This window comes from Bacillus sp. EB V-12 (genome assembly GCF_056158125.1).
Genome location: NZ_JBUXJL010000001.1, coordinates 403,700 through 457,749 on the forward strand (window position 1 = coordinate 403,700; position 54,050 = coordinate 457,749).

At 35.6% G+C, this 54,050-nt stretch carries 73 protein-coding genes and 2 riboswitches (2 of these 75 running past the window's edge); of the genes, 49 read left to right on the plus strand and 24 right to left on the minus strand.

The annotated features are described in order from the left end of the window. The 3 genes from ACZDYH_RS02105 to metI all read right to left on the minus strand — a co-directional run. Positions 1–420, minus strand: partial view of a cysteine hydrolase family protein gene (locus tag ACZDYH_RS02105; protein WP_000379157.1) — the 5' portion only. 93 nt of this gene lie to the left of the window's left edge; the window shows 420 of its 513 coding nt (coding positions 1–420); the start codon lies at positions 418–420; its stop codon lies off the left edge, out of view. Between the two features lie 167 nt (positions 421–587). After that, positions 588–1,751 carry a cystathionine beta-lyase gene (gene metC / locus ACZDYH_RS02110; protein WP_166694752.1) on the minus strand — a complete coding sequence of 388 codons (1,164 nt, stop codon included), beginning with the start codon at positions 1,749–1,751 and terminating at the stop codon, positions 588–590. After that, complete coding sequence (gene metI / locus ACZDYH_RS02115) at positions 1,748–2,860, minus strand: cystathionine gamma-synthase/O-acetylhomoserine thiolyase (protein WP_000103897.1); 1,113 nt, start codon at positions 2,858–2,860, stop codon at positions 1,748–1,750. The genes metC and metI overlap by 4 nt, the downstream gene beginning before the upstream one ends. A 94-nt stretch (positions 2,861–2,954) precedes the next feature. Then, positions 2,955–3,065: riboswitch (SAM riboswitch) on the minus strand. A 203-nt stretch (positions 3,066–3,268) separates the two neighbouring features. After that, positions 3,269–3,378, plus strand: a riboswitch (SAM riboswitch). A 70-nt stretch (positions 3,379–3,448) separates the two neighbouring features. On the opposite strand from metI, the gene ACZDYH_RS02120 reads away from it, so the two are divergent. From ACZDYH_RS02120 to ACZDYH_RS02145, 6 genes are all read left to right on the plus strand, one after another. Continuing rightward, positions 3,449–5,281: a bifunctional homocysteine S-methyltransferase/methylenetetrahydrofolate reductase gene (locus ACZDYH_RS02120; RefSeq protein WP_000770352.1), complete on the plus strand. Its 1,833-nt coding sequence runs from the start codon at positions 3,449–3,451 to the stop codon at positions 5,279–5,281. Next, entirely contained in the window at positions 5,281–8,679 is a 3,399-nt protein-coding gene (gene metH, locus ACZDYH_RS02125; protein WP_006918333.1) for a methionine synthase, read from the plus strand. The genes ACZDYH_RS02120 and metH overlap by 1 nt, the downstream gene beginning before the upstream one ends. An 18-nt stretch (positions 8,680–8,697) precedes the next feature. Continuing rightward, positions 8,698–9,756 carry an undecaprenyldiphospho-muramoylpentapeptide beta-N-acetylglucosaminyltransferase gene (murG, locus tag ACZDYH_RS02130; RefSeq protein ID WP_000724779.1) on the plus strand — a complete coding sequence of 353 codons (1,059 nt, stop codon included), beginning with the start codon at positions 8,698–8,700 and terminating at the stop codon, positions 9,754–9,756. 194 nt (positions 9,757–9,950) lie between these two features. Then, the gene (locus ACZDYH_RS02135) at positions 9,951–10,211 is read left to right on the plus strand and encodes a DUF3966 domain-containing protein (protein ID WP_001250699.1); all 261 of its coding nucleotides are present in this window, start codon (positions 9,951–9,953) and stop codon (positions 10,209–10,211) included. A gap of 95 nt (positions 10,212–10,306) precedes the next feature. After that, positions 10,307–10,681: a nucleoside 2-deoxyribosyltransferase gene (locus ACZDYH_RS02140; RefSeq protein ID WP_001012344.1), complete on the plus strand. Its 375-nt coding sequence runs from the start codon at positions 10,307–10,309 to the stop codon at positions 10,679–10,681. Positions 10,682–10,760: 79 nt separating this feature from the next. After that, positions 10,761–11,249 (plus strand): hypothetical protein, encoded by a 489-nt coding sequence (locus ACZDYH_RS02145; protein WP_000764267.1) that lies wholly within the window; start codon positions 10,761–10,763, stop codon positions 11,247–11,249. A 34-nt stretch (positions 11,250–11,283) separates the two neighbouring features. On the opposite strand, the gene ACZDYH_RS02150 is transcribed toward ACZDYH_RS02145, so the two are convergent. Then, a complete protein-coding gene (locus ACZDYH_RS02150) occupies positions 11,284–11,595 on the minus strand; it encodes a hypothetical protein (RefSeq protein WP_001093237.1) in 312 nt (103 codons plus the stop codon). A gap of 252 nt (positions 11,596–11,847) precedes the next feature. Between ACZDYH_RS02150 and ACZDYH_RS02155 the strand changes: the two genes are divergently transcribed. Next, the gene (locus ACZDYH_RS02155; protein ID WP_001008327.1) at positions 11,848–12,063 is read left to right on the plus strand and encodes a DUF3912 family protein; all 216 of its coding nucleotides are present in this window, start codon (positions 11,848–11,850) and stop codon (positions 12,061–12,063) included. An 87-nt stretch (positions 12,064–12,150) separates the two neighbouring features. Next, entirely contained in the window at positions 12,151–12,543 is a 393-nt protein-coding gene (locus tag ACZDYH_RS02160) for a hypothetical protein (RefSeq protein WP_000875399.1), read from the plus strand. Between the two features lie 79 nt (positions 12,544–12,622). Here the strand turns inward: ACZDYH_RS02160 and ACZDYH_RS02165 are convergent, their stop codons facing one another. The 3 genes from ACZDYH_RS02165 to ACZDYH_RS02175 form a co-directional block, all read right to left on the minus strand. Next, positions 12,623–14,017: an L-cystine transporter gene (locus tag ACZDYH_RS02165; RefSeq protein ID WP_025709781.1), complete on the minus strand. Its 1,395-nt coding sequence runs from the start codon at positions 14,015–14,017 to the stop codon at positions 12,623–12,625. Positions 14,018–14,124: 107 nt separating this feature from the next. Beyond that, positions 14,125–14,367 (minus strand): DUF2626 domain-containing protein, encoded by a 243-nt coding sequence (locus ACZDYH_RS02170; protein WP_000440716.1) that lies wholly within the window; start codon positions 14,365–14,367, stop codon positions 14,125–14,127. Between the two features lie 125 nt (positions 14,368–14,492). Beyond that, positions 14,493–15,188 (minus strand): helix-turn-helix transcriptional regulator, encoded by a 696-nt coding sequence (locus ACZDYH_RS02175; RefSeq protein ID WP_000434125.1) that lies wholly within the window; start codon positions 15,186–15,188, stop codon positions 14,493–14,495. A 205-nt stretch (positions 15,189–15,393) separates the two neighbouring features. On the opposite strand from ACZDYH_RS02175, the gene comGA reads away from it, so the two are divergent. From comGA to ACZDYH_RS02225, 10 genes are all read left to right on the plus strand, one after another. Continuing rightward, positions 15,394–16,437, plus strand: a complete 1,044-nt coding sequence (gene comGA, locus ACZDYH_RS02180; protein ID WP_001013170.1) for a competence type IV pilus ATPase ComGA — start codon at positions 15,394–15,396, stop codon at positions 16,435–16,437. Then, positions 16,424–17,461, plus strand: coding sequence for a competence type IV pilus assembly protein ComGB (gene comGB / locus ACZDYH_RS02185; protein WP_102955923.1), 1,038 nt, complete (start codon positions 16,424–16,426; stop codon positions 17,459–17,461). Before comGA ends, comGB begins: the two co-directional genes overlap by 14 nt. Before the next feature lie 11 nt (positions 17,462–17,472). Next, positions 17,473–17,772, plus strand: a complete 300-nt coding sequence (gene comGC / locus ACZDYH_RS02190) for a competence type IV pilus major pilin ComGC (protein ID WP_001178687.1) — start codon at positions 17,473–17,475, stop codon at positions 17,770–17,772. After that, positions 17,769–18,224, plus strand: coding sequence for a competence type IV pilus minor pilin ComGD (gene comGD / locus ACZDYH_RS02195; protein ID WP_000813141.1), 456 nt, complete (start codon positions 17,769–17,771; stop codon positions 18,222–18,224). The genes comGC and comGD overlap by 4 nt, the downstream gene beginning before the upstream one ends. Continuing rightward, positions 18,217–18,519 carry a hypothetical protein gene (locus ACZDYH_RS02200; RefSeq protein ID WP_000829469.1) on the plus strand — a complete coding sequence of 101 codons (303 nt, stop codon included), beginning with the start codon at positions 18,217–18,219 and terminating at the stop codon, positions 18,517–18,519. The genes comGD and ACZDYH_RS02200 overlap by 8 nt, the downstream gene beginning before the upstream one ends. Next, entirely contained in the window at positions 18,489–18,959 is a 471-nt protein-coding gene (gene comGF / locus ACZDYH_RS02205; protein ID WP_000923101.1) for a competence type IV pilus minor pilin ComGF, read from the plus strand. Before ACZDYH_RS02200 ends, comGF begins: the two co-directional genes overlap by 31 nt. Next, positions 18,956–19,327, plus strand: a complete 372-nt coding sequence (comGG, locus tag ACZDYH_RS02210; protein ID WP_001231316.1) for a competence type IV pilus minor pilin ComGG — start codon at positions 18,956–18,958, stop codon at positions 19,325–19,327. The genes comGF and comGG overlap by 4 nt, the downstream gene beginning before the upstream one ends. Positions 19,328–19,501: 174 nt before the next feature. Then, entirely contained in the window at positions 19,502–20,152 is a 651-nt protein-coding gene (locus ACZDYH_RS02215) for a 2OG-Fe(II) oxygenase (RefSeq protein ID WP_000183863.1), read from the plus strand. Between the two features lie 116 nt (positions 20,153–20,268). Further along, positions 20,269–20,766 (plus strand): shikimate kinase AroK, encoded by a 498-nt coding sequence (gene aroK / locus ACZDYH_RS02220; RefSeq protein WP_000836654.1) that lies wholly within the window; start codon positions 20,269–20,271, stop codon positions 20,764–20,766. 38 nt (positions 20,767–20,804) lie between these two features. Beyond that, positions 20,805–21,005, plus strand: a complete 201-nt coding sequence (locus tag ACZDYH_RS02225) for a YqzE family protein (RefSeq protein ID WP_000106083.1) — start codon at positions 20,805–20,807, stop codon at positions 21,003–21,005. A 65-nt stretch (positions 21,006–21,070) separates the two neighbouring features. Here the strand turns inward: ACZDYH_RS02225 and ACZDYH_RS02230 are convergent, their stop codons facing one another. Together ACZDYH_RS02230 and ACZDYH_RS02235 are read right to left on the minus strand one after the other, a co-directional pair. Then, positions 21,071–21,703, minus strand: coding sequence for a VC0807 family protein (locus ACZDYH_RS02230; RefSeq protein WP_001073111.1), 633 nt, complete (start codon positions 21,701–21,703; stop codon positions 21,071–21,073). A 141-nt stretch (positions 21,704–21,844) separates the two neighbouring features. After that, positions 21,845–21,961 carry a hypothetical protein gene (locus ACZDYH_RS02235; protein ID WP_003279814.1) on the minus strand — a complete coding sequence of 39 codons (117 nt, stop codon included), beginning with the start codon at positions 21,959–21,961 and terminating at the stop codon, positions 21,845–21,847. Between the two features lie 73 nt (positions 21,962–22,034). Between ACZDYH_RS02235 and ACZDYH_RS02240 the strand changes: the two genes are divergently transcribed. After that, positions 22,035–22,262 (plus strand): hypothetical protein, encoded by a 228-nt coding sequence (locus ACZDYH_RS02240; protein WP_000032702.1) that lies wholly within the window; start codon positions 22,035–22,037, stop codon positions 22,260–22,262. Positions 22,263–22,359: 97 nt separating this feature from the next. Next, the gene (locus ACZDYH_RS02245) at positions 22,360–22,491 is read left to right on the plus strand and encodes a hypothetical protein (protein ID WP_000064668.1); all 132 of its coding nucleotides are present in this window, start codon (positions 22,360–22,362) and stop codon (positions 22,489–22,491) included. A 35-nt stretch (positions 22,492–22,526) separates the two neighbouring features. Here ACZDYH_RS02245 and ACZDYH_RS02250 read toward each other — a convergent pair whose 3' ends face one another. Then, positions 22,527–23,324, minus strand: coding sequence for a YqhG family protein (locus ACZDYH_RS02250; RefSeq protein WP_001183964.1), 798 nt, complete (start codon positions 23,322–23,324; stop codon positions 22,527–22,529). Then, entirely contained in the window at positions 23,311–24,993 is a 1,683-nt protein-coding gene (locus tag ACZDYH_RS02255; protein ID WP_001100040.1) for a DEAD/DEAH box helicase, read from the minus strand. Before ACZDYH_RS02255 ends, ACZDYH_RS02250 begins: the two co-directional genes overlap by 14 nt. A 390-nt stretch (positions 24,994–25,383) precedes the next feature. On the opposite strand from ACZDYH_RS02255, the gene gcvT reads away from it, so the two are divergent. From gcvT to ACZDYH_RS02310, 11 genes are all read left to right on the plus strand, one after another. Next, the gene (gcvT, locus tag ACZDYH_RS02260) at positions 25,384–26,484 is read left to right on the plus strand and encodes a glycine cleavage system aminomethyltransferase GcvT (RefSeq protein WP_000631769.1); all 1,101 of its coding nucleotides are present in this window, start codon (positions 25,384–25,386) and stop codon (positions 26,482–26,484) included. A 20-nt stretch (positions 26,485–26,504) separates the two neighbouring features. Continuing rightward, the gene (gene gcvPA / locus ACZDYH_RS02265) at positions 26,505–27,848 is read left to right on the plus strand and encodes an aminomethyl-transferring glycine dehydrogenase subunit 1 (RefSeq protein ID WP_000903228.1); all 1,344 of its coding nucleotides are present in this window, start codon (positions 26,505–26,507) and stop codon (positions 27,846–27,848) included. Continuing rightward, positions 27,845–29,320 (plus strand): aminomethyl-transferring glycine dehydrogenase subunit 2, encoded by a 1,476-nt coding sequence (gene gcvPB / locus ACZDYH_RS02270; protein WP_000795703.1) that lies wholly within the window; start codon positions 27,845–27,847, stop codon positions 29,318–29,320. The genes gcvPA and gcvPB overlap by 4 nt, the downstream gene beginning before the upstream one ends. Before the next feature lie 431 nt (positions 29,321–29,751). Beyond that, positions 29,752–29,955: a DUF3929 family protein gene (locus ACZDYH_RS02275; protein ID WP_000262496.1), complete on the plus strand. Its 204-nt coding sequence runs from the start codon at positions 29,752–29,754 to the stop codon at positions 29,953–29,955. A gap of 70 nt (positions 29,956–30,025) precedes the next feature. Further along, on the plus strand, positions 30,026–30,217 hold the full coding sequence (locus ACZDYH_RS02280; RefSeq protein ID WP_000535933.1) for a hypothetical protein: 192 nt from the start codon (positions 30,026–30,028) through the stop codon (positions 30,215–30,217). Between the two features lie 118 nt (positions 30,218–30,335). Beyond that, a complete protein-coding gene (locus tag ACZDYH_RS02285; protein ID WP_001021364.1) occupies positions 30,336–30,710 on the plus strand; it encodes a GntR family transcriptional regulator in 375 nt (124 codons plus the stop codon). A gap of 3 nt (positions 30,711–30,713) precedes the next feature. Beyond that, entirely contained in the window at positions 30,714–31,586 is an 873-nt protein-coding gene (locus ACZDYH_RS02290) for an ABC transporter ATP-binding protein (protein ID WP_088361852.1), read from the plus strand. Beyond that, positions 31,567–32,235 (plus strand): ABC-2 transporter permease, encoded by a 669-nt coding sequence (locus ACZDYH_RS02295; RefSeq protein ID WP_434712768.1) that lies wholly within the window; start codon positions 31,567–31,569, stop codon positions 32,233–32,235. Before ACZDYH_RS02290 ends, ACZDYH_RS02295 begins: the two co-directional genes overlap by 20 nt. Positions 32,236–32,249: 14 nt before the next feature. Then, a complete protein-coding gene (locus tag ACZDYH_RS02300) occupies positions 32,250–32,882 on the plus strand; it encodes an ABC-2 transporter permease (RefSeq protein ID WP_063264118.1) in 633 nt (210 codons plus the stop codon). Positions 32,883–32,914: 32 nt separating this feature from the next. Continuing rightward, positions 32,915–33,511: an ABC-2 transporter permease gene (locus ACZDYH_RS02305; protein ID WP_046392992.1), complete on the plus strand. Its 597-nt coding sequence runs from the start codon at positions 32,915–32,917 to the stop codon at positions 33,509–33,511. Positions 33,512–33,756: 245 nt separating this feature from the next. Next, positions 33,757–33,945 carry a hypothetical protein gene (locus tag ACZDYH_RS02310; protein WP_088361854.1) on the plus strand — a complete coding sequence of 63 codons (189 nt, stop codon included), beginning with the start codon at positions 33,757–33,759 and terminating at the stop codon, positions 33,943–33,945. A 16-nt stretch (positions 33,946–33,961) separates the two neighbouring features. Here ACZDYH_RS02310 and ACZDYH_RS02315 read toward each other — a convergent pair whose 3' ends face one another. From ACZDYH_RS02315 to ACZDYH_RS02335, 5 genes are all read right to left on the minus strand, one after another. Further along, on the minus strand, positions 33,962–34,219 hold the full coding sequence (locus tag ACZDYH_RS02315) for a DUF3975 family protein (RefSeq protein ID WP_000265368.1): 258 nt from the start codon (positions 34,217–34,219) through the stop codon (positions 33,962–33,964). 15 nt (positions 34,220–34,234) lie between these two features. Further along, positions 34,235–34,549, minus strand: a complete 315-nt coding sequence (locus tag ACZDYH_RS02320; RefSeq protein ID WP_000312623.1) for a DMT family transporter — start codon at positions 34,547–34,549, stop codon at positions 34,235–34,237. Position 34,550: 1 nt separating this feature from the next. Further along, entirely contained in the window at positions 34,551–34,883 is a 333-nt protein-coding gene (locus ACZDYH_RS02325) for a DMT family transporter (RefSeq protein WP_000312339.1), read from the minus strand. A 71-nt stretch (positions 34,884–34,954) separates the two neighbouring features. Then, positions 34,955–35,536, minus strand: a complete 582-nt coding sequence (locus ACZDYH_RS02330; RefSeq protein WP_002005730.1) for a TetR/AcrR family transcriptional regulator — start codon at positions 35,534–35,536, stop codon at positions 34,955–34,957. 96 nt (positions 35,537–35,632) lie between these two features. Beyond that, positions 35,633–36,610: a LacI family DNA-binding transcriptional regulator gene (locus tag ACZDYH_RS02335; RefSeq protein WP_001273985.1), complete on the minus strand. Its 978-nt coding sequence runs from the start codon at positions 36,608–36,610 to the stop codon at positions 35,633–35,635. Positions 36,611–36,924: 314 nt separating this feature from the next. Between ACZDYH_RS02335 and ACZDYH_RS02340 the strand changes: the two genes are divergently transcribed. Further along, positions 36,925–37,461 carry a hypothetical protein gene (locus ACZDYH_RS02340; protein WP_033691120.1) on the plus strand — a complete coding sequence of 179 codons (537 nt, stop codon included), beginning with the start codon at positions 36,925–36,927 and terminating at the stop codon, positions 37,459–37,461. Between the two features lie 40 nt (positions 37,462–37,501). Here the strand turns inward: ACZDYH_RS02340 and ACZDYH_RS02345 are convergent, their stop codons facing one another. Next, entirely contained in the window at positions 37,502–37,885 is a 384-nt protein-coding gene (locus ACZDYH_RS02345) for a rhodanese-like domain-containing protein (protein WP_000108653.1), read from the minus strand. 170 nt (positions 37,886–38,055) lie between these two features. Here ACZDYH_RS02345 and ACZDYH_RS02350 point away from each other — a divergent pair, with 170 nt between their 5' ends. Then, on the plus strand, positions 38,056–38,892 hold the full coding sequence (locus ACZDYH_RS02350; RefSeq protein WP_000514081.1) for a lipoate--protein ligase family protein: 837 nt from the start codon (positions 38,056–38,058) through the stop codon (positions 38,890–38,892). A gap of 28 nt (positions 38,893–38,920) precedes the next feature. Here the strand turns inward: ACZDYH_RS02350 and ACZDYH_RS02355 are convergent, their stop codons facing one another. From ACZDYH_RS02355 to ACZDYH_RS02365, 3 genes are all read right to left on the minus strand, one after another. Further along, positions 38,921–39,763: a hypothetical protein gene (locus tag ACZDYH_RS02355; protein WP_000111900.1), complete on the minus strand. Its 843-nt coding sequence runs from the start codon at positions 39,761–39,763 to the stop codon at positions 38,921–38,923. 201 nt (positions 39,764–39,964) lie between these two features. Then, positions 39,965–40,636 (minus strand): DUF1129 family protein, encoded by a 672-nt coding sequence (locus ACZDYH_RS02360; RefSeq protein WP_000993581.1) that lies wholly within the window; start codon positions 40,634–40,636, stop codon positions 39,965–39,967. A 5-nt stretch (positions 40,637–40,641) separates the two neighbouring features. After that, positions 40,642–40,959, minus strand: coding sequence for a PadR family transcriptional regulator (locus tag ACZDYH_RS02365; RefSeq protein ID WP_000556078.1), 318 nt, complete (start codon positions 40,957–40,959; stop codon positions 40,642–40,644). Between the two features lie 157 nt (positions 40,960–41,116). Here ACZDYH_RS02365 and splB point away from each other — a divergent pair, with 157 nt between their 5' ends. The 3 genes from splB to ACZDYH_RS02380 all read left to right on the plus strand — a co-directional run bounded on the left by splB (position 41,117) and on the right by ACZDYH_RS02380 (position 43,432). Then, positions 41,117–42,142, plus strand: a complete 1,026-nt coding sequence (gene splB / locus ACZDYH_RS02370) for a spore photoproduct lyase (RefSeq protein WP_000802107.1) — start codon at positions 41,117–41,119, stop codon at positions 42,140–42,142. A 144-nt stretch (positions 42,143–42,286) separates the two neighbouring features. Beyond that, entirely contained in the window at positions 42,287–42,715 is a 429-nt protein-coding gene (mntR, locus tag ACZDYH_RS02375) for a transcriptional regulator MntR (RefSeq protein WP_001143085.1), read from the plus strand. A 54-nt stretch (positions 42,716–42,769) separates the two neighbouring features. Continuing rightward, entirely contained in the window at positions 42,770–43,432 is a 663-nt protein-coding gene (locus tag ACZDYH_RS02380) for an HAD family hydrolase (RefSeq protein ID WP_140421506.1), read from the plus strand. Here the strand turns inward: ACZDYH_RS02380 and ACZDYH_RS02385 are convergent. Beyond that, the gene (locus ACZDYH_RS02385; RefSeq protein WP_001014463.1) at positions 43,429–43,830 is read right to left on the minus strand and encodes an SA1362 family protein; all 402 of its coding nucleotides are present in this window, start codon (positions 43,828–43,830) and stop codon (positions 43,429–43,431) included. The genes ACZDYH_RS02380 and ACZDYH_RS02385 overlap by 4 nt on opposite strands. 79 nt (positions 43,831–43,909) lie before the next feature. Continuing rightward, complete coding sequence (locus tag ACZDYH_RS02390) at positions 43,910–44,830, minus strand: DUF1385 domain-containing protein (protein ID WP_000807121.1); 921 nt, start codon at positions 44,828–44,830, stop codon at positions 43,910–43,912. A gap of 244 nt (positions 44,831–45,074) precedes the next feature. Between ACZDYH_RS02390 and ACZDYH_RS02395 the strand changes: the two genes are divergently transcribed. From ACZDYH_RS02395 to efp, 4 genes are all read left to right on the plus strand, one after another. Further along, positions 45,075–45,536: a YqhR family membrane protein gene (locus ACZDYH_RS02395; protein WP_140421507.1), complete on the plus strand. Its 462-nt coding sequence runs from the start codon at positions 45,075–45,077 to the stop codon at positions 45,534–45,536. A gap of 79 nt (positions 45,537–45,615) precedes the next feature. Next, positions 45,616–46,056, plus strand: a complete 441-nt coding sequence (gene aroQ, locus ACZDYH_RS02400) for a type II 3-dehydroquinate dehydratase (protein WP_000735140.1) — start codon at positions 45,616–45,618, stop codon at positions 46,054–46,056. A gap of 4 nt (positions 46,057–46,060) precedes the next feature. Next, positions 46,061–47,122 carry a Xaa-Pro dipeptidase gene (gene pepQ, locus ACZDYH_RS02405; protein WP_000411040.1) on the plus strand — a complete coding sequence of 354 codons (1,062 nt, stop codon included), beginning with the start codon at positions 46,061–46,063 and terminating at the stop codon, positions 47,120–47,122. A gap of 21 nt (positions 47,123–47,143) precedes the next feature. Next, a complete protein-coding gene (gene efp, locus ACZDYH_RS02410; RefSeq protein ID WP_000626516.1) occupies positions 47,144–47,701 on the plus strand; it encodes an elongation factor P in 558 nt (185 codons plus the stop codon). A gap of 36 nt (positions 47,702–47,737) precedes the next feature. Here efp and ACZDYH_RS02415 read toward each other — a convergent pair whose 3' ends face one another. Then, a complete protein-coding gene (locus ACZDYH_RS02415) occupies positions 47,738–48,058 on the minus strand; it encodes a hypothetical protein (RefSeq protein ID WP_000645572.1) in 321 nt (106 codons plus the stop codon). Continuing rightward, the gene (locus ACZDYH_RS02420) at positions 48,039–48,617 is read right to left on the minus strand and encodes a GNAT family N-acetyltransferase (RefSeq protein ID WP_001164986.1); all 579 of its coding nucleotides are present in this window, start codon (positions 48,615–48,617) and stop codon (positions 48,039–48,041) included. Before ACZDYH_RS02420 ends, ACZDYH_RS02415 begins: the two co-directional genes overlap by 20 nt. A 191-nt stretch (positions 48,618–48,808) precedes the next feature. Here ACZDYH_RS02420 and ACZDYH_RS02425 point away from each other — a divergent pair, with 191 nt between their 5' ends. The 9 genes in view from ACZDYH_RS02425 to ACZDYH_RS02465 are tightly spaced (at most 27 nt apart) and all read left to right on the plus strand, a layout consistent with a single transcriptional unit that may run on beyond the window. Further along, positions 48,809–49,090 (plus strand): YqhV family protein, encoded by a 282-nt coding sequence (locus ACZDYH_RS02425; protein WP_000816050.1) that lies wholly within the window; start codon positions 48,809–48,811, stop codon positions 49,088–49,090. A 27-nt stretch (positions 49,091–49,117) separates the two neighbouring features. After that, positions 49,118–50,044 carry a stage III sporulation protein AA gene (gene spoIIIAA, locus ACZDYH_RS02430; protein WP_000665905.1) on the plus strand — a complete coding sequence of 309 codons (927 nt, stop codon included), beginning with the start codon at positions 49,118–49,120 and terminating at the stop codon, positions 50,042–50,044. Then, the gene (gene spoIIIAB / locus ACZDYH_RS02435) at positions 50,038–50,553 is read left to right on the plus strand and encodes a stage III sporulation protein SpoIIIAB (protein ID WP_000238702.1); all 516 of its coding nucleotides are present in this window, start codon (positions 50,038–50,040) and stop codon (positions 50,551–50,553) included. Before spoIIIAA ends, spoIIIAB begins: the two co-directional genes overlap by 7 nt. A gap of 14 nt (positions 50,554–50,567) precedes the next feature. After that, on the plus strand, positions 50,568–50,771 hold the full coding sequence (spoIIIAC, locus tag ACZDYH_RS02440; RefSeq protein WP_000020914.1) for a stage III sporulation protein AC: 204 nt from the start codon (positions 50,568–50,570) through the stop codon (positions 50,769–50,771). 23 nt (positions 50,772–50,794) lie between these two features. Further along, entirely contained in the window at positions 50,795–51,178 is a 384-nt protein-coding gene (gene spoIIIAD, locus ACZDYH_RS02445) for a stage III sporulation protein AD (protein WP_077393170.1), read from the plus strand. Between the two features lie 10 nt (positions 51,179–51,188). Continuing rightward, on the plus strand, positions 51,189–52,361 hold the full coding sequence (gene spoIIIAE / locus ACZDYH_RS02450) for a stage III sporulation protein AE (protein WP_000946110.1): 1,173 nt from the start codon (positions 51,189–51,191) through the stop codon (positions 52,359–52,361). Between the two features lie 12 nt (positions 52,362–52,373). Further along, positions 52,374–53,006: a stage III sporulation protein AF gene (spoIIIAF, locus tag ACZDYH_RS02455; protein WP_001161052.1), complete on the plus strand. Its 633-nt coding sequence runs from the start codon at positions 52,374–52,376 to the stop codon at positions 53,004–53,006. Continuing rightward, entirely contained in the window at positions 52,996–53,658 is a 663-nt protein-coding gene (spoIIIAG, locus tag ACZDYH_RS02460; protein ID WP_000368880.1) for a stage III sporulation protein AG, read from the plus strand. The genes spoIIIAF and spoIIIAG overlap by 11 nt, the downstream gene beginning before the upstream one ends. Positions 53,659–53,673: 15 nt before the next feature. Next, on the plus strand, positions 53,674–54,050 hold the 5' portion of the coding sequence (locus ACZDYH_RS02465) for a SpoIIIAH-like family protein (protein ID WP_000914710.1). It continues 268 nt past the right edge of the window; only the first 377 of its 645 coding nucleotides appear in the window; its start codon is at positions 53,674–53,676; its stop codon lies beyond the right edge, outside the window.

Genomic DNA, 54,050 nt, shown 5'->3' on the forward strand with positions numbered 1-54,050 from the left:
CAACGTAGAGGTTGTTTTCTGTCCCATAAAGTTTTCGTATCCTAGTCCGTGGGCAAACTTAATCGTTGCATCCATACAGTACTCTGTTTGGGCGCCACAAAATTCAATGCGATTTACAGATAATTGATCTAAAATTTCTTTTAAGTTTGTTTTATAAAATGAATTTGCATGTGTTTTTCTTACAAAAAAATCTTGTTCTTGAACATCTAGATCGGTATGAATAGCCCAAAGTTCTTTCTCGGGTACTAAATCATCATCACAATGTTGAACAAAAAGGATTGGTTTATTTAATTTTCTATATGAAGAAATTCTTTTATTTACTTTTGTTAGTAAGTTCTGTAAATCAAATAAATGCTCCTCGCTATAACATACGCCATTTTGTAAATCGATAACGATTAAAATATCTGCACAAGTATCCATTATTTTCACCCCTTTTTATTTCTTAATATATCAATTAATCCATTATTTAGAAATAGATGATATACTTTTATTTTTTATGGACTATAAGAAAAGAAGAAATTCAAATGAATATAACTAAACCGCATAAAAAGAAGATATGAAAACCTAATCTCATATCTTCTTTTTCTCTATGCATTTACAGGTTCTTCTACATAAGAAAGGGCATTTTCAAAATCGGATATTAAATCGTTAACATTTTCAAGACCGACTGATAACCGAAGTAATGAATTAGAGATTCCTCTTTTATCACGAGCTTCTTGCGACAGTGCTGCATGTGACATTTTTGCTGGATAAGAAAGAATTGACTCTACAGCTCCTAAACTAACTGCAAAAACAGGTAATTTTACTTTTGATAAAAATTTGCGGAGTGCATCTTCTGACTGCAAAGTAAACGATAAGACCGCTCCAGCTGATGTTGCTTGAGATTGTTGAATATCAAATCCGAGATGAGTTTGTAATCCCGGATAATAGACATTTTTTACTTTAGAGTGCTTTTGTAAATAATGTGCGATTTTATTGGCATTTTTAGCTGAATGTTCGAGGCGTACATGCAATGTTTTTAGACCGCGAAGTACGAGAGAACAATCTTGAGGTCCTAAAATAGCACCGAATGCATTTTGTAAAAATCCAAGCTTTTGAGCGAGTTCTGAATCTTTTACTACTGCTAATCCGGCAGTAACATCACTATGACCAGCAATAAATTTTGTAGCACTATGAAGAACGACATCAGCTCCAAGTTCAAGTGGTTTTTGGAATAGTGGTGTCAAAAATGTATTATCAACAAAAGTAAGAGCGCCAATAGATTTTGCGAGTTTAGAAACCTCGCGAATATCTGTCACTTTTAAAAGTGGGTTAGAAGGTGTTTCTACATAAAAGAGCTTTGTATCTGGTTTAATGTTTTGTTTTATTTCTTCTAAATTGGTCATATCAACAAATGTATGTGAAACACCGTAACGGGAGAGTACCTCAGTTATCACTCGGTAAGTGCCTCCGTACACATCTTCTGAAATGAGTACGTGATCACCTTGTGAAAGAAGGAGGAATGCAGTGGAAATCGCTGCAATGCCTGATGCAAAGGCGAATCCTTTTGTTCCGCCTTCTAATAAAGCAATGATATCTTCAAGAGCTTCACGAGTTGGATTTCCTGACCTGCTATAGTCATATTTTCCGAACGTATCTACATCAAACTGGTGAAAAGTTGATGTATTATAAATAGGAACGTTCACAGCGCCTGTTTGCGAGTCGTGTTTATATTGGTTGTGTAGTAAGAGTGTATCTATAGAATAGCTCATATTCTTACACCTTCTTTTACGAGTTTAATGGCTTGCTTTAAGTCTTGAATTAAATCGTTACTATTTTCAATGCCAACTGAGAATCGAAGAAGACGATTGCATACGCCGTTTGCTGTTCTAATTTCTTCAGGAATATCAGCATGTGTTTGCGTTGCTGGATAAGTCATTAAACTTTCTACACCACCAAGACTTTCGGCAAATGTAATTAAGGATAAAGATTGTAAGAATGGATTAATCCAAGCTTCATCTTTAAGGCGGAATGAGATCATGCCACCTCTTCCTGGATAAAATACATCTGTCACCCCGTCCTCATCATTTAAATACGCAACAACTGCTTTCGCATTTTCTTCATGTTGCCTCATGCGAAGCGCTAACGTTTTCATACCGCGAATTAATAACCATGAGTCAAATGGGCTTAAAACTGCACCTGATGCATTATGATAATGAGCGATTTCCTCGCAAAGTTCCTTTCCTTTTGCAACGACAAGCCCGCTTAGTACATCGTTATGTCCCCCTAAATATTTCGTTGCGCTATGAAGTACAATGTCAGCACCTTCTGTTAATGGTTGCTGTATATAAGGTGTGTAGAAAGTGTTGTCTACAATAAGAAGTAGTCCGTTCCTTTTCGCTACAGTTGCGACAGCAGCAATATCAGTAACTTGCATTAATGGATTAGTTGGAGTTTCTATGAAAATAGCCTTCGTTTCAGTTGTGATAGCTTGCTCAATTTGTTTAATAGACTGTGTATTTACGTATCTACATCGAACATTCCACTTTTTTTCATGCTCAGAAAATAATCGATACGTTCCCCCGTATAAATCTTCAGATACAATAAGTTCGTCTCCAGAGCGGAATAGAGAAAGGACGAGGAGAACAGCCGCCATCCCTGAACTACAGGCATAACCTTGTTCGCCATATTCTAAGTCTGCAATCGCCTGTTCTAAAAGACCGCGAGTTGGATTGCCAGTTCGTGAATAGTCAAAGCCAGTAGATTTACCAATTCCTTCGTGACGATAAGCGGTTGAGAAATAAACTGGTGGATTAACCGTTCCAGTTGTAGTTTCACTGCGATTTCCGATTTGTGCTAGTTTTGTTTCGATTGTTGACATGTGAAAATTCCTCCTTTTTAAATTGAAACATTAAGTGAATATAAAATAAAAAAAGCCTTCTAAGAAGAAGGCTTTCGGTTTGAATAGAGTCTTCTTCTCATCTGTCAAATCTTTCACAATTTGCTGGAATTAGCACCTTATTAACAAAATGTTAATGGTTGCTGAGGCGTCACAGGGCCAGTCCCTCTACCTCTCTAGATAAGAATGTTCGTATGAAATTTTTATTATGTTTTTAACTTTACAATAAAATATAACTGAATTGCAACTTTATTTTAAATAATTTTTATTTTTCCGCAAGTGTCATTGACTTTTACTTTTGTGCATGCTAAATTTATTAAAAAATTAACAAACATTGTTAAAAGGGGAACGCATTTCCTTTTAGCTACATAAATAAAATAATAAAGACAACTCTTATTGAGAGCGGTGGAGGGAAAGGCCCTGTGAAACCCGGCAACCTTCAAACGAAATGTTTGAAACGGTGCTAATACCTGCAAAACGAATGTTTTGCATAATAAGAGGAGGAACGATTATGTCCCCCTCTTCAAAGTGAAGAGGGGGTTTTTATATTGATAGAAATGAGGGAGAGTCGTGAAATTACTAGATTTATTATCAAAAGGAATTGTAATAGGTGATGGTGCGGTTGGGACGTTATTGCATTCACATGGTTTGCAAAGTAGCTTTGAAGAATTGAATGTATCTGATCCAGACTTAATTATATCGATTCATAAACAATATGTAGCTGCTGGAGCAGATGTAATTCAAACGAATACGTATGGAGCAAATGAGGCGAAATTACGTATGTATGGTTTAGAAAATCAAGTTACAGAAATTAATAGAGCGGCAGTAAAACTGGCGAAAGCATCTGTGACAGATAAAAATGCAATTTTAGGAACAATTGGTGGTATGAAACATATCGGAGCTGTTACAACGACTGATATGGAAAGAGAGTTTATGTTACTTGAACAGGCAGGGGCTTTACTAGAAGAACAGGTTGATGGATTACTATTAGAAACTTTTTACGATGAATTTGAATTACTTCATGCCGTTAAAGTATTGCGTAAGCAAACGAATATTCCAATTGTTGCGCAATTAGCGTTACATGAAGCAGGTACGACTCAAAATGGAAATGATGTCAATGAAATATTAAAGCAACTTATAGATTACGGTGCAAATGTTGTTGGATTGAATTGTCAACTAGGGCCGCTTCATATGACGGAAGCTTTCAAAATGATATCGATTCCTCAAAATGGCTATTTATCAGCATACCCAAATGCAGGCCTCCCGAATTATGTGGATGGACGTTACGTATATGAGGGAAGCCCAGCTTATTTTGAAGCGATGACACCGAGATTTATTGAGCAAGGTATTCGTTTATTGGGTGGTTGTTGTGGTACGACTCCAGAACATATTCAAAGTATGAAGCGCGCTGTTGCGAATATTACCCCTGTAATAGAAAAAGACACGATTCAAAGGCCGAAAGTCGTTCATACGCATGAGAAACGTTCGAAGGCTCACGTCACTCTAGCAGAGAAAGCGAAAAAACAAACGACAGTTGTAGTGGAATTAGATCCACCGAAAACGTTAGATACACAGCGTTTTTTTGAAGGAGCAAGAGCGTTAAAAAGAGCGGGAGCAGATGCTATTACTCTAGCAGATAATTCATTAGCATCGCCTCGTGTTTCTAATATGGCGATGGGTGCGTTATTAACGAAGCATGATATCCCAGTATTGACGCATTTAACGTGTAGAGATCATAACGTCATTGGACTACAATCTCATTTGTTAGGTTTATCGGCGTTAGGGATGGAAGAAGTGTTAGCTTTAACTGGTGATCCAGCGCGCGTTGGTGATTTTCCCGGTGCCACTTCTGTATATGATTTATCCTCTATTGAGCTTATTAAAATGATTAAAGAAATGAACGATGGACGTTCAATTTTAGGGAAATCAATTGGACCGGCGACAAGGTTTTCTGTAGGCGGCGCATTTAATCCTCACGTGAGGCACTTAAAAGCAGCGGTTAAGCGAATGGAACGAAAAATAGATGCTGGAGCGGAGTATTTTTTAACTCAGCCAATTTACGATATCAAGTTAATTGAAGAAGTGTATGAAGCGACAAAGCATTTGGAACAACCTATTTTTATTGGAATTATGCCGTTAGTAAGTAAGCGGAATGCAGATTTTCTTCATTTTGAGGTGCCGGGTATTACTCTTCCTGAAGAAATAAGAGAGAGAATGGATGGACATGAAACGAAAGAGGCAGCAATTGAGGAAGGGATCCGCATTTCACAAGAATTGGTCGACGCAGCGATGAAATATTTTAATGGTATTTATCTTATTACACCATTTTTAAAGTATGAAATTACAGAACATCTTGTTAAATATGTAAGAGAAAAGCAAGAAGTGAAAGAAGGTATTAATTGATGAAGTGTATAGAAGAAAAATTAAAAAATAGCATTTTAATATTAGATGGTGCAATGGGGACAATGATTCAGCAAGAGGATTTAACTGCTGAAGATTTCGGAGGAGAAGAGTACGAGGGCTGTAATGAATATTTAGTGGAAACAAGACCAGACGTTATTTTAAAGATTCATAAAGCTTATATTGAAGCTGGAGCGGATATTATTGAAACAAATACATTTGGGGCAACGAATATTGTACTAAGTGATTATGATCTGTCTCATTTAGATGAAGAACTAAATGAAAAGGCAGCACTTTTGGCGAAGCAAGCTGTTAAAGAAAGCGGGAAGGAAGTATATGTTGCGGGAGCGATGGGACCAACAACGAAAGCAATTAGTGTTACAGGTGGTGTGACTTTTGAAGAATTGATTGAGGCTTATACAAGGCAGGCACGAGGATTATTAAAAGGAGCAGTTGATGTATTACTCGTTGAGACGAGTCAAGATATGCGTAACGTGAAAGCAGCTTATATTGGAATTCAAGCCGCTTTTGAAGAACTGAAAAAAACGGTTCCTATTATGATTTCAGGAACGATTGAGCCAATGGGAACGACTCTGGCTGGGCAAACAATTGAAGCTTTTTATTTATCAGTAGAACATATGAAACCATTATCTGTTGGGTTAAACTGTGCGACTGGTCCGGAGTTTATGAGGGACCATATTCGTTCACTATCTGATTTATCGGAGTGTTACATTTCTTGTTATCCAAATGCAGGTCTTCCTGATGAAGATGGACATTACCATGAATCTCCATCTTCTCTTGCTGAAAAGGTGAAGCGATTTGCTGAAGAAGGATGGGTTAATATTATTGGTGGTTGTTGTGGCACGACACCAGAACATATAAAAGCAATGAAATCCGCGCTAGCATCTCTTAGGCCTCGTGACCATCATGAGAGAGAAGGACATGGAATTAGTGGATTAGAAGCACTGCAATATGATGAGTCTATGAGACCGTTATTTGTAGGTGAAAGAACGAATGTTATTGGGTCACGTAAATTTAAACGCTTAGTAGCAGAAGGGAAATTTGAAGAGGCTGCTGAAGTGGCAAGAGCGCAAGTGAAGAAAAATGCTCATATTATTGACATTTGTATGGCAGATCCTGATCGCGATGAAATAGAAGATATGGAAAACTTCTTAGCAGAAGTTACGAAAGTTTTAAAAGTACCGATTATGATTGATTCAACAGATGAAAATGTGATGGAGCGAGCTCTTACTTATATTCAAGGAAAAGCTGTTATTAATTCAATTAATTTAGAAGATGGAGAAGAACGATTTAAAAAAGTGACACCGCTTCTTCAGAAGTATGGTGCCGCTATAGTTGTAGGAACAATTGATGAAGACGGTATGGCGGTTAGTGCGGAACGAAAGATAGAAATTGCGAAAAGAAGCTATGAATTACTTACAAAGAAGTATGGGATACGCCCGTCAGATATTATTTTTGATGCACTTGTGTTTCCAGTAGGGACAGGTGATGAAGAATATATTGGCTCAGCGGCAGCGACTATAGAAGGAATTCGCCTTATTAAAGAAGCGTTACCAGAGTGTTTAACGATTTTAGGTGTAAGTAACATATCATTTGGTTTACCACCGGCTGGACGTGAAGTATTAAATTCAGTTTTTTTATACCATGCTACGAAAGCAGGATTAGATTACGCGATTGTGAATACGGAAAAATTAGAACGCTATGCGTCGATTCCAGAGGAAGAAAAACGCCTTGCAGATGCATTACTGTTTGAAACGACGAAAGAGACGTTAGAAGAATTTACAAAATTTTACCGAGTTGCTAAAAAGAAAGATGTCGTTGTGCAAGAAACGTTAACGCTTGATGAAAGACTAGCAAATTATATTGTAGAAGGTACGAAACAAGGATTACACGAGGATTTAAGTCTTGCACTTGAAGAAGGAAGAAAACCTCTTGATATTATTAACGGTCCGCTTATGACAGGGATGGACGAGGTAGGACGACTATTTAATAATAATGAACTTATTGTTGCTGAAGTATTGCAAAGTGCCGAAAGTATGAAAGCCGCTGTAAGCTATTTAGAGCCACATATGGAATCTAGTGATAGTGCGAAAAAAGGGAAAGTATTGTTAGCAACTGTAAAAGGTGACGTGCATGATATTGGGAAAAATCTCGTTGAAATTATTTTAGCGAATAACGGATATGAGATTATTAATTTAGGAATTAATGTACGTTCGGATCGAATTGTTCAAGAAGTACAAGAAAAGAAGCCGGACATTATAGGCCTTTCAGGTTTATTAGTAAAATCAGCGCAACAAATGGTAACGACTGCTGAAGATTTAAAAGCGGCAAATATTGATGTGCCCATTGTTGTAGGTGGTGCAGCGTTAACGAGAAAGTTTACAGATAATCGGATTTCACCATCATATAAAGGACTCGTTTGTTATGCGAGTGATGCGATGACGGGGCTCGATATTATTAATAAGCTTCAAAAAGAAGAAGAGCGTGAGAAGATGAAGCAGGATAAAAAAGAACGTCATCTTCATATCGTAAAAAAAGAGGAGAAGAAAGTAGAAATTCCAGCAGTAATTGAGCCATTACCAAAATCAGAGGTTATGGTGCCTGATTCAACAAAACGAATTGTATTACGAGATGTTCCCGCCCTTCATCTCGCACCATTTCTGAATAGACAAATGCTACTTGGGCATCACCTTGGATTAAAAGGAAATGTGAAGAAGCTTTTGAAAGAGGGAGATAAGAGAGCACATGAATTAAATGATTTAATAGATGAATTATTGCAGGAAGGACAATCTTGGTTAAAGCCGAAAGCAGTGTATCAATTTTTCCCAGCGCAAAGCGACGGACAAAACATTGTAATATATGATCCAGAAGATCATACGCGTGTTATAGAGCGTTTCACATTCCCTAGACAAGGAAAGGCTCCCTATCGTACTTTAGGTGATTATTTGCGCCCAATAGGAGATGAGATGGACTATGTTGCTTTCTTATCTGTTACGGTTGGGGAAGGAGTTCGGGATATTGCTGAAGAGTTGAAGGCGAAAGGTGATTACCTACGTAGTCATGCCATTCAATCGTTAGCGCTTGAATTAGCGGAAGGACTTGCTGAAAAAACACATATGCTCATTCGTGACCGCTGGGGCATTCCGGACTCACCTGAACTGACGATGGAAGAACGTTTCCGTACGAAATATAGAGGAATACGAGTGTCATTTGGTTATCCGGCGTGTCCAGAACTTGCAGATCAAGAAAAGCTATTTCGCTTAATTCATCCAGAGGAAATAGGTATTTCATTAACAGAAGGATTCATGATGGAGCCAGAAGCGTCCGTAACGGCTATGGTATTTTCTCACCCTGAGGCAAGATATTTTAGTGTATTATAGTCTAGAAGGGGGAGACGTATGAAGAAAATAGTCTTTACAGGTGGCGGTTCGGCAGGACATGTAACACCTAATTTAGCCATTATCCCATATTTACAGGAAGACAACTGGGATATCTCTTATATTGGTTCTCACCAAGGTATTGAGAAAACGATTATAGAAAAGGAAGGCATTCCCTACTATAGTATTTCGAGTGGAAAGCTACGTCGTTATTTTGATTTAAAAAATATAAAAGATCCTTTTCTTGTAATGAAGGGGGTTATGGATGCGTATGTAAGAATTCGAAAACTAAAACCAGATGTGATTTTTTCAAAAGGCGGTTTCGTATCTGTACCAGTCGTAATTGGCGGATGGCTAAATAGAGTACCAGTTTTATTACATGAATCTGATATGACGCCAGGACTAGCAAACAAAATTGCGCTTCGTTTTGCTTCGAAAATATTTGTTACATTTGAAGAAGCTGCGAAACATTTACCGAAAGAAAAAGTAATTTATACAGGATCTCCTGTACGTGAAGAAGTACTAAAGGGAAATCGTGAAAAAGGTTTAGCATTTTTAGGCTTTTCACGTAAAAAGCCAGTTATTACAATCATGGGAGGAAGTTTGGGCGCAAAAAAAATTAATGAAACGGTTCGATCCGCGTTACCAGAACTTCTGAAAAAATATCAAATTGTTCACCTTTGCGGAAAAGGTAACCTTGATGAAAGTTTACAAAATAAAGAAGGATATAGACAATTTGAATATGTACATGGAGAACTGCCAGATATATTAGCGGTAACAGATTTTGTTATTTCACGCGCGGGCTCCAACGCAATTTTTGAATTTTTAACATTACAAAAGCCGATGGTTTTAATTCCATTATCGAAATTTGCAAGCCGTGGAGATCAAATATTAAATGCAGAGTCCTTTGAAAGACAAGGATATGCCTCCGTATTATATGAAGAAGATGTAAATGTAAAATCTCTTATAAAGTATGTCGAAGAATTAAGTCAAAATAATGAGAAGTATAAAACAGCACTAAAAAAATATAATGGAAAAGAAGCAATTAAAACGATCATTCAAAATATTTCAGAGGCATGATGAAACAATCATGCCTCTTTTAGTAGGGTGAAAGATTCCAAGAATTGATATTTTTATGTTACAATAAAGTGAAACTTTAATCAGTTGGGTGCATCCCACATCTAACTTCTTTACTGTTACTGAATTTTGAGGAGGGAGTCTTACTGCCCTCAAATAGCGGGATAACAAATGGGTTAATAGGGAAATTCCAATTAATGAGGCGTGAAAATACGAATGGATTAGGAGTGACTGTGTTGGAGCTAAGTCTCTATGAAAATACTGCACTTATTATATGCTTTGTGTTGTACGTTGGTAGTGTTATTGTTTATATTTCAAGGAAATTTTCGCAAGAAAGAGAGCTTGAAAAGTCAGAGATAACAGCTGAACTAGAAATGTTAGCTGATGAAAGTTATAAAAAACAAAAAATAAAAGAAGACCATGAAGCATCCCATCATTTAAACGCAAATAAGTTTTAAAGATGGGGATTTTTTTTGAAGTTGTTCTTTATTGTAGCTATAACAAATAACGCTAAAAAGGAGTTTCCCCATACATAATGAAGGAGTGTATATAAATGAATTTTTATATCGCCTCAGGTTTCCAAAATAAACATCTTGTACGTTCCGTAGCAAATGAACTGAAACATGCAGGATGGCACCATACATATGATTGGACCAAAAATGAAAGAGCAGCGAATGAAGAACAATTAAGAGAAATTGGTCAGGCAGAACAAAATGCTGTAAAAGAAGCGGATGTATTTTTACTTATATTAGATGGCGGAAACGGGAGCCATACAGAGTTTGGAATGGCGATTGCACTAGAGAAAACGATATATGTATATCATGCAGGAAACCCGCTCCAAACAACGTTCTATCACTTGCCAGAAATAAATATTTTTGAAGGAGATGTAGCTGAGTTTGCATCTTATGTTATAAATCATGTGAAATAATAGTAACTACCTAAAAGGTTATAAAAGTGATCTTTTGGGTACAGTGATGATAAGAAACGTATATAAAGGAGTACATAATATGAAATTAGAAAATGGATGGGAAACGAGCTTTTTAGAAGTCGTACAAAATAGTGAATTTAAGAAAGAGGCACTTCTTAGTCAATTGCTTTGTCAGGATAGTGAAGAAGTAGAAGAGCTTGTGGATGATTACGGCTACGAAGAACTTGTTGAACGTGAACATGATGATGAGTTAGCTGAAATCTTAGGAGAAGAACTTTTTAGTGAGATGGAACGCCAAGTATTCTTATCTTCAAACCCAGAAGAAAAATTGATTTCATTCGTCAATGGATTAGGTTTTCATGTGTTAGATTGGATCGTTCTTCTTGAAACAGAATTTGGTATTGATAGTGCAAACTTTACATCAGATGCTGTGAAGGTGTTAGAAAAGCGTTTCAGACAGTTTCCATACATAGAGGACAAGACAATTTTTGATATGACATTTGGAGAATCGATGGATGTATTAGAATCTGTTACAGGATTACAACTAAAGGAAAAGATGAACGTATAATGAAAAAAGAACGTGATTGGATCACGTTCTTTTTTTACATAATAATAATTTTATCATCTAGTTTTGTCTGCCCGGTAAGAAGTGCGTTTAAATATTCCACTTTTCTTATACAAGCTTGTATATGTCTTTCAATCTCTTGTAACTCTGCTTGGTGATGCGTTTCAATTGGATGAATTTGTACGTTGAATTTTTCAAATTGACTACTATATGTTATTTCTGCATAGCCGCTCATAATATCGGTTTCGTTATGAAATAAAAATTGCTTCGTTTTGTCACAGAATGATACATCCTGAAAGCCATATACTTTTAATGCTTCAATTACTTTTTTAATCATTTTTGTATTCATTTTTTAACCCTCTTTACGAAGTTCTACTTATATATTATAACATAAAAAATTACATAGAAAGCGCTTCCAAGTGTATTTTATTATAAACTTTACGTTTCAATCACAAAAATGAAACAAAGAAAAAATAATTGTAAAGAAGGAAGGACTCTTTTATTGTTTTGTCATATATATAGAGAAATAGTGCAATGAAAGGAAATTTTCCGAGGTGGAGATCGTATTTCCAATTTGAGCGCAGTAAAAGAGGTGAGAATTTTGAACTTTGATATTGTAGGACAAAAAGCATATATAAAAGATGGACCGCATCGGAACCGAATTGGAATTGTAAAGAAAAACGAGACAAAATTAGCATCGCAGTTTGCTATTGTAATTGGAGAACAAGTCATTGATGTAGAGCTAAAGGATATCGTGTTAGTTGGAGTAGACGTAGGACAATTTCATAAATGGTGCGAACAAAATGGTTATTTGTGAAAAGGACGGGCTGTGAGATAATGAAATATATTTGAGGAAAGAGGATATGTTATTGTATTCTCTTTTTCTATGTTTAAGGAGGCGAAAATGAAATATAAAGAACAGGAGTTTACGTTGGAGTTAAAAGAGAACATTCAATGTATGGAGAAGGAAATAGAGCGAATATCACTTAAACTGCATAAAGAGTATTCACGTTTATACATAGAAAACCACATGGAATTAGATATGGGATTTGCAAGGGAAAAAGAGAATCCCTTTGAGGTGGGTTATTATTCATCAGTTGCTATAGCTATATTAGATGAAGAAAAAGAGATGATTGGATTTCACAATATTCCAATTTGGAAATGTGAAAGAATCTTTTTAGGAATGCCAATTCAATCAAACATTTTGGGGAGTAAGAAAGTAGGGGAACTCGCTGATGAATCTTGTTATGAGATTGAGGAAGAGTTAAAAGAGCAACTAGAAGAATACTTAGAGTGATAATTCTCAAGATAAAATCTATAAAGAGGGAACGGAATAAAAAAGACGCTAACAATTGTATGTTAGCGTCTTTTTTTCATTATGAAGCAATTTCACCAGTTTTTGTATCATCTTGATTGTACGTATCTTGATCTAATTCACCAAGCCATTTACTTGAAATAAGACCTGCTGTCATAGAGCCACTTACGTTAAGAGCTGTACGCCCCATATCGATTAATGGCTCAACCGAGATAACTAGAGCAACAATACCGATTGGTAAGTTCATTGTAGATAGTACGATTAAAGCTGCGAATGTTGCGCCGCCACCAACTCCGGCAACACCGAATGAGCTAATAGCAACAACAGCGATTAAAGTTAAAATAAATTGTGGTTGTAATGGATCAATTCCTACAGTTGGAGCGACCATCATTGCAAGCATTGCTGGATAAATACCTGCGCAACCGTTTTGTCCGATAGATACCCCAAATGAAGCTGCGAAGTTTGCAATTCCTTCGGAAATACCAAGCTTTTCTTTTTGCGCTTCAATATTTAATGGCATCGCACCAGCACTAGAGCGAGATGTGAATGCAAAAGTTAGTACAGGGAACACTTTTTTCAAATATTGAATTGGATTTAAACCAGACAATGCAATTAATAATAAGTGAATGATAAACATTACGATAAGTGCTACGTAAGAGGCTAGCACGAAGTTACCAAGTTTTAAAATAGCATTTATATCGCTACCAGCAACTGTTTTTGCCATAAGAGCTAATACGCCGTATGGAGTAAGGCGTAAAATTAATGTTACCATACGCATTACGATTGCATATACAGCATCAAGCATCTTCTTAAATAGCTCTGCTTGTTCTGGATATTTTCGTTTTACACCTATAAAGGCAATGCCGATAAAGGCTGCAAATATTACGACAGAAATTGTTGATGTTGGACGAGCGCCTGTTAAATCAAGAAACGGATTTGTAGGTAATAGCTCTAATAATTTATCTGGAATTGTTGTCTTTTCAATAGAAGTAAATCTTTCTTCAACTAGTTTCAGACGAGCAGATTCTGCATCACCTTGTTGTAGGCCGGTTGCAGATACATCAAATCCTGCACTTGCAGCGATACCGACAGCTGCAGCAATTCCTGTAGTAAGAATTAAAATTCCGATAATAAGACCACTAATTTTACCAAGATTTTTCGTTAACTGTAATTTTGTAAATGCTGAAATAATAGATACTAAAATAAGTGGCATAACGATCATTTGAAGTAACTTCACATAACCGTTACCGATTAAGCCAAACCAAGTATTTGATTCAATAATTACTTTAGAAGTTGGCTCATAAATAAATTGTAATATAAGACCGAAGATAATCCCGACTCCTAAAGCGGTAAATACGCGTTTATTAAAAGATACATGCTTACGTTGCATATAATATAATACGCCAACTAAAATGAGCATGACTGCAACGTTAATTCCGACAAGCAGTGTATTCATGTTGATTCCCCCTAATTCCAATCTGTTATATAGAATATAAGGTAATAAAACCTATAAGTCAACTAGGGAATTCCGGAATTAAAAAAAAGATGGCAAAATGCCATCTTTTAATGTCCAGCCCCAGGCACAAGTAAGAATGTCGTGTAGTATGTAAATCCTATGAAGAAAACAGTTAAATATGCCCCAAATACGTATATATACATACGCTCTGTTAATTTTAAATAGCTTAAAAGTACGAAGAAACCTGTTTGTCCTAAAAATAGTAGTGCGGCCGGTTGCATATCCCCTACATAAAACATGACCGAGAAAATTCCAGTCCAAAAGCCGAGAACGCGAAACATGCGCTCCATGCCATCTCCCTCCTTTTCTAAAAAAAGTAAACCTCACCTCATTATAGTTTATTTTTCTTACTATTGTAAATATTCGTTCATATAAAAAGAAGCCAATTATTATTGGCTTCTTTTTATATGAAAAATTAAATTGTTAGTTTATAATTACAAGATTTACATCCATCTAATAGACTATCATTTCGAGTTAATTCCATGTTAGGGAATAGGATTTCAAAAATCCCTTTCATCATATCTCCGTGCATGTTACAAATTTCAGTTGGATGATGAACAGCAACTTCTTTAAATGGACAATTGTGTACATCATAGAAAATTTTTGTTCCATCTGCACTTAATTCAAATGCAGGTGATAAGCCAGCTGTTGAGAAAGCTTCTTTTGCAATTTGAACTTTTTGTTCCACTGTTAAAGCATCTTCACTCACATTTAAACGTTGCATATGTTGTTGCATTAATTCAGCTCCGAATTGTTTTCCTGTTTCGTATAGCGCTTTCTCACCAGCAGCACCAAGACTAAGTAAAGAATTAAATGCGATTCTTGCTAACAATTGATAATCACGGAATGGAAATTGTAATTGGATAACATCTTCAGATAAGACATACAATCTGCTCGGTCGTCCGCCTTTTCCAGTTTTCTTCGTTTCCGATTTTAGCATATGAACATCTTCTAATTTAGATAAATGTAAACGCGCTACGTTTGGATGAATGTCAAACTCATCTGCAATTTCTTGTACCGTTACGTAACTATGTTTTTGCGAAATATATTTATAAATGTAATAACGAGTTGGGTCAGATAATACACCTGTAATTTTTAAAGCTTGTTCCATGAGGATCTCCACCTTTATCACTTTATCCAAGATAATAACATTATAATACAGATAAACATGAGTATAGGTAATTTCAGACAATAATTCGGAAATTGTTCATAATTTCACAAACATATTTTTCCTTTTTCCTCTATTGAAAATACAAAAGTCCAAATTTTTATTGCGCATGTTTTCATGCTATATACATAGTGAGGAGGGAAAAGTGATGAATGGGATTGAAATTTTTGCGAATGCAATTTTAAAAGAAGCGTGTAGGGTACAAGCGTCAGATTTACATATTGTGCCCCGGCAGAAGGATGTAGCGGTTCAACTACGTATAGGAAAAGATTTAATGACGAGACAGTGTATTGAAAAGGAGTTTGGAGAAAAACTTGTCTCACATTTCAAATTTTTAGCATCTATGGACATAGGCGAGAAACGGAAGCCACAGAATGGTTCGTTGTATTTGCAAATTGATGGACAAGAAGTGTATTTACGCCTTTCAACACTTCCAACAGTATATCAAGAAAGTCTCGTTATTCGCCTTCATTTACAAGCATCTGTTCAGCCCTTATCACATCTTTCGTTATTTCCAAGTACGGCAGCAAAACTACTCTCGTTTTTACGCTATTCACAGGGGCTACTTGTGTTTACTGGACCGACTGGATCTGGGAAGACGACGACAATGTATGCATTATTAGAGGTAATTAGAAAAAAGAAAACACGTCGCATCATTACACTTGAAGATCCGGTTGAAAAAAGAAGTGACGATGTATTACAAATTCAAATAAATGAAAAAGCGGGTCTCACATATGAAACAGGATTAAAGGCTATTTTACGTCATGATCCAGATATTATTTTAGTCGGTGAAATCCGTGATGAAGAAACAGCAAAAATAGCTATAAGAGCAAGTTTGACAGGACATTTAGTAATGACAACACTGCATACGAATGATGCGAAAGGAGCAATCATTCGCTTCATGGATTATGGTATAACGAGGCAAGAGATTGAACAGTCTTTATTGGCTGTAGCTGCACAGCGACTTGTCGAATTGAAGTGTCCGTTTTGCAGAGGAAAGTGCTCAACTTTATGTAAATCAATGAGGCAAGTAAGGCAGGCTAGCATATATGAGCTACTATATGGATATGAGTTAAAACAAGCGCTTAAAGAAGCTGGTGGAGAATGTGTTACTTACAAACATGAGACTTTAGAATCGTCAATACGAAAAGGATATGCTTTAGGTTTTTTAGAAGAAGATGTTTATGTTTAAGAAAACTTGGAGTTTAAGTGATCAAGTAGTATTGTTGAAACGTTTAGGAGAATTATTAGAAAAAGGCTACTCTCTTTTACAAGCATTAGAATTTTTACAGTTTCAATTACCTGTAGAAAAGAAAGTACAATTGCAGCGCATGATTGAGGGGTTAAAAGATGGGAAAAGTCTACACGATTCTTTTCATCAGTTAAAGTTTCATCAGGACATGTTAAGTTATTTATTTTATGCCGAGCAACATGGTGATATTTCTTTTGCTTTGCAACAAGGAAGTGCACTTCTTTATAAGAAAGATAAGTATAGGAGAGACATGATGAAAATAATGCATTATCCTATGTTTTTGATGTTTTTTCTACTAATCATGCTCTTTATTTTTAAACTCATTTTATTACCTCAGGTTGAAATGGTTTATAGTTCGTTCGGTTCTAATACACCACTACTTACAGAAAAAATTTTAAGTGCAATAAAACTGCTACCTTACATTATTTTAACCGCTATTTTAACTGTTATTATTGGAGGTATTTTATACATGTTGTATTTTAGGAAACTTCCACATATTAGACAGGTAAAAATTATGCTTCGTATTCCCCTCATCAAAACATTTCTTATTTTAAAGCATTCACATTATTTTGCTACTCAGTTGAGTGGTTTATTAAATGGTGGACTATCAGTATGTGAAGCTTTAACAATAATGATGGAGCAAAGATATCATCCGTTCTTTAAATATGAAGCGAGCCGGATTGAAAGACAATTAATTGGAGGAGAACAGTTACAATCTATCATTGCTAAAAGTGGGTATTACGAGAAAGAACTTTCTTATGTTATTACGCATGGACAAGCAAACGGCAATTTAGGGATTGAATTAGGTGACTATAGCGATCTTATTATGGAAAAGATGGAACGGAAAATTAAACATATGTTAGTTATCATTCAGCCTATTTTATTTACATGTATTGGAGGAATCGTTGTCCTTATGTACTTAGCGATGATTATGCCGATGTTTCAAATGATGAATTCTATTTAGGGGGCATTTGTATGCAGAATGAGGAAGGGTTTACTCTGTTAGAGATGCTATTAGTAATGGTTGTCATAACTATATTATTACTATTAATTATTCCGAATGTAGTTACACAGCGCTCATCGGTCCAAGGAAAAGGTTGTGCAGCTTACGTGAAATCTATAGAAGCGCAAATACAAGTATATCAATTACAACATAATAAAATTCCATCGTTAAAAGAACTGACAGATGAAAAGTATATTACAACTGATAAGTGCCCGAATGGCGAATCTATTCATATTTCAGATGATGGCGCAGTATCAATTAGGGCATTGTGAAACAACAGGGGTTTACTTTTTTAGAAATGTTACTCGTTTTATTTGCTATTTCTGTATTAAGTATAGTTACGTATTTTAGTGTTCATTCCTTATACGAGCGACAAAAAGTTGAACAATTTTTGAGACAGTTTTCAAATGATATTTTGTATATGCAGCAATTAGCGATAAACCGTCAAAAGCACTATACATTACGTTGGCATAAAGATAGAAATATGTATGCTATAAAAGAGTCAGGTACAAAGTATTATATCGTCAAGCGAGAGTATGAAGAAGATATACAAATTGATTTGCATACGTTTCCAAATCCGATGACATATAATCCAAGTGGAAATATTAATAGAGGTGGTACGATTATAATTTCGTATCGAAATTATAAATATGAAATTGTATTTCAGCTTGGAAGAGGGAGATTTACGTATCGTGAAATGTCAAAAAGGATCCATAATGGCTGAAATGATTGTATCGTTAAGTGTTTTAATGATGGCTGTATCGTTACTACTACCGCAAACAGTATTAGTTATGCAAGAAAGAAAAAATATACAAATTCGTTATAAGGCAACTGGATTATTAAAAAAAGAAGCAGCTATATATATGTATGGAAATGAAGACAAGCGAATAATAGAAAAGAATATAAATGGAATTGTGTATTACACATATTGGGGAGGCAATGAAGTTTGTACTGTGTGGAGAGATGTGAAAGACAGAATGATGGAACAATGCTTTTATGTAGGAGAAAAAATAAATTAGAATTTGGTTTTTCATTAATAGAAATGATTGTATGTCTGTTTCTATTATCAATATTTTTTTTGCTCTTTCCCCGCCTACATTTCATTGAAATGGAAAATAAACAGTCGAAAGGGTTAAATGATTGGGAGTGGGATGTGTATTTAGGGCAAATGCAATTGGAGTTTCGTGAAGTATCATCTGGAGAACAGCTAGCATTTGAAAATGGAGAAAGTATTTTACGATTCCGATCGCGTAATGGGAGTGAAGTATCGTATGAAAAAGAGAATAGTCGTCTTATAAGAAAGGTAAATAGGCGCGGGAGGGAAGTTGTTTTACAAAATATTGGAACGGTTTCTTACAAACTAACACCTCATGTACTCATTATAAATGTGAAAGATACTAGTGGGAAAATATATGAAGGTGTAGTTATGCGATATAGCGAAATAGGAATAAACGTATGAGAAAGCAAAATGGATTTACAATGCCTGGAACGATTATCTTTCTTATTTTATTAACTTCTTTTTTTATATACGAAACAAATATGTTGTTTACAGATAAAAAATTTTATATAGAAATAGAACAAAAGTTTTTATTGGATGAATTACTTAACCGATCTATTACAGATATAAAAAAAGATTTACAGCAAAAAGAAAAAGAAGGTACATTTTTCTTTCAGTATGAAAAGGGAGAAGCGAGTGGAAATTATGTCTTTGAAAATGATTTAATTCTCGTTACGTTGCAGTGCACACTCAAACAGGAAGCTTTCTATACGGTAGGTTTTCGGTATAGAAAAAAGGATGGGAAAATAGTCGATTGGATAGAAGGATAATATGTAAAATATATGTAAATAAATCAAGGTTTCCTATTGTAAATTAAATTGATTTTTTAGAAGAAATGGATAAATATAATGATTAAAAGTTTAAATTTTCTCAAAAAAGAGAAAGGTAGAAAGAATATGATATATTCATGCTATCCAATCATTATTTTTAGGGAGAATAGGGAAATGACAAACAACAATCAAATAGGTGAAAATAAGGAACAAACTATTTTTGATCATAAAGGAAATACGATTATGACAGAAGATAGAGAAATACACATTATTTCAAAATTCGAAGAACCTCTTATTGTCGTATTAGCAAATGTACTAAGTGATGAAGAGTGTGATGAATTAATTGAAATGTCTAAAAATAAAATGAAGCGTTCTAAAGTTGGTTCATCACGTGATGTAAATGATATTCGAACAAGTAGCGGTGCATTTTTGGAAGACAATGAACTTACTTCAAAGATTGAAAAACGAATTTCATCTATCATGAATGTTCCTGCGTCGCATGGTGAAGGATTGCACATTTTAAATTATGAAGTGGATCAACAATATAAAGCACACTATGATTATTTTGCGGAACATAGTAGATCAGCTGCTAACAATCGTATTAGTACGCTTGTAATGTACTTAAATGATGTAGAAGAAGGCGGGGAAACGTACTTCCCGAAATTAAATCTTTCTGTACATCCTAGAAAAGGAATGGCAGTATACTTTGAGTATTTTTATCAAGATCAATCACTAAATGAGCTTACGTTACATGGAGGGGCACCTGTAACGAAAGGCGAGAAATGGATTGCAACGCAGTGGGTGAGAAGAGGTACTTATAAGTAAAAGCGAATGTTACGTTTTGTTCTTCATAGTATGAAGAACAAAACGTTTTTTTATTAAACAAAGTAGCATCTTTCGTTATAATAACAATTAATAAATGACGATTGAGAGGACAGAAAATGAAATCTATATACATAACCGGCTACATGGGAGCAGGGAAAACAACAATTGGAAAAGCGTTAAGTAAAGAACTTCAAATGGATGTTGTAGATACTGATCAAAAAATCGAAGAGAAGCAAGAGAAGGCAATTCGAAATATTTTTGCCGAAGAAGGCGAAATGGCTTTTCGGGAATATGAAAGCGAAATGTTACGTTCGCTACCAGTCCATAATGTCATTATTACAACTGGTGGGGGAATTATTGAACGAGCAGAAAATCGCAAGTGGATGAAAGAGAACGGAACTGTCGTGTATTTATATTGTGATCCGCATGTAATTGCAGAAAGGCTTCGTGAAGATACGACACGTCCACTATTTCAAAAGAAAGATATAGATGCATTTGTAACGAAATTTGAATTACGCCGAGCTTATTATGAAGAGGCTCATATTCATATCGATACGACAAATAAGTCTGTAAAGCAAATTATGAATGAATTAAAGGAAAAGATTAATGTATAAAAAAGTGGACATACTAATCAAGTAGAGGTGATGATAATATGTCTACTAATGATTATGTTCGCTTTGTGACGCAGCAGTTTGTGTCGTATATGGATGCTCCAAAAGAAGATCGAAAACAAAAGAAAGAACAACGTCGTGCTGAAAAAGAGCCATTTATGAATAAGTGGTTTGGTGTTATGCCGCTGAGTGCTGCTTTGTTTTACCGAAATGTAAAAAGTAAAAGAAAAAAATCAAGTTGAATTTTAGTCATATGTTTAGCAAACCAAAAATCCCCTAGTGTCGTATTACACTAGGGGATTTTTATTTACTGCACGGATTCTTGTTCTTCCGTAACGGCATGTATTTTATTGTTCACCCATACAAATCCTATTCCGATACAAATAGAAATGCCCCAGCCTACAGCGGTCATAATCGCTCTCATTTCACCATAGCCATCTACACCAAAAACAGAGATGAAATAAATTTTTAAAAAGCTTTTTAATATAAATTGTAGCCCGAAAAATAACGTTAAATATTGCAGTGCTGGATATATACGACTATCACGATACAGCTCACGACTTTTATCACGGTCATGACCTTGCAGTGCTGCAATATCCGCAGCGAAATATAACATGAGTGGTTTTTTTATGAAAATTGTACAGATGACGATAATACCGAGTACGATGTGATAATATGCATCATTCCACAACATTCGTTCAGCTGACCCAGATAATAAATCTACCGTTGTATTAGAAATGAGTGTAATTAAAATAAAGAACCCTGTCACGTTAAACTGTTTTTCTTTTTTAAAGGTATACAGTGTATAAATAATCCCCGGAACAGAGGAAAGTAACATCGCGTAATAAGGATCGATATAAGGTTTTGCAAATTTCCAAATGAGGAATGGGATTACGAGATAAAAGACAAGATCTAATATAGCTTTTTTATTTTGATTCATACAAAGCCTCCTTAAGTCATACATATATTTTATAATATAATTTCTGAAAATTGTATAAGGTTTAATGGGAAAAGAAAAAATATATCAATTTTTGAGGGATTAGTAGATTGAAAAAAATTGCCCCTAGCGTAGTAAGTTTTTTTAGTATATAATAAAGGAAACGCTTTCATTTTTAGTTTGTTCACAAAATGGACGGAAAATCACATATTTACTATCGATATGTTGCTTTATAATGAAACTAATTAAATATACATGCATACAATATTGTGAAATAAATAACATAAATAATCTATATAAATGTAAACGTTATCAAAAGAGAGAGGTGGAGACAATGAGTAAATTTTTCTTCAATCATAATCCAGCAACAGTAGAGGATGGAAGGCTTGTTAAATATGCTGAAATTATTTATGGAGAAGGTGGCCGTTCTGTATTAGAAAATTTAATGGTGAAGGCATCTATCAGATTGCGTGATCGTTATCCGAATAAATCTGACGAGCAGATCTCGAACCTAGTAAATAAAGGCATCCATGATATGTTTCAAAAATATGTGAGCGAGTAAGAGTGGCCAATGGCTGCTCTTATTTTTTTGTATAAGGATTGTAACTCTAGCTGAAAATAAACATGTATTCTGAAAAACGTAAAAAGGAGTGGGAAAGATGAGCAATGGAATTGGACGTTCGAAAGAAAATCTTCCAACTGATGCAAATCATGTGAGCGCGAAGGATCGTGCGTATCAAAAACGCATGGCAAAGCAAAAACAACAAGAGCGTAATGAGGATAGAGAGTAACTCGAAATAAAGCTCCTTCTAAAGCAGAAGGAGCTTTATTTTGATAGAAAATGATTCGCGGTAACATAAAAGAGTCCACCGTTAATAATTTGCACTGTAATACGTGGTTCATACTGTTCTTGCAGAGCTTGTTTTTCAATTTCATAGCTCTCAGGAAGTTCGTCACTTTCTTCATAAAAACGGTTTAAAAGGTCTAAATCATGATTCCAACGCACTCTTGCTTCTTTTGCCCACGTATGGTCATCTTCTGCAATTATATTTTTTAAAGCGTCTTCTATGCGTTGTAAACCACTTTGAGGTTTAATGATGGGCGAGAGCGTAAAACAAAAATCAGGTATTTTTGGTGTAAGTTTAATGTTTGTTAATGTTTCATGAAAGTTTGCCATCATTGTTCCAGAAATGAGATGAATACCAATCGAGTGAAGGATGTCTTTTTTTCGATCACATTGATAGGAAACTTTTATATTAATACCGAGCCAAGGGTGGAGCGGTGTATGTGTTGCTCCATTATGTCTTACATCCTCATATAAACGTATGTATGAGCCTAATTCTTTTGTCGTTTGGAAAATTTGATGTAGACGTGGTGAACCGTAGTGAATAAGCTCACCATCATTTTCTTCATTTTCTGGATTTGTAATAAGAGTAAGGCGCATCGGATTCGGTACGCCTCCTGTTTTCTCAAGATAGTGCCAATAAAAAGGGCGATTCATTAATAATTTATCCATCTCAATTGTTAACTGTACATCTAATAAATGAGGAGAACGTTCTAAAATTTCACAGTTATTCGCCTCAAAGAAATTGTATAAGTAATTATGAATTTCATGTTGCTGCATAGCCTTGCACCTCAGCTTCATTTCGTTTCGCAAAGTCGATAATAGATGTTAAGTTTTCCATCTTAATTCTAATTTCACCTTCGCTTTTTGATTGCGCGAAAATTTCTTGAATGTGCGCGTCGATGTTTTTCATATTAATTCTCGTTAAAATTTCATCGAGTTCACCGATAACACGCTCGAATAAGTTGATTTTTTCATATAACAGTTTCAGAATATGTTCTTCAACAGTATGCTTTGTAGCTAAGTTATAAATATGAACATCATTCTTTTGACCGAGACGGTGAATACGTCCGATTCTTTGCTCAAGACGCATTGGATTCCATGGCAAATCATAATTGATCATATGGCTACAAAACTGTAAGTTAATGCCTTCTCCGCCAGCTTCCGTTGCAATTAACACTTGGGCACGATTTTGGAAAAGTTCCTTCATCCAATCTTTCTTCCCGCGTTTAAATCCGCCGCGGAATGGGACAGAAGAAATACCGTGTTGTTGTAAAAACCATTGTAAGTACATCTGTGATGCTCGGTATTCCGTGAAAATGACGACTTTATCGTCAATTTCTTTTATAAGCTCTAGAGCTTTAGTTGCTTTCGAGTTGAAAGGAATATGATTAATTTTGTCCATTAGCACATCGATATGTGGATCTTTTATATAATGTTCGTTTTCTTTCTGTCTTTTTTCTACATGCTTTTTCAATGAATAGTAAACAGCCTCACGACTACTACATGCTTCCCGTTTTAAAGTTAACGATGAGAAAGCAGATGTGAAGGCGTCTTGTCCTCGCCAATTTTCGATATCATTATATAGAGCTTGTTCTTGTTCATTAAACTCAACAAAAATTGTACGTACATGTCTCTTCGGCCAATCGATACCGGTATTATGTCGTCTATTTCGCACCATTACTTTATTAATGAGAGCTTTTAAGTCTTCATCTGATTCGGCTGAGCGATTTTTGGAAGCGTAATATTCTTCAAAGTTGGATTGATTGCCTAAATGTCCTGGTTTTAATAAAGAAACAAGGTTAAAAATTTCATCAATCTTATTTTGAACAGGAGTAGCGGTTAGTAATAAACAAAACTTCTTTTTTAATCGTTGTGCAAATTCATAGTTTTTTGTTTTATTATTTTTCAGTTTATGTGCTTCATCGATAATAATAAGGTCATATTCCAAGTTCAACACGATATCGCGATGTGGTGAACGTTTCGCAGTATCAATTGACGATACAATTACGTCAGCTTGTTCCCATGAGTAGCTTTTCTTTTGTGCTACAGCGGGAATGAAAAACTTTGTATTCAGTTCGTATGCCCATTGTGATACGAGAGAAGCTGGGACAAGTATAAGTACCTTTTTCACGAGCCCGCGGACCATGTATTCTTTCAAAATAAGTCCAGCTTCGATTGTTTTTCCAAGGCCTACTTCATCTGCTAGAATCGCTTTACCATTCATTTGTTCAATCACATTTTGAGCGACTTCTAATTGATGCGGAAGCGGTGTGAAATGGGATAAATGTTTCGGTGCTTGTAGTCCATCAAAAGTAGGAACAAGTAACGATTTTTCTGTTTCATAAGCTAAGTGATATAAATCCCAGTTTGTCCAAGGACCATCTTCGTCAATTCTATTTAAAAAATTGTTTTGCCACGTCCGATCTACGGAAATATCGACATTCATTACAACTCTCCCACCTTTTATAAACTAAAGTAATTATTTTTTAATGTATGATGATTTACCTTAAAAGAAGGCATAATTATCGTTATTAAAGGCTATATGATAGACAATAATAAAGTATTAAATCTCAAAAGCTGTATTTATTGTGTTTTAACATAAAAAATTCTAAATTATTTTTTATGCTAGAATATTGATGAAATATAGCGAATGATGTTAGGATAATGGTGTGAAATGTGTGGAATCTTTCGTATTTTATCCAAGAAAGTGATTTTTTATTTACGCTTTCATAAAAAAATATAATGAGATTCCGTATATCCTATCTTTTCAGAATGAAAATGTTTAGAAAAGGGAAGCAACTTTTATTGATTTGTCAAAGCATAAGGGGGAGAGAGCATGATTACATTACAACGTACACCGTTATTTGATGTATACGCGAAGTATGGTGGGAAAACAATCGACTTCGGTGGTTGGGAATTACCAGTTCAATTTTCAAGCATTAAAGAAGAACACGAAGCTGTACGTACAGCTGCAGGTTTGTTCGATGTGTCTCATATGGGAGAAGTTGAAGTAAAAGGTGTAGATAGTTTAGCATTTTTACAACGTGTTGTTACAAATGACGTATCTACCTTAAAGGTAGGGGGCGCACAATATACAGCTATGTGCTACGAAAATGGTGGTACAGTAGATGATTTATTAATCTACAAACGTGGTGAAGAAGACTATTTATTAGTAATCAATGCATCAAATATCGAGAAAGATTACGAATGGTTAGCAAGTCATGTAATTGGCGATGCGACAGTAGTCAATGTTTCTAGTGAAGTTGCACAGCTTGCAATTCAAGGACCAAAAGCAGAAGGCATTTTACAAAAAGTTGTGTCAGAAGATTTGAAAGAAATTAAGTTCTTTAAATTTAAAAACGATATTCTTGTAGATGGAATTCCAGCACTTGTATCTCGTACAGGTTACACAGGTGAAGATGGATTCGAAATTTACTGTAAGAGTGAAGATGCTGCAAAACTTTGGGAGAAACTTCTTGAAGTTGGAGCAGAAGAGGGCTTAAAAGCATGTGGTTTAGGTGCTCGTGATACACTTCGATTCGAAGCAACATTACCACTTTATGGACAAGAATTATCAAAAGATATTACACCGATTGAGGCTGGAATTGGCTTTGCGGTAAAAACAAATAAAGAAGCAGACTTCTTTGGAAAAGCAACGTTAAAAGAGCAAAAAGAAAACGGTGCGCCTCGTAAATTAGTCGGCATCGAAGTAATCGAACGTGGAATTCCTCGTACGCATTACCCTGTATTTATTGGTGAAGAAAAAATTGGGGAAGTAACGAGTGGTACACAATCTCCAACGTTAAAGAAAAGCATTGGTTTAGCACTAATTGATGTAAAATACGCAGCAGTTGATACAGAAGTAGAAATTGAAATTCGTAATAAACGCGTCAAAGCAGTAGTTGTTCCAACACCATTTTACAAACGTTCAAAGTAACGGGGAGAGGGGTAGATTTCATGTTGCATCGTTATCTTCCAATGACAGAAGAAGACAAAAAAGAAATGTTACAAACGATCGGCGTTCAAACGATCGATGAATTATTCTCTGATATTCCAGAGAGTGTTCGTTTTAAAGGGGATTTAAAAATTAAAGAAGCAAAATCAGAGCCAGAGCTTTTAAAAGAGCTATCTCAAATGGCTAATAAAAATGCTAACTTAAAAGAATACGCTTCTTTCTTAGGAGCAGGCGTATACGATCATTATGCTCCAGTAATTGTAGATCATGTTATTTCTCGCTCAGAATTTTATACAGCTTATACACCATACCAACCGGAAATTTCACAAGGGGAATTACAAGCAATCTTTGAATTCCAAACAATGATTTGTGAATTAACAGGAATGGATGTAGCAAACTCTTCTATGTATGACGGGGGTACAGCTTTAGCTGAAGCGGCAATGTTAGCAGCTGGCCATACTCGCAAAAAGAAAATTCTTGTATCTAGCGCGGTTCATCCAGAATCAAGAGCAGTACTTGAAACGTATGCAAAAGGTCAAAATCTTGAAGTTGTTGAAATTAATCATAAAGATGGTGTAACAGATTTAGACGTATTACAAAGTGAAGTAGATGATACAGTTGCTTGTGTAATCGTTCAATATCCAAACTTCTTCGGACAAGTTGAAAAATTAGCTGATATTGAAAAAATCGTTCATCAACAAAAATCATTATTTATCGTTTCTTCAAATCCATTATCATTAGGCGCATTAACACCACCAGGGAAATTTGGTGCTGATATTGTAATCGGTGATGCACAACCATTCGGTATTCCAACGCAGTTTGGTGGACCGCACTGTGGTTACTTTGCAACAACGAAAGCATTTATGCGTAAAATTCCAGGACGTCTTGTTGGACAAACTGTAGATTCAGATGGTAAACGTGGATTTGTATTAACGTTACAAGCACGTGAACAGCATATTCGTCGTGATAAAGCGACATCTAACATTTGTTCAAACCAAGCGTTAAATGCATTAGCAGCTTCTGTTGCAATGACGGCACTTGGCAAACAAGGTGTGAAAGAAATGGCACGTCAAAACATTTCTAAAGCACAGTATGCAAAACGTCAATTTGAAGCGAAAGGCTTCACAGTAACATTTGCTGGACCATTCTTCAATGAGTTTGTTGTAGATTGCAAACGTCCAGTGAAAGAAGTAAACGATGCATTATTACAAAAGAATATTATCGGTGGTTACGATCTAGGCCGTGATTATAAAGAGCATGAAAACCATATGCTTGTAGCAGTAACTGAGCTTCGTACAAAAGAGGAAATTGACACACTTGTAAACGAAATGGGGGCTATCCAATGAAGAACCAAGACCAAGCACTTATCTTTGAAGTGAGTAAAGAAGGACGCATAGGATATAGCTTACCCAAATTAGATGTAGAAGAAGTGAAACTAGAAGATGTGTTTGAGAGCGATTATATTCGAGTAGAAGATGCAGAGCTACCAGAAGTATCTGAACTTGATATTATGCGCCACTATACAGCACTTTCAAACCGTAACCACGGTGTTGATTCTGGATTCTATCCACTTGGATCTTGTACGATGAAATATAATCCGAAAATTAATGAGAGTGTAGCTCGTTTCGCAGGATTTGCAAATATTCATCCACTGCAAGATGAAAAGACAGTACAAGGTGCAATGGAATTAATGTACGACTTACAAGAGCATTTAATTGAAATTACAGGTATGGATACTGTTACTTTACAACCAGCAGCTGGTGCACACGGAGAATGGACAGGTTTAATGTTAATTCGTGCATACCATGAAGCGAATGGTGACTTTAACCGTACGAAAGTAATTGTACCTGACTCTGCTCACGGAACGAACCCAGCATCTGCAACTGTAGCTGGTTTTGAAACAATTACAGTAAAATCAAATGAAAATGGCCTTGTTGACTTAGAAGACTTAAAACGTGTTGTAAACGAAGAAACAGCAGCACTTATGTTAACAAATCCTAATACATTAGGTCTATTCGAAGAAAATATTTTAGAAATGGCAGAAATCGTCCATAATGCAGGCGGTAAATTATACTATGATGGTGCAAACTTAAATGCGGTATTAAGCCAAGCACGCCCAGGAGATATGGGATTTGACGTTGTGCATTTAAACCTTCATAAAACATTTACAGGTCCTCACGGCGGTGGTGGCCCAGGTTCTGGTCCAGTAGGTGTGAAAGCTGATTTAATTCCGTACTTACCAAAACCGATTTTAGAGAAAACGGAAAGTGGTTATCACTTCAACTACGACCGCCCAGAAGCAATTGGTCGTGTGAAACCATTCTATGGTAACTTCGGAATTAACGTTCGTGCATACACGTATATTCGCTCTATGGGTCCAGATGGTTTGCGTGCAGTAACGGAGTATGCTGTATTAAATGCGAACTATATGATGAGAAGATTAGCGCCATTCTATGATCTTCCATTCGATAGACATTGTAAGCATGAATTTGTATTATCAGGTCGTCGTCAAAAGAAACTTGGTGTACGTACATTAGATATTGCAAAACGTCTGCTTGATTTTGGTTACCATCCACCAACAATTTACTTCCCATTAAATGTGGAAGAATGTATTATGATTGAGCCGACAGAAACAGAATCAAAAGAAACATTAGATGGTTTCATTGATAAGATGATTCAAATCGCTAAAGAAGTAGAAGAAAATCCAGAAGTTGTACAAGAAGCACCGCATACGACAGTCATTAAACGTTTAGACGAAACGATGGCTGCACGTAAACCAGTTTTACGTTATGCAAAGCCAGCTCCTGTACAAGTTTGATTAGAATAACAAAAGAAGAACTCGCTGAGGCGGGTTCTTTTTTTGTATGGATAATTTGTCCCGCATTAACGGACAGTAAACTCCCAACTCAAAACTTAGCTGGTGCAAAGAAGCCAGGTGGGAGATAAACTGTCCGTAAATGCCCGATTGGTTCAACTAATAATCAGTGGGGATGAACAAAAATCCCCACTGATTAAAGTTTCACTTTATGCAGAAAATGTTAAAAAAATATATTTTTTGTTTCCTAATGGTGTAAAGGTGTAGTTTTATAGGTAGTTTTGTTGAAAAAGTCGGTTTGATAAAAGTATTTATTTTTGTTAGAATTTTATTGAAATTAAGAAGATGTGATGAGGCAAAGATTACTCATTTTTATGTATATGTGAAAAAACGAACAAGACGGGGGTGAAAGTGTGGGATATCGATGTTATAGAATGGTATACCATTTAGAAAATGGAGAAACAATTAAAGATGTAAAAGAATTTTGCTATCGAGACCAAGGAAAAGTGTTAGAAAGAGTAGCAAATCGTGTAATGGATAATAGAGAAGTGACGGCGATTGATAAACAAGGAACAATCATTTCAATAGCATGTGAGGACATTGTAAAGGTAGAACTTGATTACATAACAGAAAGTTAACCTTGAGTCATATCGAATTATTCGATAAAATAAACTGTTGAATGGTGAAGTGAGAAGAGAGGAGTTTATCATGGGTAGTACAAGACACTTTTATATGTTTATCTTAGCGTTTGTTCTTGTTGTGGCATTAACGATTTACTTAATTGTTGACAGCAGCTGGTACAACACGGTTCATCCGGCATTCCTTCTGTTTATGTATATAGGAATTGCAGTAGTAAGTTTCGGAATGAGAGACGAGATGTTAGATCGCTTTGAAAAGTGATACATATACGAAAGACCAACAGGAAAATGTTGGTCTTTTTTTCTTGCCAAAAATAGGATGGTGTGTATATACTGTATATATAAGGTATATACAGTATATACACACACTGGAGGAAAACATGAATATTATTATTTCGAATTCTTCCCAAGACCCTATTTATGTGCAAATAAGAAAACAATTAAGCCAGCTTATTTTAAATGGTGTTTTAAAGGGTGGAGACCAATTACCGTCTATTCGTAGCTTAGCGAAGGAATTGCAAATTAGTGTAATTACAACGAAGCGTGCGTACGAGGAGCTTGAAAAAGAAGGATATATAGAAACTGTTGCTGGGAAGGGGACTTATGTTTCACGTAAAAATAATGAACTATTAAAAGAACAGCGGCTACGTCTATTGGAAAGTAAGGCTGAAGAAATCGTAAAAGAAAGTAAAGTGTTGCAGCTTTCACTTGAAGAATTGCAGCAGATGATTGCGTGTTTATATAAGGGGGAATAAGAGATGTTAGAGCTAAAAAATGTTTGTAAAAGTTATCAAGATTTTGCAGTGAAAAATATAAGTTTTGCATTACCACGAGGATATATTATGGGGTTTGTCGGACCAAATGGTGCTGGGAAAAGTACAACGATCAAAATGATTATGAATTTAATTAGAAAAGATAGCGGCGATATAAAAATTTTTGGCAAAGACAATAAGAAAGCCGAAAAGGACATAAAACAGAATATTGGTTTTGTATATGATGAAAATCATTATTACGAAGATTTAACGTGTGAACAAATGAAACGTATTATTGCACCGTTATATAAAAAGTGGGACGAAAATCAATACCAATCGTATATGCAAAGATTGCAAGTTCCAAAGTATAAAAAAATTAAAGAGCTATCTAAAGGGATGAAAATGAAGTTTGCGATTGCCATCGCACTTTCACATCATGCAGAGTTTATCATTATGGATGAGCCGACAGCAGGGTTAGATCCAGTTGTTCGAAGTGAATTACTTGATATGTTGCAAGAAATTGTAATGGAAGATGAAGTATCCGTATTATTCTCAACGCACATTACAACAGATTTAGAGCGCATTGCAGATTATGTTACGTTCATCAATGATGGAGAAATTATATTTACTGGTGAAAAAGAAGACTTAATGGAGAACTACGTAATCGTAAAAGGAAGTAATGATTTATTAGACCGAGAAGGAAAAGAACTATTTGTTGGATTACGAAAAAATAAATTTGGTTTCGAAGGTTTAGCGAAGGATAAACAAGGAATTATCGATTGGTTTGGAAATGAGGTTGTACTAGAAAAGCCTACATTAGATGACATTATCGTTTACACTGCGAAAGGGAGAGGTGCCTATGCGTCAGCTTGTATATAAAGATTTGTTCTTTTTTCGGGTAATGTGGTTAGTGAATTTTGTTATGCCTCTTTTGTTTTTTATGTTAGAGCCAAGTGGTGAATTTTTATGTCCGATGAGTTGTCTATTTATAACCCTCTCCTCCGTTATGACGTTAACCTTTATGGATGAAAGAAATAAAAGTGACATTATTATAAATAGTTTACCAGTAAGTCGGAAGGATATCATTATTGCTAGATATATTTCCTGTGCAATATTTATTGTCGGTGCCATGGTTTCAACTATGATAATTGTATTCCTTTTAAGAGGTATTGCTGTTATTGATGATATTGGTGTATACCATCCTAATTTTTATATTGAAATTCCATGGTATGTAGTGGTAAGTGGAGTGATTTATTCTGTAGTATTTGTGGCGACATTTTTTCCTAGTTATTATGGTACAAAATCAAAGGGCATGAGAAGTATAGTATCAGCGGCAGCAATGGGGACTGGTGTACTTCTTTGGATATTTATTAGTGATGGGCTGAATGAAACAACATCTTCATTCAGTGAGTGGATTATGAATCCAGTACATATTGGTGTATTTACGGTTGGAGGAATGATATTAGCTAGTGCCTATATCGCTTCTATGTTTCTTACAATTAAAATTTATGAAACGCGTGATTTATAGAGAGGAGAATTCATATGCAACAGTTGATTTTGAAGGAGTTTTTTTTACAGAAGAAGATGTTTCCTTTCTATTTTTTAATCCCTATTTTATCTATTTTTAAGAATTCCGTCGAACCAATGGGGATTGCAATAGGAGTATTTATAACATGTAGTACGATTATATATATTTCTTTTTATTATGACGAGAAAAGTAAAGCAGAAAAAGTGTTAGTGAGTTTGCCTATAACGAGAAAAGAGATAATTATAGCTAAATATATTTCAAGCACATTATTTATTATGGCTGGTTTGAGTGTAACTTTTATAGTCGTAATATTAGGAAATATTTTATTGAACAGAGATATAGTTATGCCTGGGTATGCAATATTTTCAGCAATAGTAGCAACTTTGATTTATTGTGCAGTAACGATACCGACTAATTACATTGGGGGATATAAAGTTATTACTGTCTTGAATTTGATTATGCTTTTTCCTTTAATGGGTATGATTGGTCTTATGTGCAATATTTTTGGTGATAAAACAATTATGTTAAAAGTACTTCACTCTCAAGAGGCTACACTAGCAATGGGTGTTCTTAGTATTGGAGTGTTAGTAAGTATAGTCATATCAATGTTTCTCTCAATGAAAATGTTTCAGGAGGCAGAGTTATAGAAGGAGCATTTTCATATTAGGAGGGGTAATACATGATCAAGCAACTAATTTTAAAAGATTTCATTATTCAATGGAAATTTTTAATTTGGTACATACTGTATCCTGTTTTCTTTTATATGGCCTTAACAGATACGGAAAATCTGTTCATAATTATGTCAGTAATTATTACAATTGGGGCAACAGTAAAAACATTTGAAGCAGATAGTAAAAATGAGAGTGAAGTTATAGTAAATAGTTTACCAATATTGAGAAAACAAATTGTGTATGCGAAATATATAGTAGCAATAATTATTCTTTTTATAAGTGTAACGGTCGGTTGTTTCACGATAGGAATGAAGAGCGGGGTTAACTTATTTGAATTTATTGAAACGACAATGGTTGCTAGTATTAGCTTTATTTTATTGTATTTAAGCTTTGTTTTACCAATAGCCTTTTGGCTAGGGTATAAGAAATCCATTTTCATTACGATAGTAATATTCATGGCACCGATAGTTGTTTTAGAAGCTTTGTTTCAAATCAACTTAGAACAAATTCAACTATATAACAGCTTGTTATTCATTAGTTCAATATGCATGTTCATAATATCTATCTTTGTTTCAGTAAAAATATATGAAAAAAGAGAATTTTAAAAGGTGCCTTAAAAAAGGCACCTTCTTCAATAACGACAATACGAGAGCAGTAGTTTATAAAAAGAAACGCTATTTGGTACATCTTTTGGAGTATGTAATATAAAGCTGAAAACGATAACGAGAATAAGAAATAGGAAAAATAAAAATAGAATTTGCTTATGTATAGAATTTTGCATATTATCCACTCCTTTTTTAGGTAGTATGTCCAAAAGAAAGGAGTATATGAAAAATGTTAGGAGGGGAGAATGATGAACAAAAGAAAATGGTTATATAGAATAGGAATATTTTTATTTTCAATCGGCCTCATATTAGCAAATGTTTACTCGGATATACCACTGTTATTTCCAAGTTTACATAAAGGGGTTGGTATAAGTATTTCCATAATTGGTCTGTTTTGTCTTATCACATGTAACTTCTACAGAAAGTCTGAATGAATATAAAAAAGGACAGTTATTCTTTTTCAGAAATACTGTCCTTTTTAAATAACTTATTCCATAGTTTGGCGATACTCCATATAATGACGATTGCAATGGAGGCGATAATGGACCAAACAATCGATATAATTTCAAGTGTCATGTTAGGAAGGAATGTGAGAATGGATAATACTTTATGAAACAATGATTCTATTATATGAAAACTTATTTGTAATAGAATGAGGATACCAAGTGTGATCCATGCTAATATTTTCTTTCCTTTTTCTTTCCACATGACATTCACCTCACGTTAGCTTAATAGTTTTAAGCCAACAGCGCCGCATAGAATACAGCTTAAGAAAGCGAGACGACGCCAATCCGCTGATTCTCGGAAAATGAGAATGCCTAGAAGTGCACTTCCAGCAGTTCCGATTCCAGTCCAAATTGCGTAAGCAGTTCCCATCGGTAATGTGTTCATCGCAAGAGATAAGAAGAAGAAGCTTACGCCGAAGTTAGCGATTAAAATAACTTTTGGTGCCCAGCCTTTCTTTTCAGTGGCTACTTTCATAAAGAGTACACCAATAATTTCACAAATACCAGCTAGAATTAAAAATACCCAAGCCATTTTATGCGGCCTCCTTCGCTTCTTTTTCTTCTGTTACTCGTTTTAAACCAATTACTCCGAAGAAGATTAAACCGATTAATAAAACTTTTACGATAGAGAAAGGTTCTCCGAAGATGAAAATCTCTGTAAGAACGATTCCGCCAGCTCCGATTCCTGTAAAGACTGCGTATACAGTGCCGACAGGTAAATCTTTATAAGCTCTAAATAATAAGACGAAACTAATTGTAATTAATAGAGCAACACCAGCCCATTCAAGTGGTGCCTCTGCTTTTTTTAGTCCAATCACCCAAAATATTTCAATAATACCAGCGATGATTACATAAATCCATGCCATATGTCATTTCTCCTTCCTACCAGTCGTTAGGTAAAGGGCTTAAAAACGACGCATTGCAAAGGAGCAATCCGTCAGTTTGAAAGTCCGCGCCAAAATACTTTCCAAGAAGCGTCTAAACGTGTCTCAAAACGATTTAAACCTGCGTATAATAGTTCAACCATAAGACCGTCGAGTAAGCATAGAAAAGCCTCTAAGGCGTCTTTTACTTCAATGTTATGCAGCTCATCTTGTTCGCTTGCTCTTTTAAATACAGGGAATAAAAGTTTTCCGACGTTTTCAATGTGTACATTTGCTTTATTAATAATTTGTTCGCGAAATGCATCAGGCGGAAAATAAGAAGTTCGTAACCAAAACATTGATTCTTCACTTTCACCAAATCGTTTTGCATACCCTTTTAATAATTTTAAAAGCAATTCTTCAGTGGACGAATTGGAAAAGCTTTCGATATCGCCTGTGAAGCTCTGCAAATCTTTTTGAAGAGCAGATTCTAAGCATATGAAATATAGCTCTTCTTTTCCTTTAAAGTGTGCGTAAATCGATGGTTTTTTAATCCCAACTTCTTGAGCAATATTTGCCAATGAAGTTCCTTCATAGCCGTAGCGTGCGAAATGAGAAAGTGCTACAGCTTTAATGCGGTTTGCTGTCATTTTCATCCCCTACCTACCGTTCGTTAGGTTCATTATATGAGATGGGAAATATAAAGTCAATAGGTGAAGAGCTGAGAAAGAGCGTTATAAGTAACGCTCTTTTTAGACAGTCTCTCGCTCAATTAAATGGAATGAAAGTTCTTTTGCACTGCCGACAATTTGCTCGCTTTGGATCTGCTTATGGAATAAAGAAAAAGCATGTGAGCCCATTGCGAGACCGGGATGTTCAATTGTGGAAATTTCTAATGCCTTTGAAATTTCATGATTATCAAATCCAAGGATAGCAAGGTCTTCAGGTACTCGAATACCATGTTTTCGAGCCTCTGTTAATAAACCAGCTGCAACTTGATCGTTCGCTGTGAAAATAGCAGTTGGACGATTTTTCATATTTAAAATACGATGGAGTATTTGTGCTCCGTCCTGCATTGTATAGCATTGGTGGAAAATCCATTCAGGATGCAACGTTTTGCCTTCGTTACGAAGTGTATCGGCGAACGCTTTTTCGCGCTCCATGGAATTTACACTTGTTTTTCTTGCTAAACAAATTCCGATTTTTTCATGGCCTCTACTTAGTAAATAGGCAGTACCAAGACGGAAACCTTCATAATGATCTACGTAGATGGATGAAATGAGGGGATGCTTCATTTTTTCACATGAAATAATAGGGGCAAATTTTGCAAAAGGTTCGATTTGTTCCCAAGAGCTCGTTCGGGAGCAAATAATCATCCCATCAAATTGTTTCATTTTCATCATTTCAAGAACACGAATTTCTTCAATGCTATCGTAATTCGTTTGACATAAATTAATATGATACCCAGCTAATAACGCTTCGTTTCCGATTCCTTCAATAATCGTACTGAAGTAGGGGAGGTTAATGAAAGGAAGCATAACGCCAATTGTATATGTTTTCCCTCTTATTAAATGGACAGCATTTATATTTTTTGCGTAGTTTAATTCTTCAACAGCATCTAGAACACGCTTACGCTTTTCTTCTTTTACGTAAGGGTGATTATTCAGGACACGAGAAACAGTTGATATCGATACACCAGCAGTTTTAGCAATTTGTTTTATATTGGCCATATGTATCACCTCTTTCCCTTATTATAAAGGGAAAATAATAAGAAAGAAAAAATCTTGACCTGAAAAGCTTTTCACAAACTATGGTATTAATAAGACTTCTTTTTATTCGCGTAACCTTTTCACTTGGGCGTAAGAATGATAGGGGTCTTTTTTGTTTGCAAAAAGTGTTGTCAAAATGTGTGAGAATAACGTGGAAAGTTTTCAAAGGTGGAGTTTGGTGACAAAGCGAATATGAAGAGAATATCAACGCTTCGTTCGTTAAGAGAGCGATATGAAAGGGCGGAAACAAATTGAAAAAAAGAATCATTTGTTTCGTGTTTTCTAGTTTCGTGCTTAGTTCGTGTTCGTTTCAGCAAACGATGCAAGAAGAAAAACACTTTGTGGGAACAACGGGAGGAGCTATGGATCGTGTTACAGATCCTATTCCGCTAAAGGAACTTCCAAAATATTTTCCGGTGAAGTTTAAAGTTCCAACGTTTTTACCGTACGACATTACAAGTGATGTGAAGGGGGAAGTAAGAACGCTTGGGAAAAAGAGCACTGTCTTAACGATTAAATATAAACAGAAAGAGCCAGGTAGAAATGAGTATATTGAGTTAAATGTCGCGAACTTTCCTTATAGTTTTCCGGATCTTGTGGAAGAGAAGCGATTTCAAGAACAAATGAAACTGAATAATGGAACGTCTGCTTATTTTAAAAATAAAGATGATTATGAACGTGGTGACGAATTTGCTACGCTTATATGGAAAGAGAAAGGAATTGAATATCAACTGCTGTATCGGAATGTAGAAGAGAACGATGAAAAGGTAATCAAGCAGAATTTATTATACATTGCGAATAAGATGAAATGAAAAAACTAGCTGATTTATTCAGCTAGTTTTTTGTATGTTATTATTTCTTTTTAATTTTGCCTGTCCAAGATTTAAATCCACCTTGTAATTGGTAGAAATCTTTGTAGCCTTGTTTTTTTAAGTATTGCGCTGCACGACCTGTACGGAATCCGCTTTGGCAATATAAGTAAACAGGTTGATCTTGACGAAGTTCTTTATGGCGAAGGCGAATTTGTGATAACGGAATGTTACGTGCACCTAAAATATGCCCTGCGTTATATTCGTCTGCTTCACGAATATCGATAAGCTGTGCTTTACGGTAGCCAGCGCGAAATTCTTCTTCTGTAAGAGTTTTAATTAATTTTTTCTGATAGAAGTACATCCATACAGTGTAGCCGATAAATGCTACGATTACGGCTAATAAAATAATCCAAGTTGTTGACACGATTCTATCGCTCCCTTTTTTCTTATCCTACTTTCAATATTATAATGCCCTTATGTATTTATGCAACAGATTCATTTGCATATAAGAAGAAATTTCGTATTCTTTCACAAATTTTGTCGAATTTGGTAGACTAGAGAATGTGAAAAATAATTGGTTATATGAGGTGCAGGATGGGAAAAGAAAAATGGTGTTATATTAACTCTGGTCAATGTTCACCGGCATTTAATATGGCGTTAGACGAATGTTTATTAAATTGGCAAAGTGAAAAGAAAATGCCACCAACAATTCGTTTTTATGAATGGGAAGTACCAACATTAACAGTTGGGTATTTTCAACGTGTTGAAAAAGATATTAATATGGATGTAGTTAACGAAAAGAAATATGGATTCGTTCGTCGTCAAACAGGCGGCAGGGGTGTACTACATGACAAAGAGTTAACGTATAGTGTTATTGTGTCTGAAGATCATCCGAATATGCCGAAAACAGTTACAGAAGCGTATCGTGTTATTTCGCAAGGTTTATTAGATGGTTTTAAGGCATTAGGGCTAGAAGCATATTATGCAGTTCCAAAAACAGAAGCAGATCGTGAAAATTTAAAAAATCCACGTTCCGGCGTATGTTTTGATGCACCATCTTGGTATGAAATTGTAGTGGAAGGACGAAAAATTGCTGGTAGTGCTCAAACGCGTCAAAAAGGTGTTATTCTACAGCATGGATCGATTCCATTAGAAATTGATTTAGATGAACTATATGATCTATTTTTATTCCCAAATGAACGTGTGAAGGAACGCATGAAGAGTATGTTCTCTTCTAAAGCAGTAGCAATTAATGAATTAACAGACCGTACATTTACGATAGAACAGTTAATTAAAGCGTTTGAAGTTGGCTTTGAAAAAGGATTGGATGTAGAACTTGTTCCATATGAATTAACAGAAGAACAGTTACATGAAGTTCAAACGTTAGCGAAAGAAAAGTATGAAAGTAATGAGTGGAATTATAAAAAATAAGAGATGGCAATTGCCATCTCTTATTTTTTTATAGTAAATTAAGTACTTTTTCTACTTTGATTCCTTTATCTTGTAAAGAACGAAGGCGACTTACAACGTCCATAATTTCTTTGTCAAATGTAACGCTAATACCTTGGCTTTGTAGTTCTTCTTTTAAGCTTTCAATAGAATCATCTATGTCGATGCCAAGCTCGTAATCTTGACAAACTTCAATTGTCTTTTTCACGAGTTTAACATAATTTTCTTGTAGTTTTGAATTTGTTTCAGTCAAAGCAGGCTGCTTCGGTTTTGCAGGAGCAACCGGTGCTGTCTCTTGCTTTGTAACTGGAGTAGGGACCGCTTTTTTCACAGGCGCTGGAGTAACTAGTTCTACAGCTGCTTCTACGCTTACTGGCTTCGGTGTCGGTACCGGAGTAGGCTTAGGTGCCATAGCAGGTGTTTCCACACGCGTAACAGGCTTAGGAGCAGGCGTAATTGCTTTTGGAGCTTCTACAACTACTTCCTTTTTCGGTGCTGCTTCTACCTGTGTTTCTTCTTGCTCGGCAGCTTCTTTATTTTCTTTACTCCACATAACGCGTTCAATTTCTAGAGAAACATTGTTTTTGTTCATCGCTGTTAATGTAACTTTACCAACTTCAGCGTTTCCAGTGAAATCAACAATTTTATAAATAACACTCTTGTTCCAATCCACGTTTCCGCTCAAAAATAATTCTTCGTTACATTTCGGCGTTAAGCCCTCGATTTTAATTTCTGCGTTTACACCGTTTTCACTATATACCATAATTAGCGAAGCATTTACATCTTCGTCTGCTAACATTAGTTCACGTACCATTTTGCCGGTGCGTACTTGCGTTTTCTTCTTAACTGACATCTAATTTCTCCTCTCAAAAATTCAGTAATAATAAAAAAATCGTATAACGAAAAATAATTGCTCACGAAGATTTATGATACCGATAATAAAAGCATCACGTCAACAATTAACTTTAATTATTTTGCATTTTTCTTATTTTCTTTATGAAATTTTTCAATTTGTAAAATTAGACAGAAGAAAAAACAGCCTTTTGAAGGGCTGTTAAAAATTTGATTTTTTATATAGTAATTTATATAAAATAAAAAATAAGATAGCAATTAAAGCATTTTGCCAAAAGTTTAGATGATAAATGAGATAAGGTTGCTTTTGGAAATAAATATTTAAGAATACAGCGGAACAAAATGGAGTAGCAAATGCGAATCCAAATAGAATTCTTCTTTTCCAATTCATTTTCTGATTAAAGGAGTAACGCTTTAATAAATATAAAATAAATAGTATACCTAGTATAATTATTGAAACAGACAAAGTAGTTCCAAGGATGCTAAAAGGCGGACTTGATAATGTATTGTTTTTTTCAAAGAAAAACATAAAAAATGAAATAATTGCATTTATGCCAAACTGTATAGCAAGAAGTAAGCTAATAGAAAATCCAATTAAAGAGGCTTTTTCTAACTTTGTTTGAGTTGGTAAAGCTGATATAAGTTCATCGCAATAAGATTGTAAATTATCTCCAAAGATGTCATAAGCGTTTTTATTTTCTGCTTGTGCTTCGATGAGGTGATCTAATATTTCTAGTAACAGTTCTTCCATTTGTTGCTCTGGCACGTTAGATAAACGAAGATAAACTAACATATCGCTATAAGCAACTTCATTTTCAGGTGTTAGAAGCTCACGTTTTTTATTATTCAATTCAATCATGTCTTGTGCATTCATCCCTATCACTCCCCCTGTAATAAGTTATTTACCGTAGTTGAAACCATTCCCCAGCTTTGTTTAAATTCTTCAAGCTGCTCTAATCCTTTATCGGTTATGTGATAATATTTTCGCTTTGGACCGAGTGAGGAAGCTTTTAATGTGCCTTCGATCAATTTTTCTTTTTGCATACGTAATAATAACGGATAGATGCTTCCTTCGCTTACGAATGTAAATCCGTGTTTATTTAATTTTGTGCTCAGTTCATATCCGTACACTTCTTCTTGTGAAATGATGTATAGGATGCAACCTTCTAATACACCTTTTAACATTTGGCTGTGCATGATTTCACCACCTTTTACTCAGGTAACTTGCGTTGCAAGGTAGCTGTTATCCAAATTATAACATTCAGTAACTTGCAACGCAAGTTACTGAAGTGGAAAACTTTAATGCGTGTTAATTTTTCAACGTTTCCCATACTAACGAGAGGGAGGGAAGCACATGAAACCATTTATGCCAAAACTCGTTTACTTTGAACCAAAGGCACTTGAATATCCGCTTGGAAAAGAGCTTTATGAGAAGTTTACGAAGATGGGATTAGAAATTCGTGAAACGACATCACATAATCAAATTAGAAATTTGCCAGGAGAAAATGATTTGCAAAAGTATCGTAATGCAAAGGCTACACTTGTCGTTGGAGTAAGGAAGACGCTAAAGTTTGATACGTCAAAACCGTCAGCTGAATATGCAATTCCGCTCGCAACAGGGTGTATGGGACATTGTCATTATTGCTATTTGCAAACAACACTTGGGAGTAAGCCTTACGTTCGTGTGTATGTCAATCTTGATGAAATATTTGAGAAGGCAAAGCAATATATGGATGAAAGGGCACCTGAAATAACAAGATTTGAAGCAGCGTGTACATCAGACATTGTTGGGATTGATCATTTAACACATGCATTAAAGCGGGCGATTGAATTCATTGGAGAAAGTGAATATGGGCGCTTACGTTTCGTCACGAAATATTCGCACGTTGATCATTTATTAGATGCAAAGCATAATGGGAAAACTCGTTTCAGGTTTAGTATAAATTCACGATATGTAATTAAAAATTTTGAACCAGGGACATCGCCATTTGAGGAGCGAATTGAGGCGGCACGTAAAGTAGCAGGTGCAGGTTATCCACTTGGTTTTATAGTCGCGCCACTTTATATGCATGAAGGATGGGAAGAAGGATATCGTGAACTATTTGAGCGACTGTACAATGCGCTGAAAGATATGACGATACCAAATTTAACGTTTGAATTAATTCAGCATCGTTTTACGAAACCAGCGAAAAAGGTTATTCAAGAGCGTTATCCAAATACGAAGCTTGAAATGGATGAAGAGAAGCGGAAGTATAAATGGGGACGATATGGCATCGGAAAATATGTATATAAAAAGGATGATGCAGCAGTATTGGAAGAAACGATAAGAGGTTATATAAATGAATTTTTTCCTAATGCAGAAATACAATATTTTACTTAAGGGGGGTCTGTATGCAAATACAGATTCTTTTTTGTTTTATATATTTAGGCTCGTTTTCAACTTGTCACGTTATTCTTTCTGGTGTATCATTTTATTGATTGCTTCGTACGGAATAAGCAAAATGAACTTGGATGGAGGAAACCGATGCCTACCCCTAGTATGGAAGATTATATTGAACAAATTTATTTGTTGATTGATGAAAAGGGTTACGCCCGCGTATCTGATATTGCTGAAGCGCTTAGTGTACATCCATCCTCTGTAACAAAAATGGTGCAAAAATTAGACAAAGATGAATATCTAATTTATGAAAAATATAGAGGGCTTGTATTAACAACAAAAGGTAAAAAAATCGGAGAACGTCTCGTATATCGTCATGACTTGCTAGAGCAATTTATGCGTATTATCGGTGTGGATGAAAGTAAAATTTACAATGATGTAGAAGGAATTGAACATCATTTAAGTTGGGAAGCGATTGATCGCATTGGTGATTTAGTGCAATACTTTGAACAAGATACAGTCCGAGTGGAAACACTTCGCGGTGTTCAAAGAGCAAATGAAGAGAAAAGTAATTAAGGGGAACGTATGGCGTTTCCTTTTTTATTTCAATTCGAAAAGGATGGGAGAATTATGAAAGCAATTATTTTTGATTTTGATGGATTAATTGTGGACACAGAAACGATATGGTTTCACTCTTTCAGAGATGCTGTTCGTGAATACGGCGGGGAACTACCTTTAGAGGAATTTGCGAAATGCATTGGAACAACAGATGAGGTACTTTATACATATCTAAATGATCAATTAAAAGAGAAGTTTAACAAAAGTGTATTAAAAGAAAAAGTGGCAACTTTACATAAAGAGAAAATGAGAATACCAGAAGCTCGTGACGGGGTAAAAGAATATTTAGAAGAAGCGAAAGAAATGGGATTAAAAATCGCACTAGCTTCTAGTTCTTCTAGAGAATGGGTTATTCATTTTTTAGAAGAGCTACAAATTCGAGAATATTTTGAAGTAATTAAAACGAGAGAAGATGTTGAGAAGGTAAAACCAGATCCAGCTCTTTATCGAGTTGCAATAGAAGAATTAGGAATTAAGTCATCTGAAGCTGTTGTATTTGAAGACTCATTAAATGGATTGAGAGCAGCAGTTGCAGCGGGATTAACGTGCGTTGTGGTACCTAATGATGTGACACGGAATTTACCGTTTGAAAATCATCATCTTCGAATTGAAAGTATGAGAGAGAAAAGTTTAAAAGAAGTGCTTCAAAGTATAAAAAAAGACCGTATTTCCTAAAAGGAAGCACGGTCTTTTTTTTTGCTTTTTTTGCCTTCAATGACAGTTAAATGAGACTGTTTTCTTTTTCGTTTCAAAGTGGAAGAATTCCCTTTTTTACTTTTGTCATTAGAAGTATTTGACTTAAAGAAAGAATTGCCTAGGGGTGCTACATTTTGTTTCCCATGTTTGCGGTTCGATTGTTTTGCCGCACGCTTATATGAGCTTTGCGAATTTGCGGAACCACTGGAATTTGTAAACATCTTGTATAGCAAGTAAAAGATACCGACAACAAGTAACATGTACCCGATATTTCTTAATACACCCATGGGATTTGTAATAACAGATGAAACAAGGCCGAATATTGCCAATCCGATAATAAGCACAAATATAGCGAAAGTAAACGAACGACCGTTCATAAGGGACACCTCCTAAAAACATATATTGAAATTAGTATATTAACGATGAGGAAAGGAGTTGAACACCATTTTTAAATAATTATTGTTTGTTCTCTAAACGTAATAATTCTTCAAACGATGCAATTGCTACTTCCACTTGATCATCTGTTGGTTCTTTCGTTGTTAATAGTTGTAGCCATAATCCAGGATATCCAAGTACGCGTAATACGGGAATGTCTCGTAATCGATTTGTAAATTGCAATACTTCAAAAGAAATACCAAGTACAACTGGAATTAATAAAATTCTGTTTATAACTCGTGCCCAAAGAGGATCTGTAGGGACTAGGAAATAAACGAACATTCCAATAATGACTGTAAATATAATAAAGCTACTGCCGCATCTATAATGGAGACGAGTTTGCTTTTGAACGTTTTCTACAGTCAGAGGAAGGTTATTCTCGTAAGCATTGATTACCTTATGCTCTGCACCGTGATACTGAAATACCCGCTTAATAAGTGGGGTTAAAGAAATAAAGTATATATAGCTCAATAATAGCATGAGCTTAATGACACTTTCGACAATGATTTGCCCAGTATGAGATGGGAAAATCGGTCTCGTTAATTCAGCTAATAGTGCAGGAACTGCTGTGAAAATGACTTTACCGAATATAAAAGATAAAACGCCAACAGCTGCAACTCCTAATACCATCGTTAATTTTGATTGTTCTTCTTTTTTATTTGCAATTTGTTCATCATCTTCTGGGTGGACGTCAAATCGTTCTGAAGCGAAGTTTAAATGCTTTGCTCCATTCGCACTTGCATCCACAATAGCGGCAATCCCTCGTAAAAATGGAATTTTTTTTAGGGTAGATAGTACTTTATTACGAACGCGTGGTAATCGATAAAATTCAATCGATTTATCTTTACGACGAACCGCTGTAACAGTATATTCTCTACCGCCAAACATAACTCCTTCTATGACCGCTTGCCCGCCATATATTTGTTTTGACTCTTCTGCCATGTTAACACCAACCTGTATTTGTTTCTCTCTTATGTAGAAAAAGAGGCAATTGTCATACTGGGTTCTGTCGTTTTGAAATAAGACAATCACCGAGTTTCCTTTATTTTATCGGCAAATACAAGTAGATGACAAGGGAAAATGTTATGAGAGTCGGACATTTCTTATTCTTTTTATAGACAAATTTCGCAGGATTTAAACATGCTTCAAAATAGTTTCGGGCATACTATTGAGCGGAGGTGTCGATGTGAGTCAAGAACAATTAGGAACAAGGAATTTTGTGCAGATTGGTTTGTTTGGTGGAATCTTTTGGGGCGGGATCTGGTATTTCCTTCATATATTTTCATTCACGGAGGCGGGACCGAATTATTTCCTTTTACCATTTGCGTTTGGAAGTTGGAAAGAGGGTGTATGGGGCAATGTGTTCGGAATAGTGTGTATGGGACCTCTTTCAATTTTGATCGCCTTTTTGTATAAAGCATTTTTTGCGAAGTTTGAAGGGATTATAGCGGGAATTATTTATGGGCTATTTTGGTGGGCACTACTGTTTTTGGGGATGGGTTTAATGGCTCCTGTTATTAAAAGTGCGCTCCATTTACCAAAAGAGACAATTGTGACGACAATATGTATTTTTATATTGTATGGTGTGTTTATAGCATATTCTGTTTCTTACGCAGTAAATAGCAATAAAGCAGAACAAGAAGGGTAAGAGAAGACGAACTATTCAAATAAGTAACTCCTATGTTAAAATATTGTATAGATATTTAATATTAAGGAGTTTTAAGAATATGAAAAAGTTACTCCTCGTAAACGGTCCTAACCTAAATCGCCTCGGTGTTCGTGAGGTAAATGTATATGGAAAGGGCACGCTAGCGACACTTGAAGCAGATATGAAGCAAGAAGCAGAAACAATGGGAGTGGAGTTAGAATGTTTCCAATCGAATCATGAAGGTGCCATTATCGACATTATTCATGAAGCGGAAGATATATATGAAGGGATCATTTTAAATCCGGGAGCATTTACGCATTATAGCTATGCGATTCGTGATGCCATTGCGAGCATTTCGATTCCTGTTATTGAAGTACATATTTCTAACATTCATCAGCGTGAATCGTTCCGTCATGAATCTGTGACGGCAGCTGTTTGTGCAGGTCAAATTGTAGGATTTGGTTTTTATGGCTATAAGTTAGCATTATTTGCATTAATGGAGAAATTGAGGGAGGCATAAAGTAATGGAGAAAATTGAAAGATTACGAAGTGCATTTGATGAGGCTGGCATTGACGGTATTTTGTTAACAAATGAACATAGTCGTAGATATATGGCTAACTTCACAGGAACAGCAGGCGTTGTTCTTATTTCAAAAGATCGTGCTCAATTTATTACAGATTTCCGTTACGTCGAGCAGGCAAGTAAACAAGCGGTTGGATATGAGGTTGTACAGCACGCAGGATTGATCATTGATGAAGTGGCAAAGCAAGTGAAAGAGCTTGGAATTCAAAAACTTGGTTTTGAGCAAGATACTCTTACATATAGTTCTTATTCAGTGCATAAGGAAGCGATTGATGCTGAATTTATCCCGACTTCTGGACTTGTAGAAAAGTTACGCTTGATAAAGACTGATTCAGAGATTAAGATATTAAAGGAAGCTGCACAGATTGCAGATGCTGCCTTTGAGCATATTCTATCATTCATTCGCCCGGGAGTATCTGAAATTGAAGTGTCAAATGAACTTGAATTTTTCATGAGAAAACAAGGAGCAACATCTTCTTCGTTTGATATTATCGTTGCTTCAGGTCTTCGTTCGGCATTACCGCACGGCGTGGCATCTGAAAAAGTGATAGAAACAGGAGATTTCGTTACATTAGACTTCGGCGCTTATTACAAAGGATATTGTTCTGATATTACTCGTACGATTGCAGTCGGTGAACCATCTGATAAATTAAAAGAAATTTATAATATCGTTTTAGAAGCACAACTACGTGGTGTGAACGGTATTAAAGCTGGTTTAACAGGTCGCGAGGCTGATGCGCTAACGCGTGACTACATAACGGAAAAAGGATATGGTGAATACTTTGGACACTCTACTGGTCATGGAATAGGTCTTGAAATCCATGAAGCACCAGGTTTAGCGTTCCGTTCTGATACAGTACTTGAACCAGGTATGGCTGTAACAGTAGAGCCAGGTATTTATATTCCAGGTATTGGCGGCGTACGTATTGAAGATGATATCATTGTGACAAGTGAAGGTAATGAAGTAATTACGAAATCACCAAAAGAACTTATTATTTTGTAATACACAGGAGGATTTTTTTACATGATTTCAGTAAACGATTTTCGTACAGGTTTAACAATTTCAGTGGACAATGCCCTTTGGCAAGTACTTGATTTCCAACACGTAAAGCCAGGTAAAGGTGCTGCATTCGTTCGTTCTAAACTACGTAATCTTCGCACAGGTTCTGTTCAAGAGAAAACATTCCGTGCAGGTGAGAAAGTAGAAAAAGCACACATCGAAAACCGTCGTATGCAATACTTATACGCAAGCGGTGAGGCTCACGTATTTATGGATAACGGAACTTATGAGCAAATCGAACTTGGTGAAAAACAAATCGAGCGCGAGCTTAAATTCCTAAAAGAAAACATGGAAGTAGCAATTATGACTTACCAAGGCGAAGTACTTGGTGTTGAACTTCCAAACACAGTTGAATTACAAGTTACAGAAACAGAGCCTGGTATTAAAGGTGATACTGCTTCTAACGTAACAAAACCAGCTACATTAGAAACTGGTCTTGTTGTACAAGTACCAATCTTCATTAACGAAGGCGAAATGCTTATCATCAACACTGGTGAAGGTAAATACGTTTCTCGTGCATAGTAAAAAAACACTCGTGATAATTCACGAGTGTTTTTTTTATAGGAAATAGGGTAGATAGTAAATAGCTGTTACTATAAAACTGACTAAAACAAGTGAAAGAGTACCCATAATAGATGGAGTCAAAACAATTTGAAATGGTTTTATTTCGCCAGTCTCAACGCCAGTTAATGTTTTGCTTATTGCGTGATCTGTAATGTTATTTCTATGGTTACTCATAATAATTAACCACATAATTGCAAATATTGCTAAACTACCAAGGAAAAAGGTCTCTATAAATGACCAACCGACTAATAATGAAAAAAGATAAATAAGAGCTAATTCTACTACAACGGTTAAACTAATTTTCAATGCCTTCATATTTTTCCTCCTCATTCTGTAATTTCAACCAGTTTAAAAAATTTTCACGTGACACGACATGCAGAGAGCAAGGTGACCTTACTTCTTTCTCTAGTGCAGCGTGTTCGTCTGGAAACTTGTTTTCCACATGCAATGAAATATAGGGTAGTTTTTCTTGTGCTTTTAGTGAGCGGATATTATTCGTTTTAGCACCAGCAAATACGTAGGAAAGTTGTAAGTCTAAAAAGGCGATTTTAAAGATTTCTTTTTTAGCAGCCTCGTTATAGCCTTTTCCCCAGTATGGATAGCCAATCCAACTACCAATGTGAGATTGCTTTTTTTCATTATTAATATGTTTAAGTGTGGTGAGGCCAATTATTTCATTTTCTTCATTCACAATCATTCTCGATAAGGATTTCTTTTGACGCTCTTCTTCTATTGCGAAAAGAAGAAATGTTTTCGTGTCTTCGATGTTTTCTACCGTTATCCCCAATGCATTTTTTATATGTGGATCACTTGATAGCTCGAAAATCACATTTGTATAGCATAAATCTAGTGGTAATAAAGTGACGTGCTGCATGGTTTAAACCCCTTTCAAATTAAATATACCATAATATACCATAAAATAATATGAATATTCAGATTCTAATTCAGACTTTAGAGAAAAATTATGTTTTTACTTCTGAAATAGACAACCTCTGCATATGGTTGTACAAATATATTCTTTTTTAGAATACGAAGTTAGTAACTGTTACGGGAGAAGGTGGAAGAATGAAACAGTGGCTAGCGGCAATGGAAACATCCGTGCTTGTTATGGGGGCACTTCGATTATTTTCAGGTAGTGCGGAGATATTTGCTGCTTTGCTTATGCTTTATGTGAATGATGCGAAGAAAGCGTTGTTTATAAATGGTATGTTGGCGTTTGTTGGACCTACCGTATTAATTTTAACAATGACAATTGGGATAGCGAGTGTAGCAAGTGAAATTTCTTTCTTGAAGCTCTTTTTTCTAGCGCTTGGAATTTGCTGTATTTTTATCGCATTACTGAAATAGTAAGTCGAGTATAGTGGGGAGAAGCCGATGAAAGAGGTATTAGAAGTTTTACCAAAAACGATGAAGTACTTAATTGAAGAATGTAAGCAATACGATGCTTTAGAGGAAATTCGTGTTCGAATTGGAAGGCCGCTAGAGTGTATTGCACACGGAAAGGTGTTTTTTTATGACTATATCACTACTGCAGAGGATGCTATTTACTTATTGAATAAATTAAGTCAATTCTCAATTTATACGATGGAAGAGGAATTAAAACGTGGGTATGTGACGCTTCGCGGGGGGCATAGAATCGGGTTAGCAGGAAAAGTCATTACAGAAAAAAGCGCAGTGAAAATGATTCGTGATGTCTCTTCCTTTAATATTCGTATTGCTCGTCAAAAAATAGGGATTGCTGAACCGCTTTTGCCATATTTGTATGAAAAAAGGTGGTTAAACACGATGGTAATTGGCCCTCCCCAAACGGGAAAAACGACACTTTTAAGAGATGTAGCACGTTGCATGAGTCAAGGGGTAAGTGCTTCGGAAATTCCTTCCTGTAAAGTGGGGATCGTTGATGAACGTTCAGAAATTGCTGGCTGTGTGAAAGGAATCCCGCAATATGATTTTGGTACCCGAGTCGATGTGTTAGACGCATGTCCAAAGGCAGAAGGAATGATGATGATGATTCGTTCTATGAGTCCTGATATTTTGATCGTAGATGAAATTGGCCGTAAAGAAGATAGTGAAGCAATTATGGAGGCAGTGCATGCAGGTGTTCAGCTTTTTATAAGCGCACACGGATTTTCCTATGAGGATGTTGTGAGACGTCCATCGCTCAAGGCAGTGCTAGAGCTTGGTATATTTGATAGGTTTGTGGAGTTGTCAAAAGCGAGGGGTCCAGGAACGGTTATGCAGGTGAAAGATAAATATGGAAAACCAGTGTTATCAAATAGAAAGGCTGAGGGCGTATGGTGAAAATATTTGGTGCAGTGTTAATCGTTGCGGTCAGCACCTTTTTCGGGTTTTCGTACGCTAAAAGATACAGTGAGAGGCCGAGGCAACTTAGGTTATTAAAATCAGCACTTCAATCATTAGAGGCAGAAATTATGTATGGACACACACCTTTATCTGAGGCTGCCGAGCGATTAGTTAAACAAATGCCAAAGCCATTAAATTGGATATTTCAAAGTTTCGCTAAAAAACTAGAAAGTGGAGAACAAACGGTAAGGGAAGCTTGGATAGATAGTTTGAAAGAGAATTGGAAGTTGACGGCTTTTCAACAAACCGAGTATGAAATACTGCAGCAATTTGGTGAAACGCTAGGGCAACATGATCGTGAATCACAACAAAAACATATTCGCTTATGTATTACACATTTGGAGAGAGAAGAAGAGGAAGCGAAAGCTTTACAACTGCAATACGAAAAAATGATTAAGAGCTTAGGGGTACTAGCAGGGCTACTAATTGTAATTTTACTGCTATAGGGGGGAGAAAGGCGATGTCCATTGATGTTGGATTAATATTTCAAATCGCCGGAATCGGCATTGTTTTAGCTTTCATTCATACTGTACTAAAAGAATTGAAGCGTGAGGATATTGCAAATTGGGTTATCCTTGTCGGTTTTGTCGTCATTTTATTTCATGTTGCATTTTTAATTAATACGCTATTCGACAAGATTAAAAGTGTCTTTCTCTTCCAGTAAAGGAGGCGGTTCGAATCGAAATTATACAAATTGTCGGATTAGGCCTCGTTGCTACGTTTTTAGCTGCTGTTTTGAACCAGCATAAATCTAGTATTACATCTTTATTTATTGTGTTCGTAGGTAGCGTGATGTTTCTTATTTTAATCGATCAAATTCATTCTATTTTACAAATGATTGAGAGAGTAGCGAGTGAAGCGAAAGTTAGTAACGTCTACGTGGAAACGTTACTAAAGATTATTGGAATTGCTTATATTGCCGAGTTTGGAGCTCAAATTACAAAAGATGCTGGTCAAGGTGCCATCGCTTCGAAAATTGAACTTGCTGGGAAAATCTTAATTCTCGTTATGGCAATTCCTATTTTGACGGTTGTAATTGAAACTATTCTCGGATTTTTACCGACGGGATAAGGGGGAGTGAATGTTGAGGAGGTTTGGAGCTAAGCTGCTATTTGCTTGCTTCCTTTTCTTTTCTTTACCGGTTGTTGTACAAGCTTCTCCTGTAGAAACAAACGTCGTTGATCAACAATTGGATAAGCTCGGAATTGAAGATGTGAAGCAATTTTGGGACGGGCTTGTTACAAAATATGGAGGCTATTTGCCAGAGAGTCAAAAAGGGAGTTTTATGGAGTTTGTAAAGGGAGAAAAAGAATTCTCTCTAAAAGAGTGGATGATAGGGTTATTAAAATATTTATTTCATGAGCTTGCAGCTAATGGAAAACTGCTTGGCACACTCATTATGCTCACAATCTTTAGTGCATTGTTGCAATCACTGCAATCCGCTTTTTCAAAAAGTAGTGTAAGTAAAATTGCTGATGCTGTTGTATATATGGTACTTATTATTTTTGCTTTAAATAGTTTTTATGTCGTTATGACATATGCAAGAGAAACGATACAAACAATGGTAGATTTCATATTAGCGCTATTGCCAATTTTATTGGCGCTTATAGCGACTGGTGGCGGGGTTGTATCTGTATCTTTCTTTCATCCGATTATCATTTTCTTAATGAATACAAGCGGGCTTCTTATGAATTATATCGTTCTACCGCTTTTATTACTGGCAACGATATTAAGTATTGTAAGTACAATGAGTGATCAATATAAAGTGACGAAATTGTCCAAGCTTCTGCAAAACGTTAGCGTTGGGATTATCGGTATTTTCTTAACGATTTTTTTAGGAGTATTATCTGTACAAGGAACAGCAACAGCCGTTGCTGATGGAATAGCTGTGAAAACTGCTAAATTTGTAACAGGGAACTTCATTCCAGTAGTCGGAAGGATGTTTACAGAAGCGGCAGATACTGTTATTAGCGCATCAGGATTATTGAAAAACACAGTCGGAATTATTGGGCTCGTCATTTTATGTTTAATTGTTGCTTTTCCAGCGATTCAAATTTTCTGTATCGCATTTATTTATAAATTCGCAGCAGCAGTATTGCAACCGGTTGGCGGCGGAGCAATTATTCAATGCTTAGACATTATTGGACGAAGCATCATTTACGTATTTGCTTGCTTAGCTATCGTATCATTTATGTTCTTTTTAAGTATTACAATTATTATTGCTGCGGGGAATATTACACTTATGATGCGGTAGGAGGTGAAGAGTATGCAATTTGTTACAGAGTGGATCAGAAATATTATCGTTTTTTTGCTCTTAGCGACAATGCTTCATCTTATTCTTCCAAATTCGAATTTGCAAAAATACGTTAAATTCGTTGTAAGTCTTTTGTTAGTCGTATTAATTTTAACACCCCTTTTTAAACTATTGCAGACAGATGTAAATGAAGTAATTGCAAATTTTAATGAAGAAAAGTACGTAGCAGAAGGATCTGTAAAAAATTCAATAGATTCGAAGAAAAAAGAAATACAAGCTCTAACACGTGCATATAGTTTAGAAGAGATGGCTACCAAAATGAAAAAAGAAGTAGGAAAAGAGTTTGAGAAACAGTATGGTATGTCAGTCTCTGAAATACAAATAGTCGCAGCGGAAAGCACAGCGGAAGTAAAGTCAGCGAAAGATATTCAATCTGTTGTTGTGACGTTAAAAGAAAAAGAACGTAGTAAAAATGATGCAATCGAAACAGTAAAACCAGTTGAAATTAACACGAAAGAACCACCGAAAAAAGTAGAGGAAACGAATGTAGAAATGAAAGACTTCTTTTCAAGCAGGTGGCAACTAGAGAATAAACAAATCCAAGTTCAAATGGAAGGGAGGACAGGTAGAGTAAATGGACAATAAAGATAAAAATTCGAAGTTCTCATTTTTTCGAAACTTATTGAATGGAGATGAAAAAGAAAGTAATGAGAAGGGAAGAAAGGTAACACCTAAGTTCTTACTTGTCCTACTCATACTTGGAATTTTGCTTATGTTTTCTAGTAGTTTTTTTTCAAGTAAAAAAGAAGAAGTACCTGTATTTAAAGAACAAAAAACTCAAAACCAGGAAAAAGATGTACCAACTTTTGGACAAAAAAATAATGATAATATGTCAAATGTAGAAAAATATGAAAAAGCGTATGAACAAGAATTAAAAACTGCTTTAGAAGAAATAGCAGGAGTAAAAGACGTAACGATTAAAGTGAATTTAGATTCATCTGAAGAAAAAATTTTAGAAAAAAATACAGTGAAACGCTCACAAACAACAGGTGAAACAGATAAAACAGGCGGTAAGAGAGAAGTAGAGGACGAGTCTCTTGATGAAAAGACTGTCATTATACGTGAAGGGGATAAAGAAACTCCTGTTGTTTTACGAACAGAGAAGCCGAAAGTACGTGGTGTTCTTGTCGTAGCAAAGGGAGTGGATAATATACAAGTTAAAGCAATGGTAAAAGAAGCTGTGATAAGGCTGCTAGATGTACCGGCCCATCGCGTTTCAGTTTCACCGAAAAATTGATAGGGAGGAAATAAAGTGTTAAAAAAACAAACAGTTTGGTTATTAACGATGTTAAGTTTAGTTGTTGTACTATCTGTGTATTACGTGACAACTCCTGACAAAATGAATACAGCATCGCCGGCAACAGGTGAAAAGATTGGACAAGAAAAACAAGGTACTGATAAAGCAGTAACAAACGAAGCGCCTAAAGAAACTCCGAAAAAAGAAAATACAAGCAAGGAAACAACAAATAAAGAAACAGACAAAAAAGAAAATGCAAAAAAAGAAACAAGTAAAAAAGAGGGCAATGTATCAGTTCAATCAAGTGATGAGAATTTCACAGCTTTACGTATGCAAATGGAAGATCAGCGTAGTGAACAAAAAGCAAAATTACAAGAAGTGATGAGTTCAAC

Excerpts from the sequence above, each read along its gene's own strand:
- ACZDYH_RS02290 (WP_088361852.1), top strand. The coding sequence starts at position 30,714 with ATGTTAGAGCTAAAAAATGTTTGTAAAAGTTATCAAGATTTTGCAGTG.
- ACZDYH_RS02360 (WP_000993581.1), bottom strand. The coding sequence starts at position 40,636 with ATGAATGCACAAGACATGATTGAATTGAATAATAAAAAACGTGAGCTT.
- ACZDYH_RS02305 (WP_046392992.1), top strand. The coding sequence starts at position 32,915 with ATGATCAAGCAACTAATTTTAAAAGATTTCATTATTCAATGGAAATTT.
- ACZDYH_RS02165 (WP_025709781.1), bottom strand. The coding sequence starts at position 14,017 with ATGAATACACTGCTTGTCGGAATTAACGTTGCAGTCATGCTCATTTTA.
- spoIIIAB (WP_000238702.1), top strand. The coding sequence starts at position 50,038 with ATGGTGAAAATATTTGGTGCAGTGTTAATCGTTGCGGTCAGCACCTTT.
- metI (WP_000103897.1), bottom strand. The coding sequence starts at position 2,860 with ATGTCAACAATCGAAACAAAACTAGCACAAATCGGAAATCGCAGTGAA.
- ACZDYH_RS02275 (WP_000262496.1), top strand. The coding sequence starts at position 29,752 with ATGGTATACCATTTAGAAAATGGAGAAACAATTAAAGATGTAAAAGAA.
- spoIIIAC (WP_000020914.1), top strand. The coding sequence starts at position 50,568 with ATGTCCATTGATGTTGGATTAATATTTCAAATCGCCGGAATCGGCATT.
- comGC (WP_001178687.1), top strand. The coding sequence starts at position 17,473 with ATGCAGAATGAGGAAGGGTTTACTCTGTTAGAGATGCTATTAGTAATG.
- ACZDYH_RS02320 (WP_000312623.1), bottom strand. The coding sequence starts at position 34,549 with ATGGCTTGGGTATTTTTAATTCTAGCTGGTATTTGTGAAATTATTGGT.
- ACZDYH_RS02200 (WP_000829469.1), top strand. The coding sequence starts at position 18,217 with ATGGCTGAAATGATTGTATCGTTAAGTGTTTTAATGATGGCTGTATCG.
- comGF (WP_000923101.1), top strand. The coding sequence starts at position 18,489 with ATGCTTTTATGTAGGAGAAAAAATAAATTAGAATTTGGTTTTTCATTA.
- ACZDYH_RS02295 (WP_434712768.1), top strand. The coding sequence starts at position 31,567 with ATGCGTCAGCTTGTATATAAAGATTTGTTCTTTTTTCGGGTAATGTGG.
- pepQ (WP_000411040.1), top strand. The coding sequence starts at position 46,061 with ATGGAGAAAATTGAAAGATTACGAAGTGCATTTGATGAGGCTGGCATT.
- murG (WP_000724779.1), top strand. The coding sequence starts at position 8,698 with ATGAAGAAAATAGTCTTTACAGGTGGCGGTTCGGCAGGACATGTAACA.
- ACZDYH_RS02170 (WP_000440716.1), bottom strand. The coding sequence starts at position 14,367 with ATGGAGCGCATGTTTCGCGTTCTCGGCTTTTGGACTGGAATTTTCTCG.
- ACZDYH_RS02385 (WP_001014463.1), bottom strand. The coding sequence starts at position 43,830 with ATGAACGGTCGTTCGTTTACTTTCGCTATATTTGTGCTTATTATCGGA.
- ACZDYH_RS02245 (WP_000064668.1), top strand. The coding sequence starts at position 22,360 with ATGAGCAATGGAATTGGACGTTCGAAAGAAAATCTTCCAACTGATGCA.
- comGA (WP_001013170.1), top strand. The coding sequence starts at position 15,394 with ATGAATGGGATTGAAATTTTTGCGAATGCAATTTTAAAAGAAGCGTGT.
- ACZDYH_RS02420 (WP_001164986.1), bottom strand. The coding sequence starts at position 48,617 with ATGCAGCACGTCACTTTATTACCACTAGATTTATGCTATACAAATGTG.
- aroK (WP_000836654.1), top strand. The coding sequence starts at position 20,269 with ATGAAATCTATATACATAACCGGCTACATGGGAGCAGGGAAAACAACA.
- gcvT (WP_000631769.1), top strand. The coding sequence starts at position 25,384 with ATGATTACATTACAACGTACACCGTTATTTGATGTATACGCGAAGTAT.
- ACZDYH_RS02175 (WP_000434125.1), bottom strand. The coding sequence starts at position 15,188 with ATGGAACAAGCTTTAAAAATTACAGGTGTATTATCTGACCCAACTCGT.
- ACZDYH_RS02425 (WP_000816050.1), top strand. The coding sequence starts at position 48,809 with ATGAAACAGTGGCTAGCGGCAATGGAAACATCCGTGCTTGTTATGGGG.
- ACZDYH_RS02160 (WP_000875399.1), top strand. The coding sequence starts at position 12,151 with ATGAAATATAAAGAACAGGAGTTTACGTTGGAGTTAAAAGAGAACATT.
- comGB (WP_102955923.1), top strand. The coding sequence starts at position 16,424 with ATGTTTATGTTTAAGAAAACTTGGAGTTTAAGTGATCAAGTAGTATTG.
- gcvPA (WP_000903228.1), top strand. The coding sequence starts at position 26,505 with ATGTTGCATCGTTATCTTCCAATGACAGAAGAAGACAAAAAAGAAATG.
- ACZDYH_RS02285 (WP_001021364.1), top strand. The coding sequence starts at position 30,336 with ATGAATATTATTATTTCGAATTCTTCCCAAGACCCTATTTATGTGCAA.
- ACZDYH_RS02415 (WP_000645572.1), bottom strand. The coding sequence starts at position 48,058 with ATGAAGGCATTGAAAATTAGTTTAACCGTTGTAGTAGAATTAGCTCTT.
- ACZDYH_RS02300 (WP_063264118.1), top strand. The coding sequence starts at position 32,250 with ATGCAACAGTTGATTTTGAAGGAGTTTTTTTTACAGAAGAAGATGTTT.
- mntR (WP_001143085.1), top strand. The coding sequence starts at position 42,287 with ATGCCTACCCCTAGTATGGAAGATTATATTGAACAAATTTATTTGTTG.
- efp (WP_000626516.1), top strand. The coding sequence starts at position 47,144 with ATGATTTCAGTAAACGATTTTCGTACAGGTTTAACAATTTCAGTGGAC.
- ACZDYH_RS02315 (WP_000265368.1), bottom strand. The coding sequence starts at position 34,219 with ATGTGGAAAGAAAAAGGAAAGAAAATATTAGCATGGATCACACTTGGT.
- spoIIIAE (WP_000946110.1), top strand. The coding sequence starts at position 51,189 with ATGTTGAGGAGGTTTGGAGCTAAGCTGCTATTTGCTTGCTTCCTTTTC.
- ACZDYH_RS02145 (WP_000764267.1), top strand. The coding sequence starts at position 10,761 with ATGAAATTAGAAAATGGATGGGAAACGAGCTTTTTAGAAGTCGTACAA.
- ACZDYH_RS02235 (WP_003279814.1), bottom strand. The coding sequence starts at position 21,961 with ATGCATGTATATTTAATTAGTTTCATTATAAAGCAACATATCGATAGT.
- ACZDYH_RS02240 (WP_000032702.1), top strand. The coding sequence starts at position 22,035 with ATGAGTAAATTTTTCTTCAATCATAATCCAGCAACAGTAGAGGATGGA.
- ACZDYH_RS02310 (WP_088361854.1), top strand. The coding sequence starts at position 33,757 with ATGATGAACAAAAGAAAATGGTTATATAGAATAGGAATATTTTTATTT.
- ACZDYH_RS02325 (WP_000312339.1), bottom strand. The coding sequence starts at position 34,883 with ATGGCATGGATTTATGTAATCATCGCTGGTATTATTGAAATATTTTGG.
- ACZDYH_RS02365 (WP_000556078.1), bottom strand. The coding sequence starts at position 40,959 with ATGCACAGCCAAATGTTAAAAGGTGTATTAGAAGGTTGCATCCTATAC.
- ACZDYH_RS02355 (WP_000111900.1), bottom strand. The coding sequence starts at position 39,763 with ATGTCAGTTAAGAAGAAAACGCAAGTACGCACCGGCAAAATGGTACGT.
- ACZDYH_RS02255 (WP_001100040.1), bottom strand. The coding sequence starts at position 24,993 with ATGAATGTCGATATTTCCGTAGATCGGACGTGGCAAAACAATTTTTTA.
- ACZDYH_RS02150 (WP_001093237.1), bottom strand. The coding sequence starts at position 11,595 with ATGAATACAAAAATGATTAAAAAAGTAATTGAAGCATTAAAAGTATAT.
- ACZDYH_RS02335 (WP_001273985.1), bottom strand. The coding sequence starts at position 36,610 with ATGGCCAATATAAAACAAATTGCTAAAACTGCTGGTGTATCGATATCA.
- ACZDYH_RS02250 (WP_001183964.1), bottom strand. The coding sequence starts at position 23,324 with ATGCAGCAACATGAAATTCATAATTACTTATACAATTTCTTTGAGGCG.
- aroQ (WP_000735140.1), top strand. The coding sequence starts at position 45,616 with ATGAAAAAGTTACTCCTCGTAAACGGTCCTAACCTAAATCGCCTCGGT.
- ACZDYH_RS02280 (WP_000535933.1), top strand. The coding sequence starts at position 30,026 with ATGGGTAGTACAAGACACTTTTATATGTTTATCTTAGCGTTTGTTCTT.
- ACZDYH_RS02135 (WP_001250699.1), top strand. The coding sequence starts at position 9,951 with ATGAGGCGTGAAAATACGAATGGATTAGGAGTGACTGTGTTGGAGCTA.
- spoIIIAF (WP_001161052.1), top strand. The coding sequence starts at position 52,374 with ATGCAATTTGTTACAGAGTGGATCAGAAATATTATCGTTTTTTTGCTC.
- ACZDYH_RS02215 (WP_000183863.1), top strand. The coding sequence starts at position 19,502 with ATGACAAACAACAATCAAATAGGTGAAAATAAGGAACAAACTATTTTT.
- metH (WP_006918333.1), top strand. The coding sequence starts at position 5,281 with ATGAAGTGTATAGAAGAAAAATTAAAAAATAGCATTTTAATATTAGAT.
- splB (WP_000802107.1), top strand. The coding sequence starts at position 41,117 with ATGAAACCATTTATGCCAAAACTCGTTTACTTTGAACCAAAGGCACTT.
- ACZDYH_RS02225 (WP_000106083.1), top strand. The coding sequence starts at position 20,805 with ATGTCTACTAATGATTATGTTCGCTTTGTGACGCAGCAGTTTGTGTCG.
- ACZDYH_RS02230 (WP_001073111.1), bottom strand. The coding sequence starts at position 21,703 with ATGAATCAAAATAAAAAAGCTATATTAGATCTTGTCTTTTATCTCGTA.
- ACZDYH_RS02140 (WP_001012344.1), top strand. The coding sequence starts at position 10,307 with ATGAATTTTTATATCGCCTCAGGTTTCCAAAATAAACATCTTGTACGT.
- ACZDYH_RS02380 (WP_140421506.1), top strand. The coding sequence starts at position 42,770 with ATGAAAGCAATTATTTTTGATTTTGATGGATTAATTGTGGACACAGAA.
- spoIIIAG (WP_000368880.1), top strand. The coding sequence starts at position 52,996 with ATGGACAATAAAGATAAAAATTCGAAGTTCTCATTTTTTCGAAACTTA.
- comGG (WP_001231316.1), top strand. The coding sequence starts at position 18,956 with ATGAGAAAGCAAAATGGATTTACAATGCCTGGAACGATTATCTTTCTT.
- metC (WP_166694752.1), bottom strand. The coding sequence starts at position 1,751 with ATGAGCTATTCTATAGATACACTCTTACTACACAACCAATATAAACAC.
- ACZDYH_RS02390 (WP_000807121.1), bottom strand. The coding sequence starts at position 44,830 with ATGGCAGAAGAGTCAAAACAAATATATGGCGGGCAAGCGGTCATAGAA.
- gcvPB (WP_000795703.1), top strand. The coding sequence starts at position 27,845 with ATGAAGAACCAAGACCAAGCACTTATCTTTGAAGTGAGTAAAGAAGGA.
- ACZDYH_RS02350 (WP_000514081.1), top strand. The coding sequence starts at position 38,056 with ATGGGAAAAGAAAAATGGTGTTATATTAACTCTGGTCAATGTTCACCG.
- ACZDYH_RS02330 (WP_002005730.1), bottom strand. The coding sequence starts at position 35,536 with ATGAAAATGACAGCAAACCGCATTAAAGCTGTAGCACTTTCTCATTTC.
- spoIIIAA (WP_000665905.1), top strand. The coding sequence starts at position 49,118 with ATGAAAGAGGTATTAGAAGTTTTACCAAAAACGATGAAGTACTTAATT.